We start from the raw sequence: 56,808 nt of genomic DNA, 5'->3' as shown, positions 1-56,808 counted from the left end.
TGACGTCTTTATCCCTCTGGCGGAACGGCAAAACCTGATCGCTCCCCTTACCCGCTTCGTGATTGCCCGGGCCGTAGAGGCGCTGCCGCAGCTGCCGCAAAGCAGCGCATTCCATATTGCGATTAACGTCGCCGCCAGCCATTTTCACGATCGCGCCATTGTGGAAGATCTGCAGCAGATCTGGTGGCCTGCTAACCCCCATCCGCAGCTGGTTGTGGAGCTGACAGAGCGTGACGCCTTGCCGGTTATCGATCAGTCGGTCGTGGCGCAGCTGCATAACATTGGCGTACGCCTGGCGATAGACGATTTCGGCACCGGGCACAGTTCGCTGGCCTACCTGAAAGATCTGCAGCCGGATGTGCTGAAAATTGACAAGATTTTTACCGCGGCGATCGGCACTGACGCGATCAACGCCACGGTAACCGATATGGTGATTTCACTGGCGCAGCGGCTGAAGATTGCGCTGGTGGCCGAAGGCGTGGAGACCGCTGAACAGGCCTCCTATCTGCGCGAGCGCGGGGTAGATCATCTGCAGGGTTACTTCTATGCGCGCCCCATGCCGATCGAAGATTTTCCGGCATGGCTGGCTCAGCATCAGGAAACAGCGGGTTAAAAAAAGGGCCGTCTTCACGACGGCCCTGATTGAACAGCTACGCGCGATTACGCGTTTTCTTCATCTTCATCGTGAGGCGCATCTTTGGTCACCCGTACCAGGTCGATACGATAATCTGTCGCCTCAACAATTTCAAAGTGCAGCGGCGGCAGATCGATTACCTCACCAGGCTGCGGCAGCTGACCTTTCTGCTCAATCAGCAGGCCCGCCAGCGAAGCGTGATCGTCCTCCTGTTTAACCAGCTCATGGTAGTCGAGCAGCTGCTGAAGCGAATGCAGGTCGGTGCCGCCTTTGACCAGCCAGCCATCACCATCGGCGATCACATCCGGCGTCTCATCTTCATCCGGGAACTCACCGGCAATCGCTTCCAGCACGTCCAGCGGCGTAATCAGACCCTGCACCATACCAAATTCGTTGGTTACGATAACAAAGCTGCCTTTCGCCCGGCGCAGCACGCCCAGCAGATTAATAGGATCCAGCGTCTCAGGGACAACAATCGCCGGCGAGCCTGATGCGAACGTGGTCACATCCATACCGTGCTCCAGCGCCACCAGCAGCTCTTTTGCGCGCACCACGCCAATAATCTCATCCAGCTCACCGCGGCACACCGGAAACAGACTGTGTGGCGTATCCAGCAGCTGCATACGGATCTCATCCAGCGGACGCGTCACATCAACCCATGAGATATCGCCACGCGGCGTCATGATGCTGCGAATAGAGCGCTGCGACAGCGTCAGTACGCCGTTAATCATATAGCGCTCTTCATCCTTAAACGCTTCCTGCGGCATAGCGTTATTCAGCGTGTGCTCATCCGTTGAAGGCTGCTGCTGACGATTGCGCCCGCCCATCAGACGTAAAATAGCTTCTGCCGTACGCTCACGCATTGGCCGGCGCGCCTGATGGCGCATAAAATTACGGCGCGCGATCTGGTTAAACAGCTCAATCAAAATTGAGAAGCCGATCGCCGCATAGAGATAACCTTTCGGAATATGGAAACCGAACCCTTCCGCTACCAGCGACAAACCGATCATCAGCAGGAAGCTCAGGCAGAGCACGACAACCGTCGGATGAGCGTTGACAAAATTAGTCAGCGGCTTTGATGCCAGCAGCATTACGCCCATTGCGATCACTACCGCAGTCATCATCACCGGCAGGTGGTTGACCATACCCACTGCGGTAATCACGGCATCCAGTGAGAAGACGGCATCCAGCACCACGATTTGTGCGACCACTGCCCAGAAGCTGGCATAGTTGCGATTACCCTGCTGCTCCATGCCTTTATTTTCCAGACGCTCATGCAGCTCCATCGTGGCCTTGAAAAGCAGGAACAGGCCACCAAACAGCAGGATCAGATCGCGACCGGAAAAGCTGAAATCCATCACGCTGAACAGCGGACGGGTCAGCGTGACCATCCACGAGATCAGGGAGAGCAGGCCGAGGCGCATCACCAGCGCCAGCGACAGACCGATCAGTCGCGCTTTATCGCGCTGCTTTGGCGGCAGTTTGTCAGCAAGAATGGCGATAAAGACCAGGTTATCGATACCCAGCACAATTTCCAGCACGATCAGCGTTAACAGCCCCGCCCAGATCGAGGGATCCAAGAGAAACTCCATTAGTGACTCCTTGCTAAGAAAGTAGACGCACGAAAATCAGCCTGCACCGGTAAGTGAGACAGCTGAAGAGTCGAAGGCGAAATAACGCTGAACGGCGTGGCGATCTGCGCCGGCTGGCACAGTAAGGATAAGAAGCGACGTCGGTGACGGTCCATAAAGGTGAGCTTGAGCCCGGTACTCCTGAATAATAAACAGAAAGTTAATGTATCAGTTACCTCAACAAGATCAAAAAATTTTCTTACATTTACACATAGCTGCGCTGGCGCATAAAAACGGCATAAAAAAGTCCGCTGAACCGCCGTTACACCAGATAACCGACAGGCGTCACACTCTTTCTTCTTTCGCTAACTAAAATAAACGGCGACCTCAACGCAAACCGATGGGCGCTCTATCGTAGCGGCTCAGGCTTATACTGCCTGACGGGCGCGGCCGCATCCTTTATTCCTGTCTACGTCCTTTAATGACAGGGTTTCGTCATAAACGGAGGTAGCAGGTGACCATCGCATTAGTCATTGGTACACACGGCTGGGCAGCAGAGCCGCTCCTGAAAACAGCAGAGATGCTGCTGGGCGAACAGCACAATGTCGCCTGTATCGATTTTGCACCCGGTGAAAACGCCGAAACCCTGATGGATAAGTATCGTGCCCGGCTGGCAGAGCTTGATACCGCTCAGGGAGTCCTGTTTCTGGTCGATACATGGGGAGGCAGCCCGTTTAATGCCGCCAGCCGTCTCGTCACGGATCGCCCGGATCAGGAGGTCATTGCTGGCGTGAATATTCCGATGCTGGTCGAAACGCTGATGGCCCGCGATGACAATCCTGAACTGGCGGCGCTGGTGCAGGTCGCAACCGATGCCGGCCGTGAGGGCATTAAAGCGCTAAAGGCGAACCCGGTTTCCGCTGCCGCAGCGCCGGCTAAATCTGCTGCGCCGCCGCCACCGCTGGCGCCGGGCCAGCATATGAAAATCGGGCTGGCGCGCATAGACGATCGTCTGATCCATGGCCAGGTAGCGACCCGCTGGACTAAAGAGACCGGCGTCAGTCGCATTATTGTGATCAGTGATGAAGTGGCAAACGATCACGTACGTAAAACCCTGCTGACCCAGGTGGCGCCGCCGGGCGTAACCGCACACGTGGTCGATATCGCAAAAATGATCCGCGTCTGGAATAACCCCAAATATGCGGGCGAACGCGTCATGCTGCTGTTTACTAATCCCACCGACGTTGAGCGCGTGGTTGCGCAGGGCGTCAATATTACCTCTGTGAATATCGGCGGCATGGCGTTTCGTCAGGGTAAAACGCAGGTCAATAATGCGGTTTCAGTAGATGAAAAAGATATTGCCGCTTTTCGTCAGCTCAACGCCCACGGGATTGAGCTTGAGGTACGCAAAGTCTCCACCGATCAAAAGCTTAATATGATGGACCTGATTGCGAAGGCCACCGCCTGACTTGTTGCCGCCCGGCAATAATGGCGGGCGTGCTGAGGAGATGCAAAATGGAAATAACCACGTTACAGATTGTGCTGATATTTATCGTGGCCTGTATTGCCGGTATGGGTTCTATCCTGGATGAATTTCAGTTTCACCGTCCGCTGGTGGCCTGTACCCTGATTGGTGCCGTGCTGGGTGACATGAAAACCGGCATTATTATCGGCGGCACGCTGGAGATGATCGCGCTGGGCTGGATGAATATCGGGGCGGCGGTAGCACCCGATGCGGCTCTCGCCTCCATTATATCCACCATCCTGGTGATTGCCGGCGGACAGAGCGTCGGTGCCGGTATCGCTCTGGCGATCCCGCTGGCCGCAGCGGGTCAGGTGCTGACCATTATCGTGCGAACGCTGACCGTGGCGTTTCAGCATGCGGCAGATAACGCGGCCGCGAAAGGTAACCTCACCGCTATCTCCTGGATCCATGTCTCTGCCCTGCTGCTGCAGGCGATGCGCATTGCCATCCCGGCGCTGATTGTCGCTATCTCTGTCGGCACCAGCGCCGTGCATACGCTACTGAGTTCCATTCCGGAGGTAGTCACCAACGGCCTTAACATCGCCGGCGGCATGATTGTGGTAGTGGGATACGCAATGGTCATCAATATGATGCGCGCCGGTTATCTGATGCCGTTCTTCTATCTCGGGTTTGTCACCGCCGCGTTTACTGACTTCAATCTGGTTGCGCTGGGCGTTATCGGCGTCGTGATGGCGATTCTCTATATCCAGCTCGCCCCGAAATATAACCGGGTCTCAGGCGCAGCGCCGGCAGGTGCCTCGCAAAACGACCTTGATAATGAACTTGACTAGGAGCAGGTGCCACTATGGTTGACAGCACGCGAATGGCTAAAAAGCTCACCTCCGGTGATGTCCGCGCCGTGTTCATACGATCTAACCTGCTTCAGGGGTCATGGAACTTTGAACGTATGCAGGCGCTCGGTTTCTGTTTTTCCATGGTGCCGGTGATCCGTCGCCTCTACCCGGAAAACGACGACGCACGTAAACAGGCGATCCGGCGTCATCTGGAGTTTTTCAACACGCAGCCCTATGTCGCCGCGCCGGTACTGGGCGTCACTATGGCAATGGAGGAGCAGCGGGCAAACGGCGCCGCCATTGATGATGGTGCTATTAACGGCATTAAAGTAGGTCTGATGGGGCCGCTGGCAGGCGTAGGCGATCCCATCTTCTGGGGCACCGTACGGCCGGTATTTGCCGCGCTTGGTGCAGGGATCGCCATGAGCGGCAGCCTGCTGGGCCCGCTGCTGTTTTTTGTGCTGTTTAACGTTGTGCGCCTGCTGACCCGCTATTACGGCGTTGCTTACGGCTATCGCAAAGGCGTTGATATCGTCAGCGATATGGGCGGCGGTTTTCTGCAGAAGCTCACCGAAGGCGCCTCGATCCTCGGCCTGTTTGTGATGGGCGCACTGGTCAATAAATGGACCCACGTTAACGTGCCGCTGGTGGTATCGAGTATTACCGACCAGACCGGTAAAACCACGGTAACCACCGTTCAGTCTATTCTTGACCAGCTTATGCCCGGCCTGATCCCGCTGCTGCTGACATTTGGCTGTATGTGGCTGCTGCGTCGTAAAGTTAACGCGCTGTGGATCATCATCGGTTTCTTTGCGATCGGGATTATTGGTTACTCGATTGGCCTGCTGGGACTGTAAGGCGCTTTCCGGCCGGACGCCTAATATGGGCAGAGTGTAAAAAGGAGCGATAATGGCGCTGACCGATCTGCTGCTGATGTTCTGCATCGCCGCTCTGCTGCTGTTTGCTATTTACCATGATGTAATGTTGCCGCGCCGTAAAGGCGTCACCCTGCTGCGGGTCGCACTGCGACGACGTCACCTGCCCGATAGCGCGATTTTTATCGGACTGCTGCTGATTCTGCTGTGGAAAAATATCAGCAATGCAGGGCCGGTGCTGACGACAACGCTTATCATGGTGCTGTGCGCCCTGACGCTTTGGGTATTCTGGCTGCGCCGTCCGGTGCTGCTGATGAAGCAGGAAGGCCTGTTTGATAACGGGATCTGGATCCGCTATGCGCGCATTGCCGCGATTAACCTCTCGCCGGAGGGGGTTTTAATGATGCAGCTGGAGCGGCGCCGGCTGCTTATTGCTGTTCATACGCTGGATGACCTGGAGCGTATCTGGCATACGCTCCTCACCGCTCGCTAATCGCGCTGCCACAGAGAGAGGGAAAAGTCCGCGTCACAGCGGAACTGCTCTGCCGCTGCCAGCGTCTGCCATACCGCTTCCGATGCACGCCAGGCAAAGGGTGTCATCTGCAGCAGGCTTACCGCTTCAGCGCCGCTTAGCGTCAGGTCATAGCTGAGAGACTGCGACTCGCAGAGCGTAAAGCCGGTATAGGTTTTCTCTTCTGCAGCATGCAGCTGCACCTGCGAATAGATTAGCGCCTTGAACTGCTGCAGATGGTGCGGACCCGGCGTAACGGTCAGCAGATAACCGCCTGACTTTACCACCCGGCTAAGCTCCTCTTCATTACAGGGCGCATAGATGCGTACCACCGCATCCAGCACCGCGCTGGCAAACGGCAGCCGCTGGCTGGAGGCAACGCAAAAGCGTACCTGCGTATAGCGTTTTGCCGCCATCCGGATAGCCGGTTTGGCAACATCAAGCCCATAGATTTCGGCGTCAGGCAGCGCGCTGGTCAGGGCGCTGGTGTAATACCCCTCACCGCAGCCGATATCCAGAACCTGAGCCGCAGGCTGCGTCAGGCGTTGCGCCAGTATCGCCGCCACGCGATCGCGCAGCGGCTGATAGTGCCCGGCATCCAGGAAAGCACGGCGCGCCTGCAGCATCTCCAGGCTGTCACCCGGCTCTCGCGACCCCTTGTGCTGCACCGGCAGAAGATTGACATACCCTTCTCTGGCCCGATCAAACTGATGACCAGCGTCACAGCGAAACACGCCCGGCTGCTGGGTTAATGGCTGGCGGCACAGGGGACAGATCAGGGACATAGCGGACTCCGGTTCAACGATAAGCGGCGCAGTTTACCCTGAAGCAGGAGTAACAAAAAGCATAAAGAAAAGCCCCGCTCAGAGAGCAGGGCTTACGATTCGTTTCAGCAGGTACAGTGACCCGGGCTGAGCGGAAAATCAGATAGCGGTAACGTTAACCGCTGCAGGACCTTTCTGGCCATCCTGAATTTCAAACTCAACCTGCTGGCCTTCAGCCAGAGTTTTGAAGCCGTTACCCTGGATAGCAGAGAAGTGTACGAACACATCTTTGCTGCCGTCAGCAGGAGTAATGAAACCAAAACCTTTAGACTCGTTGAACCACTTAACCTGACCTTTAATCTTTGCCATTTTGCAAATTCCTTTAAATGTTTATTTTGCCCGAAGGCAGTATTGCAGAGAAACAGAGACGTTACTGAATGAGGCACTAATTTAAGGTTCGGCAAGGAAGCGGTATTCAACGTCAACGTCTTTACTCAAAACTTCTTTACTGAAGATGCCATGCATAAACAGAACTGTACCTCGTTTGACCCGCTGATGGTTATCACATATCCGCTAAATAATGGCAAGCCATTTTTAAACAGTGGTCGACTTGTCGCACATTATTATCCGGGACCCCTGCTCCTTCGTGGTGAAACAGGAACCGCAAACACCTGATGGCGCACAAAATCCTTGATGACCAGCGTTTTTCTGCAGCAACGTCAAGCGCAGCGGCAGGACATGAATTTGCGTTAAGTGCCAGACGCTACGTTAAACGTGTTGCACTATTATGGCAGACAAAGATTATTTCTCTCTGCAGTGTAAAATAACAGCGCCTGCTTCTCTTAATGCACAAGGTGTACAATTAAACCCGCGGAGTACAGGTTATAAAACGCTTTTGCACCAAAACCGGGAAAATTATTATCCGGCTGCTCCGGATATAATCATTAACCTGCTGAACTTATCTGTTATTTTTATAAGCACGCTAATCCGGACAGGTTAAGAAAACTGTACACCTTATTCATTACCGGTGAGAAAAATCTCATTCAATATCCGCCAGCGTCCGGCTCTCCCCTATCCGCCACGGTCTGAACCGTCCGGCCAGAGGCGTCCCGGCTGCGTCCAGCACACGCTGCAGTTCAGCAGGAGGCGCATCCAGCGACTCATCAGCCAGTTCATAAACACCCCAGTGTATAGGTATTGTTAATGGATGCCCGGCATACTGCCATAAGTCTGCGGCGTGCTGCGGGTTCATGTGCTGGCTGCCCATGAACCATTCTGGTGCATACGCGCCAACCGGCAGGGCGGCCAGATTAAACGGCCCCAGCTGTTGCACAATCTGCAGCAGGTTATCGCTGTAACCGCTGTCGCCGGAAAACCAGAAGTTGAGCGTGCCGCAGCGCACTACCCAGCCACACCATAGCGAGCGATTGCGATCCCACAGCGTGCGCATACTCCAGTGGCGCGCCGGCACAGCGGTAATGCTCAAATCCTGACTATCCGCTGACTCCCACCAGTCCATCTCGGTGACGTTGCGGGCCCCCCGCTTCCGGCACCATGCGCCCAGCCCAAGCGGTACTATCATCTTTACCTCCGGAAAACAGCGCAGCAGGCGCTTTATCGTGCCCCGGTCAAGATGATCGTAGTGGTTATGTGAAATCAGTACATAGTCGAGCTGCGGCAGCCGGGTCACATCAAGCGGTGAGGGTACCCGGCGTTCAGGACCGGCAAAGGGCAGCGGCGAAGCGCGCGGTGACAAAGCCGGGTCAATCAGGATATAGCGCTGCTTAAGGCGCAGCAGCAGCGCGGCGTGACCCAGCCACCAGATGCGATCGTCACTGCCGCTCAGGTCGGCGGGCTGATACCAGCGAGCGCTGAAATCAGCATAGCCGCTGGCAGGCGGCAGCGGGAGATGCTGCGCTTTACGTTCACGACGCCAGCGCTGTAAATCACCCGGCTTGCGCTGTTCCCCTTCAGGATTGCAAAACCCGTCAGGGGTATGGTGTGCTTTTGAAGCGTCGTACCAGGGATTTCTGCGGCTCATGCCCTCTCCATTTTTACTCTCAGCGCTCCGGGATCAGCCGGATAAAATCGCGTGAAGCCGTGCCTTCGTCATCCTGCACAGCGGACGACGTTTCCCCCTGCGCCTCCGCAATACGGCGCAGCAGCGCGGTCTGTTTTTTCTGCTCTTCCACCAGCATTTCCAGCAGCTGCAGATGCTCGCTGGCACGCACGCTGGCGCGATTAACAAAAAACCAGACGATAAAGGCCACAAGAATAATGAGCGCCACGATACCATAGTGCAGCAGCGGGCTGGAGTTTGCGGCTAATTCGTTCATAACTGCCTCGGGTAACTATCAGTAAGGATTTAACGGCGCTAATTCTACCTGTTGCGCCAGGAAAAGATATCTTCTGCAACCAAAGCAGTTGCCTGCCGCAGCGCTTTCAGCTATCTCCGATCGTATTAACGTGTAAAGCACGGCATGGTACGCCTGTCGCGCTTATTGCCAAACGGATGCGGCGCGTTTTCAATTTCGGGAGATAATAATGAAATATTTTATTCGTCTGGTGATGCTGTTCGCCCTGCTGTGGCTGGCGCTGCTCTTCACCGGCTATGGTGTTCTGACCGGCAGCGCTGAGAAAGCAGCCGGTCTTGGCCTGGAGTGTAACTACCTGACCGCACGCGGCATGATGACCGCCCGTTATCTGCATAGCGACAGCGGAATTGTCGGTGTAACGGCCTGTCCGCTGCTGAAAAAAAGCGGCGATGTCATTGATAACCAGTAACCCTTCCGGGCTCAGCGTGAGCCCATTTTGATTTTCGCTATGCCGGCATCAGCGAAATAGAGGTTTTTCACGCCTGCGGCGATGCTTTCCGGCGCTAAATTGATTAGCATGATGATATTTACTCCCTTTACTTACCACTATTATGCCTTCAATTGCCCCTCAGGATGGACTTCCGCTACCGCAGCGCTATGGCGCAATCATCACGATTGCGCTGGGTATTATGATGGCGGTACTCGATGGCGCTATCGCTAACGTAGCGCTGCCGACGATAGCCCGCGATCTCAGCGCCAGCCCGGCTGAATCAATCTGGATAGTTAACGCATATCAGATCGCAATCGTGATCTCGCTGCTGTCGCTCTCCTTTCTGGGAGATATGCTGGGATACCGCCGTATCTATCAGGCCGGCCTGGTGCTGTTTATCGCGACATCGCTGTTCTGCGCCCTCTCCTCCACGCTGACGACGCTAACCGTGGCGCGCGTGCTGCAGGGATTTGGCGGCGCCGCGCTGATGAGCGTTAACACCGCACTCATCCGGATTATTTATCCGCAGCGCTTTCTCGGACGCGGCATGGCGATCAACTCACTTATTGTGGCGGTCTCCAGCGCCGCCGGCCCCACTATAGCCGCGGCTATTCTGGCCGTGGCGAGCTGGCAGTGGCTCTTTTTAATCAATATCCCGTTCGGCCTTGCCGCACTCTGGCTGGCGCTGCGCTTCCTGCCTGACAATCCGCAAAAAGCGCGCCAGCAGAAGTTTGATATTCCAAGTGCGGTGATGAACGCGCTCTTTTTTGGGTTACTTATCACTGCGCTGAGCGGCTTTTCGCAGGGGCAGCCAGCCAGCCTGATCGTGGCCGAGCTGGCGGCGCTGCTCGTTACCGGTATTATCTTTGTGCGGCGTCAGTTAACCTTGCCGGTGCCGTTGTTACCGGTTGATCTGCTGCGTCTGCCGCTGTTCTCGCTCTCCATCGGCACCTCCGTCTGCTCTTTCTGCGCGCAGATGCTGGCGATGGTATCGCTGCCGTTTTACCTGCAGAACGTGCTTGGCCGGGATGAAGTGGCAACCGGCCTGCTGCTGACGCCGTGGCCGCTGGCAACAATGGTGATGGCGCCGATTGCCGGACGTCTGATTGAGAAGTATCACGCCGGCCTGCTGGGTGGACTGGGGCTGGCGCTGTTTGCCGCCGGGCTGTTTCTGCTGGCCATGCTCCCGGCGCAGCCTGCTGATGCAGATATCATCTGGCGTATGATGCTGTGCGGTGCCGGTTTTGGCCTGTTTCAGTCACCCAATAATCACACCATTATCTCTGCTGCCCCGCGCAACCGCAGCGGCGGAGCCAGCGGCATGCTGGGCACCGCCCGGCTGACAGGACAGAGTGCCGGTGCCGCGCTGGTGGCTCTGATGTTTAACCTGTTCAGCGACAGCGGCACGCACGCTTCTTTGATCCTTGCCGGTGGCTTTGCTTCCGCTGCTGCTGCGATAAGTCTGGTGCGGCTGACCCAGTCACGCGCGCCGGCCTGACGCTATCCGCACGCAAATAAAAAAGGCATCACCAGGGTGATGCCTTTTTTTTCGTCGCCTGAGCGGATTATTTCAGATACTGCCCGCTGCGCAGCGCTTCGATGCGCTTATCAAGCGGCGGGTGAGACATAAACAGCTCGCTGAACGACTTGTTTTTACCGTTGATGCAGAACGCCATCATGCTGCCTGGCTCCTGCGGCTCGTAGCTGGTTTTCAGACGTTGCAGCGCGGCGATCATTTTTTCACGGCCAACCAGTTTTGCCGATCCTGCATCAGCGTGAAACTCACGGTGGCGTGAGAACCACATGGTAATGATGCTGGCGAGGATACCAAAAAGCAGTTCCAGCACCGTTGCAACCGCAAAATAGACCAGCGGATTACCGTTGCTGCTCTCTTCACCATCGCGGTTGCCGGACAGAAAGCCCGACGCAACCTGCGCAATAATGCGCGAGATAAAGATAACAAAGGTGTTCACAATGCCCTGAATCAGGGTCATGGTGACCATATCTCCGTTGGCGATATGCGCGATCTCATGCGCCAGCACGGCTTCAGCCTCATCGCGGCTCATGTTCTGCAGCAGACCGGTTGAGACAGCGACAAGGGACGCATCACGGCGTGCACCGGTCGCAAAGGCATTGATATCGGGCGCATGATAAATCGCGACCTGCGGCATCGCAATGCCAGCCTGCTGCGCCTGGCGACCCACGGTCTCCATCAGCCAGCGCTCGGTCTCATTACGGGGCTGTGCAATCACCTCCCCGCCAACGGAGCGTAGCGCCATCCATTTGGACATCAGCAGTGAAACGAACGCACCGCCAAAGCCAAACAGACCCGCCATAATCATCAGACCCTGAACACTGCTTGACTGGATTCCTGTCAGACTCAGAATGAGTCCGAATACCAACATCACCGCCAGGTTGGTGATCAGGAAAAGAGCAATACGCATCATAAATGTTAATCTTCCTCAGTTGTTCACGCGCTTGTACGCGGATATATATCCTATGTTCATTGCGCGGCTTTTCAAGCGACCTTAATCTTTAAGTGTCTAAAAAAACAAAACTTTACATTCTACTCAGGCGATCGATTGCAAACTGCTCAGACCACTTATTTAGCGAGTATAGTGCAAAAAAAAACACCGCCGTAGCGGTGTTTTGTGACCGGCTTCAGGATTACTTCGCCGGAGTAGCAGCGGGCTGAGAAGAGGCCAGCTGCGCCAGATCGTTAGCGATCTTCACCGTCTCATCCAGATAGGGATCGGGCTCTTTATAATCTTTTGGCAATGCCTCGAGATTCTTAAGCGGCTTTTTCCCTTCCATCTGATAACGCGCGTTAATACGCTCCAGACGCAGCGCGTCCTCTTCGTGACTCTCTTTCTCACGCTGGGCAAGATTGAGCGACACAATATTGCGTTTATCTTTCATCGCATTGAAACGCGCAATATCTTTCATGATGTACTGGAACTCACGATCCTGCGCAATGCGATCGGCATGGGACTGCGTCAGCTTCGGCACCAGCGCGGTGATATCACCGGTTTTGGTATAGGTTGCCGCATTAATGCTGTCCCACGGCAGCGCGTTATCTTCAAATTTTTCGCCGGTCTCTGCCGCTTCAACGCCGGTTGGCATCAGCAGATCGGGGGTTACCCCTTTACGCTGCGTGCTGCCGCCGTTGATACGATAAAATTTCTGAATGGTATATTGTACGGAACCCAGCGCAGGCCACTCCGGACGCAGCATCTGATCGTAAATGCGGTTCAGAGAACGATACTGCTGTACGGTTCCCTTGCCGAAGGTCGGTTCGCCAACAATCAGAGCCCGGCCATAGTCCTGCATCGCCGCGGCAAAGATTTCCGAAGCTGACGCGCTGAACCGGTCGACCAGCACTACCAGCGGACCTTTGTAGTAAACAATGCCGTCGGTATCGCTGTCTTCACGCACCCGTCCATTGTTATCCCTGACCTGAACCACCGGGCCACCCGGAATAAAGAGTCCGGAGAGAGAGACCGCTTCAGTCAGTGCACCGCCGCCGTTGGTTCGAAGGTCGATAACGACGCTGTCCACATTTTGCTTTTGCAGTTTCTGCAGCTGCACTTTGACATCGTCAGTCAGACCGACATAGAAGCCCGGAATATCCAGCACGCCCACTTTTTCTTTGCCGACGTTATGCACCGTGCCTTTAACTGCCCGATCTTCCAGACGGATCTTTTCACGCGTGAGCGTTACGGTCCGGGTTTTGGTGCCTTTACCGGCAGGCAGGATCTCAAGACGCACTTTGCTGCCTTTAGGTCCTTTGATTTTCGATACCACATCATCCAGCCTCCAGCCGATAACATCCTCAACAGGCTTGCCTGGCTGACCGACGCCGACAATGCGATCGCCAACGGTAATCGATTTGCTTTTTGCTGCCGGACCGCCTGCGACCATAGAGTTGATGACCGTGTAGTCATCATCCATCTGCAGCACGGCACCGATCCCTTCAAGCGACAGGCTCATCTCGGTGTTGAACTGCTCAGTATTGCGCGGGGAAAGGTAGTTGGTGTGGGGATCGATCTCATGAGCGAAGGCGGTCATTGCCAGCTGGAAGACATCTTCACTGTTGCTCTGAGCCAGGCGACGGATGGCAAAGTTGTAGCGCTTGGTCAGCGTTTCACGGATCTCTTTGTCATCTTTGCCCGCCAGCTTCAGGCTGAGCTCATCATATTTAACTTTGGCGTCCCAGAGCGCGTTAAGCTCTGCGGTGCTCTTTGGCCACGGTGCTTTCGCCCGGTCGATATCGATGGTGTCATTGCCACTGAAATCCATCGGACGATCCAGCACCGTCAGCGCATATTGATAGCGCTCAAAACGGCGTTTTTGTGCCAGGTTATAGAGCGCGTAAAACAGATCCAGCTTGCCGCTGCGCAGCTCGTCGCCGAGCGTGGTTTTTTGTCCGCATATTGCGCAACGTCTGATGCCAGCAGCACGTTATGGCTGTAATCCAGCAGGTTCAGATAGCGATCAAAAATCTTTGCTGAGAAATCCTGATTCAGATCGAACTGACGGTAGTGAGAGCGGGTAAAGCGCGATGTAACCCGCTCACTGACCGTGGGATGCTGCGCTTCTTCATGTAACTGCGGGATCTGGTCTGCACGCGTGATATTGTCTGCGGCAACGGAGGGGCCTGCCAGCAGCAGGCCCGCGATCATACCGATCTTAAAAAAGCTGTTCATGCCAGGGTCGGGCCTCCGTTTCAGAACTGCAAGTGTTCTGCGCGCACAATCATTGCCAGACCTGAAGCAAGCTGTACCCGAACGCCATCTTTAGTGATTTCAAGAATGGTGGCGTCCATAGCACTTTTGCCTGCTTTGACTTTAATATTCTGGCCTGGCTGCAAAGCTGAGGTGTCGGTAACGGGTTTTGCCCGCGGCGGACGTGGTGCGGCGTTGCGTTCTGCAGCACCGGTGCGTGGCGTCTGAGGGCGCGGCTTGCGCGGCGTATCACCTTCAGCCGCTTTACGCGGTGCTGGCTTACGCGGACGACGCTCTGCACTCTCCTCTCCTGCCTCGCGCTTCTTCGCCCGCTGCTGCTCACGCTGCGCCTGAACGCGTGCCTTTGCCTCTTCCAGCTGCTTCCGCGCATGCTCTACGTGCTGCTCATCCAGTACGCCACAGGCGTTGCCATCGAGATCGACACGCGTTGCGCCGGCTTTGATACCGTAAAGATAACGCCAGCTGGAGGTATAAAGACGCAGAGCTGAACGCAGCTGCGTTTTGCTCGGACTATTTTCGCCCTGAACGCGCTCGACCAGATCCTGAAAGATACCGATTTTGAGCGGACGCGCTTCACCTTCGGCGCTAAAGCAGTGCGGAAAACGTTCCGCCAGAAAGGCGATGACTTCTTTACTGCTATTCAACTTAGGTTGATTTTCCATGAAATTTCCTGATTACAACGGATTTGCCGACCAGAGCGGGCATGAACAGGCGACATTATAATGACAACATCGCCAAATGCCATGCAATCCAGACGATTAGCTATGCGACAGCGCAATAAATTTTTCGATGTTGCTGTTCGCCAGCACCTCACAAAGCCCGTCGGCAAGGGCTACCAGCCCTGCTTCATCCTCACTGTCAAAGCGGGAATAAAGCGTACTGTCGATATCAAGAACGCCTGCCAGCAGGCCGTTCACTTTCAGAGGAATCACGATTTCTGCGTTACTGGCGGCGTCGCAGGCGATATGACCGGGAAACGCATGAACGTCATCCACGCGCTGCACGCGCTCTTCAGCCACTGCCGTACCGCAAACGCCTTTACCTGCCGGAATACGCACGCAGGCAATCTTGCCCTGGAACGGACCCAGGACCAGCGTATTCTCTTCAGTCAGCAGATAGAAGCCTGCCCAGTTAACCCCCTCCAGACGCTCAAACAGCAGCGCACTGCAGTTAGCCAGCGCGGCAAGAAAAGAGGTTTCGCCCGCCAGCAGCGCCCGGGCATCACGATTTAATTCCTCGTAAAAGGCTTTTTTGTTCATTGATCAACCATAATTCATCACTGAGAGGTATCAGTTTTCCCTCAGTTGTTAAAATAAGCACTAATAATCCAGCCCAACAAGGTGAATCATTGAATAAGTTGCTATACCCTTAGCACGCTATGATTGAGACTGATCTCGTACCACAAGATAGTGCAGGCTGCACGTTCTGTTCAGACTGCCGGCAACCGTAACGAATGATGGGCCACTCGCGTCACTTATGAAAATTCACGCTATCAGCCAGAGCTTGCCCCACGCACGTTATCAGCGTTGCCCCCAATGCGATACCCTTTTTTCCTTACCGGATGTGAAATCGCATCAAACGGCTTATTGCCCGCGCTGTCATGCCAAAATCCAGAATGGCCGTGACTGGTCAATGCGTCGTCTGACCGCGATGGCAGTGACAATGCTGGTGCTGATGCCCTTTGCTTTCAGCCTGCCACTGGTTGAAATTCGCTTACTTGGCATGCGCATAAACGCCAGTCTGCTGGAAGGCGTATTGCAGATGGCGCAGCAGGGCAACGTGCTGACGGCCGCCATGGTCGCGTTTTGTACAATCGGGGCTCCGGTGACGCTGGTTGCCGGCATCAGCTATCTGTGGATTGGCAACCGGCTGGGCATGAATCTGCGACCGGTGCTGCTAATGCTTGAGCGGCTGAAAGAGTGGGTGATGCTGGATATCTACCTGGTAGGTATTGGCGTCGCCTCTATCAAAGTTCAGGATTACGCCTCGCTGGCGTTGGGTTATGGTCTGGTCGCTTACGTAGCTCTGACCCTGTTAAGCCTGCTCACTATTATTCATCTTAATGTGGAAGAGCTCTGGGAGCATTACTATCCCCAGTCCATCCCAACCGCGCCGCCAGAGCGCTGGCAGGTGTGCCTCAACTGTCATCACACCGGCATGCCCGATGAGCGTGGTCGCTGTACCCGCTGCCACACGCCGCTTGATTTTCGCCGTCGCCACAGCCTGCAAAAATCCTGGGCGGCGTTAATTGCGTCGATCGTGATGCTGATACCCGCCAACCTGCTGCCGATTTCCGTGGTGTTTGTAAACGGTTCGCGGCGTGAAGACACTATCTTTTCCGGTATCCTCGGGCTGGGCTCAGGCAATATTCCCATTGCTGCGGTGGTGTTTATCGCCAGTATCCTGGTGCCTTTCACTAAAGTGCTGGTGATGCTGACGCTGCTGCTCAGTATTCACTTCAAATGTGAACAGGGGCTGAAAACCCGCATCCGGCTGCTGCGCGTGGTGACCTGGGTGGGACGCTGGTCGATGCTGGATCTGTTTGTTATTGCTTTAACCATGTCGCTGGTCAATCGCGATCAGCTGCTGGCTTTTACCATGGGACCTGCCGCGCTTTACTTCGGCGCAGCGGTAATCCTGACTATTATGGCTGTTGAGTGGCTGGATAGCCGCCTGATCTGGGATGCACATGCAACAGGAAACGCCGACTACACCGACTAGCGCAACCGTGCGTAACAAACGCAAGTTGTCGCCATTCTGGCTTTTGCCCATTATCGCCCTGCTGATTGCCGGCTGGCTTTTATGGACCAATTATCAGGAGCGCGGTACCACCATTACCATCAACTTCCAGACGGCGGACGGCATAGTGCCGGGCCGCACGCCGATTCGCTATCAGGGCGTGGAGGTCGGTACTGTGCAGGGTATTGAGCTGAGTGATGATTATCGCAGCATTCGTATCAAAGCGAGCATCAAAAGCGATATGCGCGACGCCCTGCGCGAGAATACGCAATTCTGGCTGGTGACGCCAAAAGCCTCCCTGGCCGGCGTCTCCGGGCTTGATGCGCTCGTGGGCGGTAACTACATCGGTATGATGCCTGGCGATGGTAAAGAGCGCGACCATTTCACCGCGCTTGATACGCAGCCTAAATACCGGGTCAATACCGGCGAGCTGCTCATCCATCTGCATGCGCCCGATCTCGGTTCGCTTAATACCGGCTCGCTGGTCTACTACCGGAAAATTCCGGTGGGTCACGTCTATGACTACAGCCTTAATAGCAATACTGATGGCGTCACCATTGATGTGCTGATCGAGCGGCGCTTTATCAATCTCATCAAAAAGCAGAGCCGCTTCTGGAATGTTTCCGGTATTGATGCAGATGTCAGCCTGAGCGGCGCGAAAGTGAAGCTGGAGAGTCTGGCCGCGCTGGTAAACGGCGCTATCGCGTTTGATTCACCCGATAAAGGCGAACCGGCTGAGAGCGAGCAGAACTATCAGCTCTATCCGGATCTGGCACACAGCCAACGCGGCGTGCTGATTAACCTCGATCTGCCTGATGGTAACAACCTCAAAGCCAACAGTACGCCTCTGATGTATCAGGGGCTGGAAGTAGGCACCCTGACAAAACTTACGCTGCTGCCTGACGGCAAAGTCTCTGGCGAACTGACGATTGATCCCTCAGTGACCGGCCTGATGCGCAGCGGAACACGTATTGAGATGCGCGCACCGAAACTCAGCCTCACTGACACCAGCCTGAGCAGCCTGCTCACCGGTAACACGCTGGAGCTGGTGCCCGGTAAGGGCGAACCGCAGGACCATTTCAGCGTGCTGCCCGCCAGCGAAACGCTGCTGCAGAAACCGGATGTCCTGACGGTACAGCTTAGCGCGCCGGAAACCTACGGTATCGATGCCGGCCAGCCCCTGGTGATCTATGGCATGAAGATTGGTCAGGTGATCTCGCGCAAACTGGATGAGAACGGCATCAATTTCGTGGTCGCGATTAATCCTGAATATCGTCAGCTGGTGCACGCTGACAGCAAGTTTATCGTCAACAGTCGCCTGAACGTAAAATTTGGCCTTGATGGTATGCAGGTGCTGGGTGCCAGCGCACGTGAATGGGTGGATGGCGGTATTCGTCTCGATCCCGGCGCAAAAGGGAAAGCCTCCAGCCGCTACCCGCTCTATGCAGACGCCGAGCGTGCTGCTGAAGGGATCACCGGCGATCAGCCGCCTGCCACGCTGACGCTGACGGCAACCAGCCTGCCGGACGTACAGGCAGGTTCCGTAGTGCTCTACCGTAAGTTTGAAGTCGGTGAAGTGGTCGACGTGGTGCCGCGTGCGGATGCGTTTGATATCTCAGTGCATATTCAGCCGCAGTATCGCAAGCTGCTGACCAGCGAAAGCGTATTCTGGGCCGAAGGTGGCGCAAAAGTGCAGCTCAACGGCAGCGGTCTGACCGTGCAGGCGTCGCCGATTAACCGGGCGCTGAAAGGCGCCATCAGCTTTGACAATCTGACCGGTGCACAGGCGAAAAAAGGCGTTAAGCGCGTGCTCTATGCGTCAGAAACCGCAGCCCGCGCCGTCGGCAGCCAGATCACCCTGCACACCTACGACGGCAGCAAGCTGGCGGCAGGCATGCCGGTGCGCTATCTCGGTATTAATGTCGGTCAGGTGGAGTCGCTGGCGCTGAGTCAGGATAACAATCAGGTGGTCGCTAAAGCCGTGCTCTATCCGGAGTATGTGCAGGACTTTGCCCGCACGGGCAGCCGTTTCTCAGTGGTATCGCCGGAAATTTCTGCGGCAGGCGTCAACCATCTGGAGACGATTCTGCAGCCCTATGTCAACGTCGATCCCGGCAAAGGTGCGATGGCGCGCAGCTTTGAGCTGCAGGAAAGCACAATCACCGACTCGCGTTACCTGAACGGCCTGAACATTTATGTCGATGCCGCCGAGGCGGGATCGCTCTCCCTGGGTACGCCGGTTCTGTTCCGCGGCGTTGAGGTCGGTACGGTCACCGGCACCTCGCTGGGTAATATGGCCGATCGGGTGCAGATTGCGCTGCGCATCAGTAAAAAGTATCAGCATCTGGTGCGGAATAACTCAGTATTCTGGCTGGCATCCGGCTATAACCTCGATTTTGGCCTGATTGGCGGCGTGGTGAAAACCGGCACCTTCCAGCAGTTTATTCGCGGCGGCATTCAGTTCGCTACGCCGCCAACCGTGCCGATGGCACCGCAGGCAGGCGCCAACAAACACTTCCTGCTGCAGGATGAAGCGCCGAAAGCGTGGCGTGACTGGGGTACCGCTATCCCTGCTCCGCGCTAAACAACCGGGCAGCCAGCAGGCTGCCCGTTCTCTTTGCGCGTGTTACACTGCGCCCATCATTTGTCAGCGCGGTAAATTGTTGTGTCCAGTCGTTTTCCTGAAGAGTTCATTACCCTCATGCGTGCCAGCCTCCCTGATGAGGCTGAACTGCAACGCTTTCTTGCTATCAGCCAGCAGCCGCTGCGCAAAAGTGTACGCGTCAACACGCTGAAGATCAGCGTGGCTGATTTTCTTGCCCGCACGGCGCAGTATGGCTGGCGGCTGACGCCGGTTCCCTGGTGCGCAGAGGGATTCTGGATCGAGCGCGATGATGAGAGCCTGCCGCTTGGCAGCGTGGCTGAACATCTTAGCGGTCTGTTCTACATTCAGGAAGCGAGCTCGATGCTGCCGGTGACGGCGCTGTTTGCCGCCGCGCCGGACGCACAGCAGGTTATGGATATGGCGGCGGCACCGGGATCCAAAACCACGCAGCTGGCGGCGCTGATGCATAATCGCGGCGCGATCCTCGCCAATGAATACTCCGCCAGCCGGGTCAAAGTCCTTCATGCCAATATCAGCCGCTGCGGCGTCAGCAACGTGGCGCTGACGCATTTCGATGGCCGGGTGTTTGGCGCAGCGCTGCCGGAACAGTTCGACGCCATCCTGCTTGATGCTCCCTGCTCAGGCGAAGGCGTGGTGCGTAAAGATGCAGATGCGCTGCGCAACTGGACGCTGGCCAGCACCGAGGCGATTGCGGCCACCCAGCGCGATCTTATCGACAGCGCTTTTCACGCGCTCAGGCCCGGTGGCGTGCTGATCTACTCAACCTGTACCCTTAACACCATTGAGAATCAGCAGGTCATAGCCTGGTTGCTGACACGCTATCCCGACGCCATTGAGATCCTGTCGCTGCAGGATTTGTTTGCCGGCGCAGAGGCTGCCCTGACGCCGGAAGGCTATCTGCACGTGTTTCCTCACTGCTTCGACAGCGAAGGATTTTTCGTCGCGCGTCTGCGTAAAACCGCCAGCGTGCCGGCACTGCCGGCGCCGGGCTATAAACTCGGGAAACTGCCGTTTGCGCCCGCCAGCCGAAAACTCAGCGCGGAGGTGATGCAGGCAGCGGCTAAGGTGGGCCTGCAGTGGGATGAGAGCCTGACGCTCTGGCAGCGCGATAAAGAGCTGTGGCTGTTTCCGGCCAGCGCAGAGCAGTGGCTGAATAAGGTGCGCTTCTCACGCATTGGTCTGAAACTGGCTGAAACCTTTCCCAAAGGCTACCGCTGGCAGCATGAGGCGGTGATGGCACTGGCCAGGCCTGATGCATCGCTGGCGTTTGCGCTGAATGAAGCGGAAGCGGAAAGCTGGTATCGCGGACAGGATATCCATCCGGAGACACTGCCTGACCGGGATGAAGTCATCGTCACCTGGCAGCAGCAGCCGCTTGGACTGGCTAAAAAAGTGGGCAACCGCATTAAAAACAGCTATCCGCGCGAGCTGGTGCGTGACGGCCGGCTGTTTCGCTAGCAGGCTGCGGCTCATAATCTGATGGTTGAGCGTTAGTTTAACCCAACCGGCATAGTGTAATGCCGGTATGGCGTCGCCATGGAGAGCACAGCATGAAAGGCCGTAAGCAGTTTATCATTGTGTTGATTATGCTGGTGACCGGCAGCCTGCTGCTGCTGGAATCGCTGGCCCGGCTGGTGCATCTGCTGATAGTGGGTTAGCGGGTTATCAAAAATATTGCCAGCATAAAAAATGCCCAGAGACCGGTAAAGGTCATCATACCCAGCCGGCGGGTTTTTGCCTGTCCGACAATTGCACCAATAAACAGGCTGAGGATGGTCAGCGTCCCTGTCATTACCCAAAGTAAATAGTGTGTATCTGCCATTAATGATCTGTCCTGAAATATACGAAACCAGGGCATTTTATACCATTTCAGGCAGTATAACGCTGCTTTACTCTTTCCCGATCTCAGGTACAGCCAGAGAAGCGCTCATTAAAAAACCCGTATAGTGTCAGGCCATACGGGTTAACTGAGTGGTAAATACATCCCGATCAGATTCTGCGCGTGTCATCCACAGGAAGCGCGTCATCATTGGGCACAGCACCGTCATCCATGGGCAAATCTTCATCTGCACCGGGTGCCTGTCCATCATCGGGGATAGGCTGAATATCTTCTGGACGTTCTGACATATTTACCTCCTGACCCTGGGTTGGGTATTTTCAGTATAGGCACTGCTGTCTGACGCTCTGCGGCAGCCTGAGGGATATGTGCGCCAGCCGCAGAAAAAAAGATAAATGTCACACCACTCTTATTTAGCGTCTACGCGTTATTTCCCTTTATCTTCCCAGGGATCTTTCTTTTCATCTTCACTGCTGTCACGCGTACGGGGAATTTCGCCATGCTCATCCGGCGCGTCCTGAACCGGATGGTCATCCTCTTCATACGCATTTCCGGCAGAGGGGGCCGCTTCAGGCAATCCTTTGGCTACATCGCCCTCATGTTTACGCTCTTCATTACTGTTATGTTTGAACATGTTCGCCTCCTGTCATCAAGAACCTAAGTATAGGCAACAGAAGCAATGACGCCATGAATGGCGACGTCTGAGATAAAAATCTGGCCTTACAGCTGTTTTAATCAGGACGATAAAATTAAGCCAGCCGCTGCCGTCAGCGCACAGATTTATCAGCTAGGGTTAATGTGCAACGCCGGGTTGCCTGTTAATCAAGGAGTCTCTGATGAAGCTGTTTTTTAGTGGATTAATTATCTCTGCCAGCCTGCTGATGCTGGCCGGTTGTCAGCAGCCGGAACGCCCGCTGGGTCCGGATGGCCGCCCTGCTCCGCCGATGGAGCATCCGGTGCCCGGCGGGCCGATGAGTAAAGGCCCGGCAGGCCAGCCTGAAGCCTGAGCGCCTGCCAGGCGCTGGATTATTCTGTAGCCATCGGGATAGATGCTGTCGTCAGCAAAAAGTAAAAAGGCCACCCTGAGGTGGCCTTTTGCGTGGCAGAGATCGGTTATCTGTGAAGCATATCGTTATTCATTTTAAGCTTAGCTAACGTATTCATCGCCGCAGGGTTAAGAGCAACCATCGCTGTTTTACAGAATATGCACTTAGCACCCGCCGGATTCTTCTCAGAAACGTCAAATGCGGATTTGCGATACTGCGAGCCCAGACAGTGAGGGCAACGCATAGAAATTGAAACTGAAATAATTTTTATATCCTTTGGTTTAAAACGGCCTTTCGCGGCCTGTCTGTTTATTGTTAAGGGTACAGCATGACTCTTTTTTACAAAACTCACCCTTTGCTATAACAATATAGTACAAAAAAAGAGTTTTGCTGTGTTTTTAAGATCGATACGGACTAAAACATCTGTAACTGAGACAGCGCAACCTGAAGTTAGTGCGGCAGGTAAACCACTTTATTCTCTGAACTTAATCAGTTAGCGGTCTGTCAGCGTCACCGCCGTCACGCTGAATTCAGACAAAACGCAGGGCGATAATGCTGTTTCAGAATAATCACCCGCCATGATTAAATTTGACGAAGTGTGATATCCGTCCTTGACTTTGTCTGTACATATCCGGGAGGGCGAACCATGACTGAGCTACTGCACATTATTTCTGTAGGCACACTCGTTGCAGGTATTTATCTGCTGGAGTGAGCGCTTTACCCGCTGCTGCGCGCGCTTTGCGGGCAACAGCGGGCAAAGGAAAGGCCCTGCCGAAGCAGAGCCCTGAATTGGTGCGCCTGTTGATCATCATTGATTAGCAAACAGTCCGTCGTTAGATACGGCGCATTGAGTTGTCACCCTTTAAGCGTAGCCTGTTTCAGCAATAAGGCAAACTTTTAACCTGTTTTGTCCGGTTTATAAACTACAGAACGGAGCCAGTTACCGGCTGAGGCCTTATACTCAGCAAGATTGTTTATATGATAATATCTGCATTATTCAGGTCAGGAATGTAAAGGAACCGCACATCGCGCACGGCAGATAATGAAAATTTTTATTGTAAACTTAAAAAGATCGGTCGAAAGACGGAATAAAATTGCATCCCAGCTTGATGCACTTAATCTTGATTACGAATTTGTCGAAGCGGTCGATGGCACGCTCATGACAGCCGATGAAAGAGCTGCCGCAAGTGCACCGATTAATTACGCATTTTTACCCGGAGAGATTGGGTGCGCATTAAGTCATCAAAAAATTTACCAGAAAATCGTCGACAGCAATATTGAAGCGGCAATGATTCTGGAAGATGACATTATTTTCACTCGCGAAGCCAGGGACGTACTGGAAAAAATAAAGCCCGCCAGCCACAGACCAGAAGTGATCCTTTTTAGCCGTGCAAACAGTTATTTATTATCGCCTGTCTCTCATTTAACCCATAAACATACTCTGCATAAAACGCTGCAGGCCACCACCACTCACTCATACGTAATTAACCACAAAGCCGCGCAATCTCTCTTAAAAAACCTGCATCCTGTCTGGATCACTGCAGATAAATGGACGCTTTTTGCAGAGCACGCGTTTGTAAGCGTTTTTTCGGTGGTCCCGCATCCGGTTCAGCTCTCCGAAGAGGCCAGCCAGTCTACAATAAACAGTAATAATGATATGAGTGAGATTGCCCGGCAAAAAAAGGTTATCTGGAATCAACTTATGTCATCACGACCGTTAAAAGCCAGGTTAAAACATCGTTTCCGGCGAGCGATCGTTCCACTGTTTTATAAAATAGTGGATCAGGGAAAGGGATAACGCTTCTGTTCTGTCAGGTAGCTGACTGACTATCCGCTAACGCCTGGATTTACCTGTTCAGAACCAGTGCGAGTGCCGTCCGGAGTGAGATGTCGGGTAAATGCTGGGAAACCCCTGAGTTATCTTTCGATAACAACCAGTTAAAAAAAGACCCAATACGATTCCTGTATCGGGTCCAGGGAAATGGCTCGTAGTGAGCCGTGCGCTAAAAGTTGGCATTTTTGAAGGCGAGGTGCCTTGCCTTTTAAAGGTAGTCCAACGGCGAACATTGTCCAGCAAGCAGCCTGAGGCGAGCCGGAAAGCTGCCAACTCTGTGATCGCGCTGGCACTACCAGACGCCTGCAACGCTTTTTGACGGCGGCGTCTGCCGGCTTTTACTTAACGCACAGCTGCTGCGCGCGATCGATAATCGGCTGCAGCGACATTTTACTGCCGGGATGCGCCTTATCATCTGCCAGGATAGTATTAATCGACTGCAGCGTGCCCTGCCCCGCATCGGCACGCGCCAGCGCTTTTTCATTCAGCGGATACTGCAGTAGCGTGCTGGGGTTAATGGCAAACAGTGCGCCATCCTTTTCACAGGTCAGCATCACCTCTTCACGCGTGAAGGGCCACTTTGCCTTACCGATTTCAAAACGACTGACCGTAATAATTTCGCCCGCCAGCGCCTGGCTGCAGAGCGCCAGCAGCAGGCAGGCAGGAATCACTTTTTTCAGCAAAATATTGACCTCATTTCATCTTCACTGACACGGCAGGCAGACAGATTACCCGGCGGGTTTTCCGGCGCTGCCGCTGATGTGGCAGCAGGATACGCCGCCCGATTCAGCGTGTCGAGACCTGCAGTGCGATCCGGTTGCCCTTGATCCTGCTGCATGAAACCATTATTTTTGCCGCTGATTATCAGGAGAAAAGCATGCGTTATAATCTTGCACAGCTGTCGCAGGAAGAGAAAGACAAAGTCAACGTTGAGCTGGCGGCGGCAGGCGTCGCGTTCAAAGAGCGCTACAATATGCCGGTCGTGGCGGAGATGGTTGAACGCGAGCAGCCGGAAGCGCTGCGCGACTGGTTCCGCCAGCGCCTGATGCACTATCGTCAGGCTTCGCTCAGCCTTTCCCGCCTGCCCTACGAACCTAAGCAGAAATAACCTATGTTACGCGTGATAGATACAGAAACCTGCGGCCTGCAGGGCGGCGTGGTAGAGATCGCCTCCGTGGATGTTATTGACGGGCAGATAGTCAATCCGATGAGCGATCTGGTCTGCCCGGATCGCCCTATCAGCCGTCAGGCAATGATGGTGCACCGCATCACAGAAGCGATGGTGGCGGATAAACCGCCGATAGAAGCGATCATCAGCCGCTATCACGGCAGCCCGCACTATGTGGCTCACAACGCCAGCTTTGACCGCCGCATGCTGCCCGCCATGCCGGGCGAATGGATCTGCACCATGACGCTGGCGCGCAAACTGTGGCCCGGCATTAAATATGGTAATCAGGCGCTGCGGCACAGCCTGAAACTTGAGGTGACGCCGCCTGCAGACCTGCATGCACACCGCGCGCTTTATGACTGCTACGTTACCGCCGCGCTGCTGATCCGTATTATGGAGATCTCCGGCTGGAGTCCGGCAGAGATGGTAAGCCGGACTGAACCGGCTGCGCTCTCCGGAGATATCTTTCCATTTGGCAAATATCGCGGACAGAGTATCAGCGCTATTGCGCGCCGCGATCCGGGTTATCTGCGCTGGGTACTGGACAATGTCCGCGATCTGCGCCCGCCGCTGCGGCAGGCGCTGCGTAAATATGTCAAAGACGATCAGTAATCCACCCGATCCGGCAGGCTGCCCTGCGCCAGAGCAATCAGGAACGTAAATTCCTGCGCAACGCCCTCATAGGATTTAAAGCGTCCCGACTTACCGCCGTGGCCGGAATCCATGTCGGTACAGAGCAGCAGCAGCGCGTCACTGGTTTTATGTTCGCGCAGCTTTGCCACCCACTTGGCGGGCTCCCAGTACTGCACCTGTGAATCGTGCAGCCCGGTGGTGATCAGCAGATGCGGATACGCCTGCGCGGTCACATTATCATAGGGGCTGTAACGGCTGATGTAGTGATAGGCGTCGGGCTGTTCCGGATTGCCCCACTCATCATACTCGCCGGTGGTTAACGGAATAGTAGGATCGAGCATGGTTGTCACCACATCCACAAACGGCACCTGCGCTACCACGCCGTGGAACAGGGTCGGTGCCATATTGACAACCGCGCCCATTAGCAGCCCGCCCGCGCTACCGCCCATGGCGTAGAGACGCTGCGGATCGCCATAGCCTTTGGCCACCAGCCCCTGCGTCACGTCGATAAAATCGGTGAAGCTGTTCATCTTATGCATCAGACGGCCGCTGTCATACCACTGCTGGCCCAGCTCGCCCCCGCCGCGGACATGCACAATGGCATAGATAAAACCGCGCTGCAGCAGGCTGACGCGGCTGGCGCTAAAGTTCGCCTCCATCGTGCTGCCGTAGGCGCCATAGCCATAGACCAGCAGCGGATTTTTACCGCGCTGAAAATATTTCCGATGATAAACCAGCGATACCGGCACTTCGGTACCGTCGCGCGTTTTGATCCACTGGTGCTCACTTCTGTACTCATCCGGATCAAAGCCTGGTATCGGCGTCTGTTTGAGGATGCGTCGCTCCCCGGTCTCCATATTCAGTTCAAACAGCGTATCGGGCGTGGTCATCGAGGAGTAGCCGTAGCGCAGCGTATCGCTCTCCGGCGTGGGGTTAAACGCCAGCCAGGTCACATAGGCGGGATCGTCAAACGCGATACCATAGCTCTCGCCGCTGGCGCGGTTAATCTGCCGCAAAGTACTGACGCCGCGCTGGCGTTCTTCTACTACCAGCCAGCTGCGAAACAGCTGGAAATCCTCCAGAACGACGTGCTCGCGCGCCGGTATCAGCGTCTCCCAGCGCTGCTCCGCCAGCCAGGCGCTGCGGTAGAGACCGAAGTTCTTGCCGTCGCGGTTCGAGCGGATATAAAAATTGTGGTTATAGTGGTCGATGCTGTATTCGTGATCGCGCCGGCGCGGGCAGAATACCTGCGGCTGCGCGTCAGGATACTCCGCGTCCAGCAGCAGGATCTCACTGGTGGTGGTGCTGAAGAGCGCAATCAGAATAAAGTGCTCTGACGTGGTTTTATGCACGCTAAGATGAAAGCTCTCATCCTTCTCTTCATATACCAGCTGGTCATCACTCTGCGGATGGCCCAGCTCATGGCGCCATATCTGATACGCCAGCAGCGTTTTCGGATGTTTGCGCACATAGTAAAGCGTACGCGAGTCGTTTGCCCAGGCTACGCTGGATGAGGCGTTATGTAATACTTCAGGATACCAGCTGCCGCTCTGCAGGTTACGAAAGCGGATACCATACTGACGGCGCGATAAAAAATCTTCCGCCAGTGCCATAACCTGATTGTCCGGGCTGATATCCAGCGCTCCCATGGTGTAGAAGTCGCTGTGCGCAGCGCGCCGGTTGCCGTCAAGCAGCAGCTGCCAGGATGCGTCCGCCCCGCCCTCAACCGGCTGCCGATAAAACGCTGCATATTCGTTCCCGGCCTCATAACGGCGCTGATAGCGAAAGCCGTTTTTCGTATAGGGCACAGAATAGTCCTGACCCGGAATACGATCGACAATCTCTTTCAGCACCTTCTCCTGCAGTGCATTCTGCGACGCCATCATCGCCCTGCCGTAGCGGTTCTCCTCCTGCAGATAGGCAAGCACGCTGGGGTCTTCACGATCGTCATCGCGCAGCCAGAAGTAATCATCAGTGCGCGTATCGCCATGCAACGTCATGACATGCGGAATTTTTTTGCCTGCGGCTGTTTCATAACGCGGTTTCTCCCGGAGAAATCGTTTTATGCAAGCGTGGCACCAATCAGGCGGGAATGCCAGAACTGCCGCAGGCGCAGCTGTTTCCGACCTCTCAGCCAGCAGATTCTGCGGCGATGTCTCGCTGGATCCCGTCACGAACATCCTCCGGAATATTCAGCGCATCGCCCAGCGCGGTGAGATAACTGCGCTCCATAAAGTGGTCGATATCGACAGCTGCACAGCTGAGCACGTAGAGTTCCAGCGCCTCCTCTTCATTTTTTACTCCAGCCGCCAGCCACTGCGGATCGAGCGGACGCGCCATCGCCTGCTTAATCAGGCTTTCCGCCTGCGCGCCATAGCCCGCCTGCTGAATCTGTTTCTCAATTGCAGCCTGTTCAGCCTCATCAATATGACCATCACTTTTGGCCGCAAATACCAGTGCAGCGATCAGCCGCTCTGCGCGCTGGTCAGGCGGCGTCTGTTGCCCGTCAGTGCCGGATGCGGGCGGATACGCTGTGCGGATACGATCTTTATATTTATTCCATAACAGCGCACCGGCTGCCGCACCGCCGCCCAGCAGTAGCGCCTTGCCGCCAAATTTTGTCAGCAGCTTACGTGACGATTTGCTGCCCGCCAGCACGCCTGCCAGCCCACCCAGTGCCCCGGGCCCCAGGAGGTCACCCAACCCGGAAGTCCCGCCCTTTTTCTTTGCCAGAACCGTCTGAAGCTGCTGCAGCCACTGATTCATTGTTTAACTCCCGTTTAAGTTAGCCCGCTTTATCCTGGCGCAACCTGCGTCAGAAAATGTCAGAGCGGGCAAAGTACGGAAAATCTTTACCGGCGTAAAACGTGAGCGCGCAAACGTTTTCGTATATACTGCTGGCGCTTTTTTGACTGCTAAGGTGACAGGTATGACAACTCTCGGAACGGCACTGCGACCCGGTGCCACGCGCGTTATGCTGCTGGGCTCAGGCGAGCTGGGTAAAGAGGTCGCGCTGGAGTGCCAGCGTTTAGGTGTGGAAGTGATCGCCGTCGATCGCTATGCCGATGCGCCGGCGATGCAGGTTGCGCATCGCAGCCACGTAATCAATATGCTGGATGGCGAGGCGCTGGCTGCACTGATCGCCCGTGAACAGCCGCACTTTGTGGTGCCGGAAATTGAGGCGATTGCCACCGATACGCTGGTTGAGCTTGAAGCCCGGGGGCAGAAAGTGGTGCCGACCGCTCGCGCCGCACGCCTGACCATGAACCGGGAGGGGATCCGTCGTCTGGCCGCCGAAGAACTGAACCTGCCCACCTCACGCTATCAGTTTGCCGACAGCCAGGCGCACTTTTTTACCGCAGCAGAAGCGATAGGGTTTCCCTGCATCATTAAGCCGGTGATGAGTTCATCCGGCAAAGGTCAGAGCTTTATTCGCAGCGCGGACGCGCTGCAGCAGGCGTGGGATTATGCCCAGCAGGGTGGCCGTGCCGGTGCGGGCCGGGTGATTGTTGAAGGCGTGGTCAGATTCGATTTCGAAATTACGCTGCTGACGGTCAGCGCCGTTGACGGCATCCACTTCTGCGCCCCGATCGGCCATCGCCAGGAGGAGGGAGATTACCGCGAATCCTGGCAGCCGCAGCAGATGAGCGCCGCTGCCCTCGCACGGGCGCAGGAGATTGCGGCCAGCGTGGTAAACGCGCTGGGTGGATATGGCCTGTTTGGCGTTGAGCTGTTCGTTTGCGGTGATGAGGTGGTGTTCAGCGAAGTGTCGCCCCGCCCGCATGATACCGGCATGGTGACGCTGATTTCTCAGGATCTCTCTGAGTTCGCTCTGCACGTGCGGGCGTTTCTCGGGCTGCCGATCGGCACTATTCGCCAGTATGGACCGGCGGCGTCAGCGTGATCCTGCCGCAGCTGGAGAGTCAGGATGTGCGCTTTGCACACGTTGATGCCGCGCTGGGCGCGGGCCTGCAGCTGCGCCTGTTTGGTAAACCGGAGATCAGCGGACAGCGTCGCCTGGGCGTTGCGCTGGCAACCGGAGAGAGCACGGAAGAGGCGGTAGCGCGCGCCGTCGCCAGTGCGGCAGCGATAACCGCCGAAGGCTGACAGCGCTGGCAGCAGGCCATACGCCTGCTGCCAGATATCTGCTTCCCGGGCTACCGCGCGCCCGCTATCGCCTCACGCGCCAGCTGCGTAATCCGCTCCCAGTCGCCCTGCTGCAGCGCCTCATCCGGTACCAGCCACGAGCCGCCGATACACAGCACGCTTTTCAGCGCCAGATAGTCACGATAGTTTGCCGGTGAAATGCCGCCGGTCGGGCAAAACCGTACCTGCGGAAAAGGTCCGGCAAGCGCGGAAAGCGCCTTTACGCCGCCGCTGGCTTCAGCCGGGAAGAACTTGAATTCGCGCAGGCCATGATCCATACCCATCATCAGCTCTGACACGGTGCTGATCCCCGGGATCAGCGGTACCGGCCCCTCTGTTGCGGCCCGGAGCAGCGACTCGGTCAGTCCCGGGCTTATCACAAACTGCGCGCCTGCATCCGTGACCTCTTTCAGCTGCTGCGTATTGATAACCGTACCGGCGCCCACAATCGCTTCCGGCACCTCACGAATAATGGCGCGCAGCGCATCCATCGCAACCGGCGTACGCAGCGTCACCTCCAGCACCCGGATACCGCCTGCGACCAGCGCTTTTGCCATCGGCACAGCGTGCTCAGGCTGCTTTACTACAATAACCGGCACGACCGGCCCGGTGCTCAGCACCTGCTCTGCACTTATCTTCCAGTTCTTCATGAGGTTTCCCTGGTCACCGCAGCCCCGACGGCTGCGTTCTCATCATTAGCGCTTTACCATACAAGATAAAACGGCTTTGCGTCTATGCAACACCACGTGGTGATGCTGCTGTGGACTCTCTCTGCTATGGGCGTTGGCACGCGCTGCGCAAAAAAATACCCCTGCATGGCAGAGGTATTGGTTGAGTCTGAATGGCGCATCCGTACAACGGGCGATTACTCGCTAAATTCGTTCCATGAACGGCCGTCGCGGGTGATCATCGCAACGGAAGCCACCGGGCCCCAGGTGCCTGCCTGATACGGTTTAGAGGCGTCGCCATCCGCATTCCAGGCCTCGATAATTGAATCCACCCAGCCCCATGCTGCTTCTACCTCATCGCGACGGACAAACAGCGCCTGAATGCCGCGCATTGATTCCAGCAGCAGACGCTCATAGGCATCCGCCAGATGTGACTGATTAAAGGTTTCTGAATAGCTCAGATCCAGCTTAGTGGTCTGCAGCTTATGCTTGTGATCCAGCCCTGGTACTTTGTTAAGGATCTCGATATCCACACCTTCATCCGGCTGCAGACGAATAGTGAGTTTGTTCTGCGGCAGTTCAGAATAGGAGTCTTTGAACAGGTTCATCTCCGGGTTCTTGAAATAGACGACGACCTCAGAGCATTTGGAAGGCAGACGCTTGCCGGTGCGCAGGTAGAAAGGTACACCCGCCCAGCGCCAGTTATCAATATCAACGCGAATAGCCACAAAAGTCTCGGTTGCGCTCTGCTTGTTAGCGCCCTCCTCTTCCAGATAGCCCGGTACTTTTTTACCCTGTACAAATCCTGCCGTGTACTGACCGCGTACGGTTTTTTCACGCACGTTGGTTTGATCGATCCGGCGCAGTGAACGCAGTACTTTTACTTTCTCATCGCGGATTGCATCTGCACTGAGATCGGAGGGCGGTGACATAGCAATCATGGTCAGTACCTGCAGCAGGTGGTTCTGAATCATGTCGCGCATCTGGCCCGCTTTATCAAAATAACCCCAGCGGCCTTCAATCCCCACCTCCTCTGCCACGGTGATCTGCACGTGGTCGATGGTGCGGTTGTCCCAGTTATTCACAAAGATTGAGTTAGCAAAGCGCAGCGCCAGCAGATTCAGCACCGTCTCTTTGCCCAGATAGTGGTCAATACGGAACACCTGGCTCTCGTCAAAGAATTTACCCACGCTGTCGTTGATTTCACGCGAGGTTTCCAGCGAGGTACCCAGCGGCTTTTCCATTACCACGCGGGCAGGTTTTGCGTTCAGCTTCGCTGCGCCAAGCCCTTCACAAATGGCACCGAACGTGCTCGGTGGCATAGCAAAGTAGTTAATGGTTACGCGCTCTTTTTGATCGAGCATTTTACCCAGTTTGGTGAAATGCGTTGTATCGTTCACATCGAGGTTACAGAAGTCGAGACGGCCGCTGAGCTTATCCCACAGCGCTTCATCAATCTTCTCTTTCATGAAGGTTTCCAGCGCCTCGCGTACCACTTTGGTATAAGCCGCTTTATCCCACTCCGCACGTCCTACTCCGATAATACGGGTGGTTTCGTGGATCTGACCAGCTTTCTCCAGCTGATAAAGCGAAGGCAACAGTTTACGGCGTGCAAGATCGCCTTTGGCACCGAAAATCACCAGATCGCATGCCTGGGCTGTTTGTGTTACCGCCATTTTCCTCTCCTCGTTGCAGGATCTCCCGGATGTGCATCCTCACCATCCCGGACCTTTATTGTCATGTTCTTACGGCACAATGTACTTTTTTCGCCGCGCCAGGACAAGCGAGCGTCCCGCTGTTCATCGCGACGTCGCGTAACCAACAGGCCGGCGTCCCTGACCAGGGTTTACGTCAGTCATTACAGACGGGGCCTGCAGAAGTATGACAAAGAATTCAGCTTCGCATTTATCTGCCGCTGCGCGAAGGTGTGCTTCACAGAGCAAATTTTTACTAAATCAAGGTGATGTAAGCGCTTTCATGTCTGTGCGGTGCCGTTCGGGCGCATTTTAGCTCTGCTATGCAGCCGTGTTATACCGATGCTAAAAATGCGCAAGCAAAACCGGGGTTATCCTGTGCCGCGTTTTAGCGTGATAGATCGCTCCGCACTTTGACAAAGCAGACCCATCTTAACAGGGTCAGACATTTGGTGTACCTTAGGTGTAAGCGTTTACCTGGCGTTAATACTTCAAGCCTTTTGCGTCAACACCCTGGAAGCAGTATCAATAGCCAAACAGAGACACGCGCATTGTAAATTTAATGCCAATCACTCAGATAGAATAAAAGGATCACCGAATGACCAGCCCTACAGCTTTCATCTCAAAATCCCCGTCACGTCGTCTCAGAAGAACCAAGATTGTTACTACCCTCGGCCCGGCAACCGACCGCGACAATAACCTTGAAAAAATCATCGCGGCAGGCGCTAACGTAGTACGCCTTAATTTCTCCCACGGCACGCCCGAAGATCACCAGCAGCGCGCCGATCGCGTACGTCAGATAGCCGCCAAGCTGGGGCGTCACGTGGCGATTCTCGGCGACCTGCAGGGGCCAAAAATCCGCGTCTCTACGTTTAAAGAAGGGAAAGTATTTCTCAGTGTCGGCGATCGTTTTCTGCTTGATGCGAACCTGAGCAAAGGTGAAGGCGACAAAGAAAAAGTCGGCATCGATTACAAAGGATTGCCGGAAGATGTCGTGCCGGGCGATATTCTGCTGCTCGATGATGGCCGCGTACAGCTGAAGGTGCTGGAGGTGCAGGATGTGAAAGTCTTCACTGAAGTTACCGTCGGTGGTCCGCTCTCTAATAACAAAGGTATCAACAAGCTGGGCGGCGGCCTCTCTGCCGAAGCGCTGACTGAAAAAGATAAGCTGGATATCGTCACGGCGGCAAAAATCGGCGTTGATTATCTGGCGGTGTCATTCCCGCGCAATGGCGAAGATATGAACTACGCCCGTCGTCTGGCTCGCGACGCCGGCTGTGATGCAAAGCTGGTGGCCAAAGTGGAGCGCGCAGAAGCGGTTGCGACACAGGAAGCAATGGATGATATTATCCTCGCGTCTGACGTTGTCATGGTGGCGCGCGGCGATCTGGGCGTTGAAATCGGCGATCCGGAACTGGTTGGTATTCAGAAAGCGCTGATCCGTCGCGCCCGTCAGCTGAACCGCACCATCATTACCGCCACGCAGATGATGGAATCGATGATCACCAATCCCATGCCAACCCGTGCGGAAGTGATGGATGTGGCCAACGCCGTGCTGGATGGTACTGACGCCGTGATGCTGTCAGCGGAAACCGCAGCCGGGCAATATCCGGCGGAAACCGTTTCTGCGATGGCGAAAGTCTGCCTCGGCGCTGAAAAGATCCCAAGCGTAAACGTCTCCAAACATCGCCTGGACGTACAGTTTGACAACGTCGAAGAAGCGATCGCGATGTCAGCTATGTATGCAGCAAACCATCTGCAGGGTGTTTCTGCCATTATTACCATGACCGAATCAGGCCGTACCGCGCTGATGACGTCACGTATCACGTCAGGTTTGCCGATTTTTGCGATGTCGCGCCATGAGCGTACGCTAAACCTGACCGCTCTCTATCGCGGCGTGACGCCGGTCTATTTTGACAGCAACAACGACGGTGTGGCTGCCGCCCACGACGCGGTAAATCTGCTGCGCGATAAAGGTTTCCTCGTCTCCGGCGACCTGGTGATTGTCACCCAGGGTGATGTGATGGGCGCAACCGGCACCACCAACACCAGCCGCGTGCTGCGCGTCGACTAACGCCGACGCGTTAAGCGTAGCGGCTGTAAAAATGGACAAACGCGACTGCTCTGGCGGTCGCGTTTTATTTTGCATTTTCAGGGAGGCTTGATGGCCCGCTACCAACCTATTGCCCGCTTAACCGGACGTACGCTGCTGTTTCCACTGGCGCTGGTCCTGTTTGAGTTCGCTACTTATATCGCTCATGACATGATCCAGCCCGGCATGCTGCTGGTCACGCAGGAGTTTGCAGTCGGCCCGCAGTGGGTCTCCACCTCTCTGACTGCCTATCTGATGGGCGGCGTGGTGCTGCAGTGGCTGCTGGGCCCGCTATCAGATAAGTATGGCCGGCGTCCGGTATTGCTTTCCGGCATCCTGTTTTTTGTGCTGGCCTGCATCCTTACCACCTGGGTCAGCACAATTGAGCAGTTTGTCACGCTGCGCTTCATTCAGGGCATCAGCCTCTGCTTTATTGGCGCCGTCAGCTATGCGGCGGTACAGGAAGCGTTTGAAGAGGCGCTCGCGGTGCGGGTAATGGCCCTGATGGCGAATGTGGCGCTGCTGGCGCCGCTGGCCGGTCCGCTGGCCGGGGCGGCATGGCTCACCGCAGGCAGCTGGCGCAGTATGTTCTGGCTGTTTGCGATCTGCAGCGTAATCGCCTTTATTTTGCTGTGGCGCATCATGCCGGAAACGGCAGGCGATCGCAGTCGCTCCGTTGCGCTGCCGGTGCTGGCGCGCGGCTATGGCCGGCTGGCACGTGACAAACAGGTGATGTACGGTTCCTTTGCTATCGGCCTGGTGTTTATTCCCATTCTGACGTGGGTGGCGCTGTCACCGGTGATCCTTATGCACGATGAGGGCCTGTCGCGCATGCACTATGCCCTGCTCCAGCTGCCGGTGTTTCTGGCTATGATTGCCGGCAATCTGACGCTGGGCAAACTGGCGGGTCGCGTACCGATTGAACAGCCAGTGAAACTGGCTGCCTGGCCCATCTTAATCGGACTCGGCATAGCGCTGATTGCCAACCTGATGAACAGCCACACCTACCTGCTGTTAACCGCCGGACTCAGTCTCTATGCGTTCGGGGCTGGCATGGTGAATGCCGGTCTCTATCGCCTGACGCTTTACGCCAGCAGTGAAGGCAAAGGCAGTATTGCCGCCATGCTGGGAATGATCAGCATCCTGACGCTGGCAGCGGGCATTGAGCTGGCTAAAGCGGGCTATTTTCACGGCGGTACGCCGTGGTTCAGTACGCTGAATTTTGCTGCGGGTCTGCTGTGGTTTGTGCTGGTTACGCTGTTTCTGCGTGAGCGCAGACGACTGAGCAGGGTCGAAGAGGTCGTATAACCGTGCGCTGCCGCTACGCACTGCGGGTAGCGGCAGCATACAGAATTACTTACGCGGATAGAGATCTTTACGCCGGTAAGGCTCAATATCCCCCTCTTTACGCGTTTTCAGCAGCTTCAGGATCCAGGTATATTGCTCCGGATGCGGCCGCACAAAAATCTCCACTTCTTCATTCATACGGCGTGCCAGCCTGGTGTCATCCGCATCCACCAGATCGTCCATCGGCGGCCGCACGTAGATCTCCAGGCGGTGCGTTTTACTGTTGTATACCGGAAACAGCGGCACTACCCGCGCCCGGCAGACTTTCATCAGTCGTCCCACTGCCGGCAGCGTAGCCTTGTAGGTTGCAAAGAAATCGACAAACTCGCTGTGCTCAGCACCGTGATCCTGATCCGGCAGATAGTAGCCGTAGTAGCCCTGACGCACTGAGGCGATAAAGGGCTTAATCCCGTCGTTGCGCGCATGCATACGGCCACCAAACCGGCGGCGTACGGTGTTCCACAGATAATCCATCAGCGGATCGCTCTGATTGTGAAACATCGCTGCCATCTTCTGCCCTTCCGACGCCAGCAGCATGGCGGGAATATCCACGCCCCAGCCGTGCGGCACCAGGAAGATCACATTCTCATTGTTATTCTGTAAGTCAGTAATAATTTCACGGCCGTGCCACTCTACCCGCTGACGCACCCGCTCCGGGTTGCGCATGCCGAGTTCTGCCATCATCGCCATCGCCTGCGGCGCGGTTGCAAACATGCGGTCAGCAATCTCTTCGCGCTGCGCTTCACTCAGTTCCGGCAGGCAGTAGTAGAGATTGATCAGCGCACGACGCCGCGCACTTTTTGCCAGCTTACCGGCAAAGGTGCCTAAGCTACCCAGTACAGGATCGCGCAGGCGTGGCGGCAGCATTGCCATGCCCGCCAGCGCACCAATCGCCAGCCAGCTTCCCCAGTATTTAGGTTTTAAAAAAGAACGTTGAAAAACGGGAATAAACTCGCTGTTATTTTTTTTTCGGGTTTCCATGCACTCGCCTCTGACAATGACGGCTCAATAATAGTGACGGCAGCTATTTTTGCAATCTTCACGCGCCTGAAAGCAAAAAACCGACGAATTAATCGTCGGTTTTACGTTTATTCGCCGCCGGACTTTTACAGCGCCAGCTGCGGCAGCCAGGTTTTAACCTGTGCAAGGTAGGTACTGCGATCTTTCCCGGTCAGCCCTTCCATGCGCGGCATTTTCGCCGTCAGCGGGTTAACAGCCTGATTATTAATCCACACCTCGTAATGCAGGTGAGGACCGGTTGAGCGCCCGGTATTACCCGAGAGCGCGATGCGATCGCCGCGTTTAACTTTCTGCCCCGGCTTTACCAGCGCACGGCTCAGGTGCATATAGCGCGTCATATACTGACGGCCGTGACGAATCGCCACGTAGTTGCCCGCAGCTCCGCCATTTTTAGCCACCACCACTTCGCCATCGCCGACGGCCAGCACCGGCGTCCCCACCGGCAGCGCAAAGTCGACGCCTTTATGCGGTGAGATGCGCCCGGTTACCGGGTTGAGGCGGCGCGGGTTAAAGTTTGAAGAGACGCGATACTGCTTAACCGTTGGAAAGCGCATAAAGCCCCGCGCCAGACCCGAACCGCTGCGATCGTAGAACTTGCCATCTTCCGCGCGGAAGGCGTAGTAATCTTTGCCGCCGCTGCGCACGCGCACGCCCAGCAGCTGGCTCTGGGCACTTTTACCATCCAGCATCTCGCGCGACATCAGCACGCTGAACTCATCGCCCGAACGCAGTTTGCGAAAATCCATCTGCCACTGCATCGCTTTAATGACGTTGCTGGTTTCAGCGCTGCTCAGACCGGCACGCTGCGCACTGGCAGCAAAGCTGCCGCGCACTTCCCCTTTCAGCACGCTATTTTGCCATTCGCCTTTCTGCATCTCCTGCTGCATGCTGAAGCTGCCATTTGGCTGACGCGCATAGGTACGGGTTTCACGGCGGTTGATTTCCCAGCTAAACGCCTGCAGCTGCCCTTCTGCATCCAGCGTCCAGCTTAGCTGCTGGCCCACCTGCAGATTGCGCAGCGCTTTATCACTGGCGACCAGCGCATTGATGTCGCTGAGATCGATGCCATACTGATTCAGCGCGCTGCTTAACGTATCGCCAGATGAAATGGTGTAGTCATGCTGATCGGGATTGTCAGGCACATCTTTGTCGATGTCGTCCGCCGGCAAATCCTCTTCAGGTTCGGCCGTGGTTTGATCGATAGGCTCGCTGGCTTCCGGCAGCAGAGTGCGCAATGCGTTTTTATCCAGCGCAATCTCTTTGACAATCGGCGCAACGTCATGGGGATGATAGACATACGGCCGCCAGACAGCGACGGCCAGTGTGACAACGGTTAATGACCCCAGCATAACGCGGTGGGGGCGCGGCAAATTATTAAATGCGAGGGCGACAGAGCGGGCTATCTGCTGCACTTTTATCTTTTCCTCTATGCTCCATTCAGGCAGCTCGCATACTGGCTCGACAGCTGTGAGAGGAATTTCACATAACTGTCTTTGGTTAAGCTGATCCCCATGCCTAATGGATCCAGCGTGCCTTTGCGTACGCTGGTGCCACGTGACACGGCATCGATGACCGCCGGCCTGAATTGTGGCTCAGCAAAAACGCATACGGCTTTTTGCTCAACCAACTGTGTTCGTATTTGATGTAAACGCTGAGCGCCAGGCTGGATTTCAGGATTGACGGTAAAATGCCCCGCGGGGGACAAACCGTAGTGTTTCTCAAAATAGCTATACGCGTCGTGAAAAACGAAATAACCCTTGTTCCGCACCGGCGCAAGCTGCGCGCCAATGTGTTTGTCCGTCTCGGCCAGTGCTGCTTCAAACTGCTGCAGATTGGCGTCAAGTTTGGCTTTGCTTTCGGGCATAAGTTCCAATAATTTTCCGTGGATTGCAACAGCGGATTCTTGCGCAATCTTCGGTGACATCCACAGGTGCATGTTATATTCACCATGATGATGGTGAGTATGAGATGAGTCCTGATCTTCGGACTTATCTGAGGCGAGCCCTTCTTCGTGCTCATCCTCATCTTCTCCGCCCCGAATCAGCTGAGATTTCACCGCCGGCAGCGCGGCGATTTCCAGGTTCCTGCTGGCGGGCAGAGCGGCGGCAGGTTTAGTCAGAAAAGCCTCCATTTCAGGCCCGACCCAGATGACTAAGTCCGCGTTTTTAATGCGTTTTACATCAGAAGGACGGAGTGCGTAATCGTGTTCCGAGGCGCCATCCGGCAGCAATACTTCAACCGGCGTAATGCCTTCTGAAATCGCAGCTGCGATAAATCCTAACGGTTTGATTGACGTGACGACCGCTGAGTGGGCCGGAAGCGCAAGCGCGGCTAAAATGGCAGTGGCAGAAAGGTTAAAAAACAGGCGCTGCTTATTGTGTAACATAATGCGTCATTCCATCGTGACTGGGTGATGGAATGTGATATTATAACATTCTAATTTCAATGCAACCCGTAAATTATATGTCTTCACTTGTTACACTTGATGATATTTCAGTGACCTTTGCTCAGCGCCATGTGCTGGCAGGTATCTCGCTGACGCTTCAGCCTGGTAAAATTCTGACCCTGCTGGGCCCTAACGGCGCCGGCAAGTCAACGCTGGTGCGAACGGTTTTAGGTCTGCTGACGCCGGACCGCGGCAGCGTACAGCGCGCGCCGGGTCTGCGTATTGGCTACGTGCCGCAAAAATTGCATATCGATCCCACGCTGCCGGTTACCGTAGAACGCTTTATGCGTCTGACAGGCGGCAGCAGGCGTGCCGATATCCTGCCGGCGCTGAAGCGCGTACAGGCCGGGCATCTGCTGCAGGCGCCGCTGCAGAAACTCTCCGGTGGTGAAACGCAGCGCGTATTGCTGGCGCGCGCCCTGCTGAACCAGCCGCAGCTGCTGGTGCTGGATGAACCGACCCAGGGCGTTGATGTAAACGGTCAGGTGGCGCTTTACGATTTAATCGATCAGCTGCGACGCGAACTTAACTGCGGCGTGCTGATGGTCTCACACGATCTGCATCTGGTGATGGCGAAAACCGACGAAGTGCTGTGCCTTAACCACCATATTTGCTGTTCCGGTACGCCGGAAGCGGTGTCACAGCATCCTGAGTTTATCGCCATGTTTGGTCCGCGCGGCGCACAGCAGCTGGCCATTTACCGGCATCAGCATAACCATCGTCACGACCTACAGGGACGTATCGTTTTACGCAAAGGAAACAGCCCGTCATGATTGAATTATTACTTCCCGGCTGGCTCGGCGGCGCGCTGCTGGCGCTGGCGGCCGGACCGCTCGGCTCATTTGTGGTCTGGCGCCGTATGTCCTACTTTGGCGATACCCTGGCGCACGCCTCGCTGCTGGGCGTGGCTTTTGGCCTGCTGCTGAACGTTAATCCTTACTACGCGGTTATCCTGGTGACAATCTGTCTGGCGCTCGGCCTGGTATGGCTGGAACGTCGCCCGCATCTGGCCATTGATACGCTGTTAGGGATTATGGCGCACAGCGCGCTTTCGCTTGGTCTGGTGGTGGTCAGCCTGATGCAGGGGGTCCGCGTTGATCTTATGGCCTACCTGTTTGGTGACCTGCTGGCGATTACGCCGGACGATCTCTGGCTGATGGGCGGTGGCGTTGCCATTGTACTGGCGGTGATGGCGTGGCAGTGGCGCGCCCTGCTCTCTATGACCATCAGTCCGGAGCTGGCGCAGGTTGACGGCGTGAATATTCAGCGTACCCGGCTGATGCTGATGCTGGTGACCGCCCTGACGATCGGCGTCGCAATGAAGTTTGTCGGCGCGCTGATTATTACCTCACTGCTGATTATCCCTGCCGCAACGGCGCGCCGCTTTTCGCGCTCTCCGGAACAGATGGCGGGCTGTGCAACGCTCGCCGGACTGATCGCTGTGACCGGTGGCCTGACATTCTCCGCCACCTATGATACTCCTGCCGGCCCCTCCGTCGTGCTCTGCGCCGCCGTGCTGTTTATACTCAGCATGATAAAAAAACCGGCTGTCTGAGCCCTCCGTTTTCGCGATGCAAAACGGGCACCTGAGGTGCCCGTTTTTTGTCTGCCAGCGTACTGTACCCTACTCTTCGCGCACGATATCAAAGTGCCGGTAAGCGTGCTGCGTGGCCATACGGCCGCGCGGCGTACGCTGAATAAACCCCTGCTGGATCAGGAAAGGCTCTATAACATCCTCGATCGTTTCGCGCTCTTCGCCTATTGCCGCCGCCAGGTTATCCAGCCCTACCGGGCCACCCATAAACTTATCGATAATCGCCAGCAGCAGCTTGCGGTCCATGTAATCAAAACCCTGCGTATCGACATTCAGCATATCCAGCGCGCTGGCCGCCACGTCACCGCTCATGTTGCCTGCGGCACGGACATCGGCAAAATCACGCACGCGGCGCAGCAGGCGATTAGCGATACGCGGGGTGCCGCGTGCGCGACGGGCCACTTCCAGCGCGCCCTCTTCACTCAGCGTCAGACCGAGACAGGCCGCGCTGCGGCTGACAATGTGCTGCAGATCCGGCACGTTATAGAACTCAAGCCGCTGGACAATGCCGAAACGATCGCGCAGCGGGGAGGTCAGCGACCCGGCGCGCGTCGTCGCGCCAATCAGGGTAAACGGCGGCAGATCAAGCTTGATTGAGCGGGCGGCCGGCCCCTCACCGATCATGATATCCAGCTGATAATCTTCCATTGCCGGATAGAGCACCTCTTCCACTACCGGGGAGAGACGGTGGATCTCATCGATAAACAGGACGTCGTGCGGTTCGAGATTGGTGAGCATCGCCGCCAGATCGCCCGCTTTCTCCAGCACCGGCCCTGACGTCGTGCGCAGATTAACGCCCATCTCATTCGCCACGATATTCGCCAGTGTGGTTTTCCCCAGCCCAGGCGGGCCGAAAATCAGCAGATGGTCAAGTGCATCGCCGCGCAGCTTCGCCGCCTGGATAAAAATCTCCATCTGTTCGCGCACCTGCGGCTGACCGACATACTCCGCGAGCAGCTTCGGGCGAATAGCACGATCCAGGCTCTCTTCTTCATTATATGAACTGCCCGAGACCAGGCGATCGGCTTCAATCATGTGTTACCTCAGATAGCTGCACGCAGCGCTTCGCGGATCAGGGTTTCGCAGTCTGCGTCAGGTTTGCCCACTTTGCTGATCATGCGGCTGGCTTCCTGCGGTTTATATCCCAGTGCCACCAGTGCAGCCGCCGCTTCTGCTTCAGCGTCGTTGCTCTCCGGCGCGACCGCTGGGGTCGTCAGCGTGAAGGCTGAGTCGCCGCCAAAGAGGTCGCCATGCATGCCTTTAAAGCGATCTTTCATCTCAACCACCAGACGCTCAGCAGTTTTTTTGCCGACACCCGGCAGCTTCACCAGCGAGGCGACCTCTTCACGCTCAACAGCGGTCACAAACTGCTGCGCTGACATGCCCGATAGGATCGCCAGCGCCAGCTTGGGACCAACGCCGTTGACTTTGATCAGCTCGCGAAAGAGCGCGCGCTCCTGTTTGCTGTTGAAACCAAACAGCAGCTGGGCATCTTCACGCACCACGAAATGGGTGAAAATGACCGCCTCCTGGGCGATCTCCGGCAGCTCGTAGAAGCAGGTCATTGGCATATGCACTTCATAACCGACGCCGTGCGCTTCAAGCAGCACCAGCGGCGGCTGTTTTTCCAGAATGTTGCCTCGTAAACGACCAATCACCTGAGCAATTCCTTAATCTGTGAGTAAGCGGTGCAGGGTATTCCCTGTGACCAGCGCAGCCGCTGGCGGTGTGATAGCGGCTATGTATAACATAAAAAAGGCTGGATGCATATCCAGCCTGTTAGCGCGTCTGATGGCAGCTTAACCCGAGCGCAGCCGCCCGCGCGTCATCACCAGTTTGCTGTCGCTCATGCGCGCCGCATTCTGGCTAACGTGGCAGTGGGTGATGGCGATAGCCAGCGCATCTGCCGCATCCGCCTGCGGGTTGGCCGGCAGTTTCAGCAGCGTGCGGACCATATGCTGCACCTGGCTCTTCTCCGCCCCGCCGGTTCCGGTAACCGTCTGTTTAACCTGCCGCGCCGCATATTCAAACACCGGCAAATCGGCATTGACCGCGGCCACAATCGCTGCGCCGCGAGCCTGGCCAAGTTTCAGTGCCGAATCCGCATTTTTCGCCATAAACACCTGCTCAATCGCAAAGTAGTCAGGCGAAAACTGCGTGATGATTTCGCAGACGCCGGCATAAATCAGCTTCAGGCGTCCCGGTAAATCGGTCACGTTGGTGCGGATACAGCCGCTGCCCAGGTAGCTCAGCTGACGGCCGGTCTGACGGATAACGCCGTAGCCGGTAATGCGCGAGCCGGGGTCAATCCCGAGAATAATCGCCACAGCACGCCTCCGGTTGCCGGAAAAATAACCACGCCATTACAGCGTTTCCGCCACCTCGTCAGAGATCTCACCGTTGTGATAAACCTCCTGCACGTCGTCGCAATCTTCCAGCATATCGATCAGCCGCAGCAGTTTTGGTGCCGTTTCTGCATCCAGTTCCGCTTTGGTTGACGGGATCATGGAGACTTCAGCGCTGTCAGCTTTCAGACCGCCCGCTTCCAGCGTATCACGCACGTTGCCCAGCTCTTCCCACGCTGTGAAGACATCGATGGCACCGTCATCATAGCTCACCACATCTTCCGCACCCGCTTCCAGTGCTGCTTCCATCACCGCATCTTCATCCTGACCCGGAGCAAAGGAGATCACTCCTTTTTTGCTGAAGAGATAGGAGACAGAGCCGTCAGTGCCCAGATTACCGCCGGTTTTGGTGAAGGCGTGGCGCACTTCTCCGACGGTACGGTTACGGTTGTCACTCAGGCATTCGATCATTACCGCAGAGCCGCCCGGACCGTAGCCTTCATAAATGATGGTTTCCATATTGGAATCATCTTCGCCGCCGACGCCGCGTGCAATGGCGCGGTTCATGGTGTCGCGCGTCATGTTATTTGAAAGCGCTTTATCCATCGCTGCACGCAGACGCGGGTTGGAACCTGCATCGCCGCCGCCCAGCTTCGCGGCAGTGACCAGCTCGCGAATGATTTTAGTAAAGATCTTGCCGCGCTTGGCGTCCTGCGCCGCCTTACGATGTTTTGTGTTCGCCCATTTACTGTGACCAGCCATCTTACATTTTCTCCGATCTTTTACAGGGTGCAGGCTATCTTGCCTGCGCTCTTATCCCCGGCAGCATCCACGCCATCCGCACGCAGAGATCTGCGCAGCGGTGGTGGCGCTGACGATGAACAATTGCGCTGCGCCGATAACGCCTGACTGCTCAATGTTAGCGGTGCGGTTTGATAAAACAGCACACGATAGTTGGACGAAGGGAATACGCTTCGTCGAATGTGTGGAATTTACCCTGGTTGCCACCGGAAAACACGCGGCGGCGCTCGCTCAGATAAACTCTTCAATCGCCTGGCGATTGCTCCAGGATTTGGTTAACGCCGCAGCCTCTTCAGCGATCAGCCAGCGGGCAGCCAGGTGCTCACTCAGCAGCGGCATCCGTTCAGCCGGCAGCGCCAGCCGGAACCAGTGCTCGCGATTGTGCGTTATGCCTGGCGCATAGCGGTGACGAAAATGCGGGAAGATCTCAAATTCAATCTGCCGCTGGCAATCTTCAAGCTGCAGCCCTTCGCCACAGATATCGATCGCCAGCTCTTCCGCCACTTCGCGTGCTGCAGCCTGAGCCGGCGTTTCACCCGGCTCCAGACTGCCGGTGACCGACTGCCAGAAGCCGTGATCATCGCGCCGCTGCAGCATCAACACCCGGCCGGTATCTCGCGCAAAGATCACCACCAGCACCGATACCGGATGTTTAAAGCCCATTACTGCTGCTCTGGCTTTTCTTTCTTCGCGACAATCTGAATGCCCAGATCGCTCAGCGCAGCTGGATTTGCCAGGCTTGGTGCTTCCGTCATCATACAGCTGCCGCCGTGGTTTTCGGGAAAGCGATCACGTCACGAATATTATCGGTGCCGGTGAGCAGCATAGTCAGACGATCAAGGCCAAACGCCAGACCGGCGTGCGGCGGCGTACCATATTTGAGCGCGTTCAGCAGGAAGCCAAACTTCTCCTGCTGTTCTTCAGCCGTAATGCCGAGAATGCTGAACACGGTCTGCTGCATCGTCCCGTTGTGGATACGCACAGAGCCGCCGCCCACTTCGTAGCCGTTGATCACCATATCGTAGGCATTAGCCACTGCCTGCGTCGGCTCGGCTGCCAGCTGCTCCGCCGTAAGCGACTTAGGTGAGGTAAACGGATGGTGCATCGCTGCCAGACCGCCTTCGTCATCCTCTTCAAACATCGGAAAGTCGATGACCCAGAGCGGTGCCCAGGCTTTCTCGTCGGTGATCTTCAGGTCGCGGCCAGCTTTCAGGCGCAGTGCACCCAGCGCATCCGCCACAACTTTAGCGCGATCGGCGCCAAAGAAGATCAGATCGCCATCCTGCGCGCCGGTGCGATCCAGAATCGCTTCCACGATCTCAGGCGTCAGGAATTTAGCCACCGGACTCTGCACGCCTTCAGCGCCACTGGCGCGGGCGTTGATTTTCATCCATGCCAGGCCACGTGCACCATAAATCTCAACAAACTTCGTATATTCATCAATCTGCTTACGCGTCAGCGTCGCACCGCCCGGCACGCGCAGCGCAGCAACCCGTCCTTTGGCGTCGTTCGCCGGACCAGAGAACACCTTAAACTCTACGTCTTTCAGCAGATCGGCAACGTCCACCAGTTCCATCGGATTACGCAGATCGGGTTTATCAGAGCCGTAGCGGTTCATCGCTTCTGCAAACGTCATCAGCGGGAAATCACCCAGATCAACGCCTTTGATCTCAAGCCAGAGCTCGCGGATCAGGCGCTCCATCTTCTCCCGCACCTCTTCCGCGCTCATAAAGGAGGTTTCAACGTCGATTTGCGTAAATTCAGGCTGGCGATCGGCCCGCAGATCTTCATCACGGAAGCATTTTACAATCTGATAGTAGCGATCGAAGCCGGACATCATCAGCAGCTGCTTAAACAGCTGTGGCGACTGCGGCAGCGCATAGAACTTGCCTTTATGCACGCGGCTTGGCACCAGATAGTCGCGCGCGCCTTCCGGCGTTGCTTTGGTCAGCATCGGCGTTTCAATATCCAGGAAACCTTCACTGTCCATAAAGCGGCGAACAAAGCTGGTAATTCTGGCGCGCGTTTTCAGGCGCTGTGCCATCTCCGGGCGACGCAGATCGAGGTAACGATAGGTCAGACGCGCTTCTTCGCTATTGACCTGGTTGGAGTCCAGCGGCAGCGGCTCCGCGCGATTAATGATGGTCAGCGCGTGGGCAAACACTTCGATATCGCCGGTCGCCATATCGCTGTTGCGGTTTTTCTCTTCACGCGCGCGCACCGTACCGGTGATCTGGATGCAGAATTCGTTGCGCAGCTCAGACGCCAGCTGGAAAGCCTCCTGATAATCGGCATCAAAAAACACCTGAGCGATCCCTTCGCGGTCACGCATATCGATAAAAATCAGGCTGCCGAGATCGCGACGGCGATTAACCCAGCCGCAGAGAGTAACTTGCTGACCCACATGAGACAGGTTGAGCTGTCCGCAATATTCTGTACGCATAACGTATCCTTTTAACTTCGCCGCTGCTGCCAGGCAGCATCAGGGCGCGTAACCTCTGAAGATGCTGCCGCAAAAAAGGCAGCTATTATAATGGAAAAAGCCAGGCAGGATAAGTAGAGCTGCTGCAAAGCAGCTAATTCATCGGCATTTATGCGTTATCCTCTGCCCGCTTTCTCTTACAACCGGCATCCGGAGTCCGTTTTGACGCTTCGTATTGGTCTACCACAATGGCATCACCCGCAGTGGAAACAGTTTGGTCTGCACACGCTGGAGGATTATGCGCGTCTGTTTAGCTGCGTAGAAGGGAATACAACGCTGTATGCGCTGCCAAAACCTGAGGTGGTGCAGCGCTGGCGCGACATGACGCATGACGATTTCCGCTTCTGCTTTAAATTTCCCGCAACCATCTCTCATCAGGCTGCTCTGCGTAATTGTGATGATTTAGTCAGCGATTTTTTTCGCCTGCTGGATCCGCTCAGCACGCGCCTGGGGCAATACTGGCTGCAGCTGCCCGCGAGTTTTTCACCGGCACAGCTTGACGATCTGTGGCGCTTTCTGGATAGCCTGCCGCGCAGCTTCAGCTATGGCGTTGAAGTGCGTCATCAGGCATTTTTTGCCCGTGGCGAGGCGGAGCGCCAGCTAAACCGTGGCCTGCACGCGCGCGGCGTTAACCGGGTGGTACTCGACAGCCGGCCGGTGCACGCTTCTGCCTCACAATCGGCTGCCGCTATCGACGCGCGGGCGAAAAAACCGCGCGTGCCGCCACATGCGGTGCGCACCGGCACTCAGCCGATGGTCCGGTTTATCGGCAGCGATAGCGTGGCAGAGAGCGAAGCCCTCTTTCCGCCGTGGCGCAGCAAGCTGGCAGCGTGGCAGACAGAGAGCGATCCGCTGCTGTTTATTCATACGCCGGATATGGGAGAGGTGTTTCCGCTGGTGCAGGCGCTCTGGCCACAGCTGCAGGCGCTGGAACCCGGCCTGCGCGACCTGCCAGCGTGGCCGCAGCAGAGCGCGCTGTTCTGAGCAGGGAAACGGGTGCAGCAGAGGCGACTTTCTGCCAGAATAGCGCCCTTTCCGTTTTTCTCTTCGGATTTTCCATTATGTCTGACCGCGATACGCTATTTTCCGCACCTATCGATAAGCTGGGTGACTGGACCTTTGACGAGCGCGTGGCTGAAGTCTTCCCCGATATGATTCAGCGCTCGGTGCCCGGCTACTCCAACATCATTTCAATGATTGGTATGCTGGCAGAACGCTTTGTACAGCCCGACAGCCAGGTGTATGACCTCGGGTGTTCACTGGGGGCCGCCACTCTTTCGGTGCGCCGTAACATCCGCGTACCCGGCTGCCAGATTATTGCCGTGGATAATTCGCCGGCGATGGTTGAGCGCTGCCGCCGCCATATCGACGCCTTTCGTGCCGATACGCCGGTACAGGTGCTGGAGGCCGATATCCGCGATATCGAAATTGAGAACGCTTCGCTGGTAGTGCTCAACTTTACGCTGCAGTTTCTGGCGCCTGACGCCCGCATTGCGCTGCTGGAAAAAATTGCCCGCGGCCTGAATCCCGGCGGCGCCCTGGTGCTGTCAGAAAAGTTCAGCTTTGAAGATGCTGAGGTGGGCGAACTGCTGTTTAACATGCATCACGATTTCAAGCGTGCCAACGGCTACAGCGAACTGGAGATTAGCCAGAAGCGCAGCATGCTGGAGAATGTCATGCTGACCGACAGCGTGGAAACGCACAAAGCCCGCCTTAAAGCGGCGGGCTTTGCTCATGCAGAACTCTGGTTCCAGTGCTTCAACTTTGGTTCACTGGTGGCGCTGAAATGATCGACTTTGGCCGTTTTTATCAGCAAATCGCCACCGGCCCGCTGGCGAGCTGGCTGGAAGTGCTGCCGGCGCAAATCGCGGCCTGGCAGCGTGACAATCTGCACGGACATTTTCGCAACTGGGAAAAAGCGGTGGAGTATCTGCCGCTGCTGACGCCGCAAACGCTGGATCTGGTGCACAGCGTCAGCGCGCAGCGTGACGATCTGACCGATCGCCAGCGCGCCGGTATCGAAAAACTGCTGCGTAATCTGATGCCGTGGCGTAAAGGCCCCTATGCGCTTTACGGCACGGAGATCGACACGGAATGGCGCTCTGACTGGAAATGGGATCGGGTGTTACCCCATATCTCTCCGCTCGCCGGGCGGACGATTCTGGACGTTGGCTGCGGCAGCGGCTATCACATGTGGCGTATGCTGGGCGCTGGCGCGCAGATGGTGGTGGGCATCGACCCGATGCAGCTGTTTCTCTGCCAGTTCGAAGCGGTACGTAAGCTGCTGGGTGACGATCGCCGCGCGCATCTGCTGCCGCTCGGCATTGAACAGCTGCCTGCGCTGCAGGCGTTTGATACCGTATTCTCTATGGGCGTGCTCTATCACCGCCGCTCACCGCTCGATCATCTGCTGCAGCTGAAAAATCAGCTGGTGAGCGAAGGTGAACTGGTGCTGGAAACGCTGGTGATTGAGGGCGATGAACATGCCGTCCTGGTGCCAGGTGAGCGCTATGCGCAGATGCGCAACGTCTACTTTATTCCGTCAGCGGCAGCGCTGAAAGGCTGGCTGGAGAAGTGCGGTTTTGTTGATGTACGCATTGCCGACTATGCGGTCACGTCCGTGGAAGAGCAGCGTCGCACCAGCTGGATGACCAGCGAGTCGCTGGCAGAGTTTCTCGATCCGGCCGATAGCAGCAAAACGGTTGAGGGTTACCCCGCGCCGCTGCGCGCCGTACTGGTTGCCCGCAAGCCCTGAAAATACGCGCCGCGACGGCATCGCGGCGCGTCAGGTATTATCCTGCTACTGCTCATCTGCTGACCGATCCCAGTACTGATATTTATAGGCGGAAGTAAGATGACGCTCGATAGTGCCTTTGGCAAACACCTCTTTTTCGTGCAGAAAACTCAGCGTACAGTTGCCGGCTTCATCCCAGAGCTGACAGGTGTCCGTAGAGTGCAGCGTGCTGACCGGCGTGGTCGCCAGCCCGCTTAATCCCAGCTCGCGCCACTGCTTATCGTAACGCCAGATCTCCCGGCTGCGCGCGCTTTGCGTCTCAACCACCCGATCCTGCGCATTCCAGCGCCAGCGGTTTTCACCGTTATTTTGTTTATCGCTGCCGCGCGTGACGCTCTTCTGCACCCGTAATCGCGGGTCGTAATGATAGGCGATCGCTGCAGAACCCTCACTGCCCATATTCACGAATTTATCGGTGGCGCTGATGATGTTTCCCTGCGGCCCTTTGCGCCAGCTCAGCGTACCCTGTCGCTGATCCACCACTTCTTCACGCCCCGACTTAATCGCGGTAACCCGCCAGGCGTACTCCGCTACCCAGCCGCGCTGTACGCGGGCAATATGCTGCTCCATGCTCAGCACAATATTCCCTTCGCGCTTATCGTAGCTGATATCAGCCACCATCAGGTCGCCGCAGCGGTCAAACTGGCCCAGCACGCGTTTCTGGGAGTCAACGTCTTTACCAAACTCCCCGGCAATAACCTGCCGCACCGCGCCTTTTGCCGCGCCGCCCAGCAGGATCCAGAGATTGCTGCTGCTGATGTTATGGCTGAGCGGCGGACAGGGAGCGGTGGCCGCCTGCGTCGGGCAGGCAGCTAAATATGTCAGCAACAGCGTTGCACAAAGGTGGCATTTCATAGGGTTATCCGCATGGAGCCATCTGTTAAGCAAAGCACCTTTTCCGGCAAATCGCTATGCAGATGGCGGGCGGAGAAGAAAATTATGCCGGGTATAGCGAATATACAAGGGGCTGAATCAACCGCAGAACAGGCTATGTTTGCCGGCAGCCGGCTCACCTGCGCGTTTTTAACGGCATAAAAAAAACCCCAGCAAATGACTGGGGCGTGGTACTTGCAAACATCACGTCAGGGTTGGTGGCGTGCTGTGCGGCAAAATCGATAGCGGATCAGGCGACCCGGTTAACGTTCATCTGCATCATACTTTTCATGGCTTCTATTACGTCACCATCAACGCAGGAACGGCTGAATTCATCGGTTTCTGCTTCGGCGCACATCGAAACACCCGCTTTGCGATAGCGCATAGGGGAAGCGATGGCGCGACTGGCTGAGCTGTGGACCTCCTGCAAGCCGCAATCCAGAAACTTCTGCAGATTGCTCAGGCGTACACCAGCACCGGCCATAATGATTGGACCCGTGCTTAATTGATTAAGTTCCCTGAGTAGTGCAATTCCTGTTTCTGCACTCTGCTGCTGGCCTGACGTCAGAATGCGCGCGACACCCAAATCGGTCAGCACCTCCAGCGCCCGCCTGGGGCTGTGGCACAGATCAAACGCCCGGTGAAAGGTCACGGCCAGGCCTTCGCACAGTTGCATAATCTGCTGCATACGCGGCACATCGATATGCGCATCTTCATCCAGAACGCCCACGACGACGCCGGGAAAGCCCCATTCGCGTATCTGCGCGATATCCGATTTCATGATGTCAAACTCCAGACGGGAGTAGCAAAAATCGCCGCCGCGCGGCCGGATGATGGGATGCACCGGAATAGTCAGCTCGCGCAGCGCGGCCTGCAGCATGCCCGCTGATGGCGTCAGCCCGCCCTCGCGCGGGGCGCTGCAAAGCTCTACGCGATCGGCACCGGCGCGCTGGGCGGTCACTGCGCAATCAATGCCGTAGCAACAAATTTCCAGTTTCGTCATCGGTTTCTCCTTATCACGACTGCTGGCTCAGAGGGGGTAGCTTCGGTTAGTCTGTTACTCACTCATTTTACGTGGAAAGCGCACTATGGTATTCGATTTTGATCAACGGATAGACCGCGGTCACAGTGATAGTCTTAAATGGCACAAATATCGTGACCGTGATGTGCTGCCACTCTGGATTGCAGATACCGATTTTCGCTCGCCACCCTGTATTATTGAGGCCATTCAAAAGCGGGTCGCACACGGCGTATTTGGTTACGGTGTCACGCCTGCCGGACTGACAGAGATTATCGTGCAGCGCATGGCGGAGCGTTATGACTGGATTATCAGGCCGGAATGGATAGTGATATTGCCGGGTGTGGTAAGCGGACTTAACATTGCCGTGCGTGCTTTTACCGCAGCCGGAGAACGTACCGTGGCGCCTGCGCCCATCTATCCGCCGTTTCGCGGCGCTTCCCGGCTGGCCGATCGCGCGCAGCTCAGTCTGCCGCTGCAGCGGACAGAAAATCGCTGGGTCATGGACATAGATCGGGCGGAGATGACGGGCAACGAGCGACTGCTGATGCTGTGCAACCCGCAAAACCCCGGCGGCACGGTGTACCGGCGCGATGAGCTATCCTGGCAGCTTGCGTTTGCGCAGCGTCACGATCTTATCGTCTGTTCAGATGAGATCCATGCCGATCTGGTGCTGACGCCGGGCGTGCAGCATACGCCGTTTGCCGCGCTGAGTGAGGATGCTGCACAGCGCAGCATAACGCTTATCTCTCCCTCTAAAAGTTTCAATATCGCCGGGCTGGGCGCCTCTATGGCCATTATTCCCGATGATACGTTGCGCCGGCGCTTTAAGCAGGTGCGTGAGGGGATCGTGCCGGGCGTGGATATTCTGGCGCTGGTTGCCGCCGAGGCGGCGTGGCGCGAGGGTGATGCGTGGCTGCAGGCGCAAATTGCCTATCTGCGCGCAAACCGCGACTGGCTGGCGAGCCGCATTGATGCCCTGCCCGGCCTCGATATGGTTGTGCCGGACGCGACCTATCTCGGCTGGATTGACGCCAGCGGCCTGCAGAGTGAAAACCCGGCGCGCTATTTTGAGCAGTACGGGCTCGGCTTCTCGCCCGGAGGCGATTTTGGCGATGACCGCTTTGTCCGCTTCAATTTTGGCTGTACGCGCGCCACCCTGCAGGAAGCGGCAGCGCGTCTGGAGCAGGCGGTGGAAGCCCGGCGTTAATCGCGCTCGCTGGCGACAATCTCTTCAAGTCGCCAGGGGTGAAATTTAATCGTGGTTTCACCATCGGTGACGGCCAGCACAGGATTAGGCAGGCGTTCATTCTCGCCCTGCGGCGCGCTGGTTTTAAAAGAGATGCCGGGCTGCGTCAATGCCGCATCAGAGAGCAGCGCCATGGCGCGCATGCCCAGCGTTTCCGGCTCACCGCGCAGGACGATCTCAATATGTTCCCAGCCCTCGTGCCGGTACAGCTTCGCGCCCGGCCAGGGCAGCTCAATCACATCAATCTGCTGCCCTGCCAGCGTGACCGGCTGCCGGAGTTTAAACAGACAGATCGGTCGACCGTTAATCATCGCTTCTGAAAAGAGCTCACCAATCTGCAAAAAGCCGCGCTTCCAGCGTTCGGCGGTAGCAAACTGGTGACAGCGCACGGCCAGATGATCAATCTCGTGTGCCTGCGGTGAAAGTCCGAGTCGCGCAGCAAAAGCCTGCAGCGCCTGCTCAAAACGGCAAAAATCTTCTGTTAAATCGTCTAACTCCGGGGGAAAGTCCAGCTTCATTACCTGAAACCTCAACGTCTGTTCAGTGAAATTAATCATTAAAATCAATATGCCAGCTTTTTCAGCCAGACAAAACCTTCGGATTCATCCGATTTAGTCAATAAAAACCGCCAAAACCAGATAAAAACAGGCTTACATTCAGATTATTCGCCTAATCAGGGCCAGTCTTAACTTTATAAAAACAAGCTAAGCTTATGATTAGATTGACGAATCTTTACACAATGAGATAACTCTTATTTGGGCGCCAATGAATTGCAGATAACCCCCCTTTCTTATAAATTTGAGTTTCTACCTCACAAGGAACGGCTCTATGTCTATGCTCATTGTTGTCGCGGTTCTCATTGCATTAACGGGATTCGCCATTTCCCGTCACTGGAAGGTGCGTGAAGACAAAAGCGTCAAAAATCCTCGTCGTCACCCGCGCCGCCGTTAATCGGCGCGCGGTTTTGCCGTCAGCTGACCAGTCCGGGCCGACTGCTGTTGCTGACGCATCCTAACATTTCACGTATACTTCCCCTCTCTTTTTTTCCATCCCGACACAAGCGCGGGATGATGGTATCGGCTCGTCCTCTGCTGACGGGCCTTTTCAGCATATGAAGGTAACGCGGTGAATATTCAGGCTCTTCTTTCCGATAAAGTCAGTCAGGCGATGCGTGCAGCGGGTGCGCCCGACGATTGCGAACCGCTGGTTCGTCAGTCAGCTAAAGTCCAGTTTGGTGATTATCAGGCGAACGGCATCATGGGCGCGGCAAAACGGCTGGGCCAGGCACCGCGTCAGCTGGCTGAACAGGTGGTGAAGCATCTGGATCTGACCGGCATTGCCAGTCATACCGAGATTGCAGGGCCTGGCTTTATCAATATTTTCCTCGATCGCCAGTGGCTGGCACAGCAGGCCGCGCAGGCGCTGCAGCAGCCCGATCTCGGCGTCAGCAAACCTGAACCGCAAACCATTGTTATCGACTACTCGGCACCTAACGTGGCGAAAGAGATGCACGTGGGCCACGTGCGCTCCACCATCATCGGCGATGCGGCGGTGCGGACGCTGGAGTTTCTGGGTCACAATGTGATCCGGGCTAACCACGTCGGCGACTGGGGTACGCAGTTTGGCATGCTTATCGCCTATCTGGAAAAGCAGCAGAATGAAGATCATGCTGATATTGCTCTCGCCGATCTGGAAGCATTTTATCGCGAAGCAAAGCGTACTTACGATGAAGATGAAGCGTTCGCCGCGCGCGCGCGCAGCTATGTCGTCAAGCTGCAGGGCGGCGATGAGTATTGTCGCGTCATGTGGAAAAAGCTGGTTGATATCACCATGAGTCAGAATCAGCTGGTCTATGACCGTCTGAATGTCACCCTGACGCGTAATGATGTCATGGGAGAGAGCCTCTACAACGATATGCTGCCAGGCATTGTCGCTGACCTGCGTGAAAAGGGTCTGGCGGTCACCAGCGAAGGCGCGACGGTGGTTTTCCTTGATGAGTATAAAAACAAGGAAGGCGAGCCGATGGGCGTTATCATCCAGAAAAAGGATGGCGGCTATCTCTATACCACTACCGATATCGCCTGCGCGAAATATCGCTATGAAACGCTGCACGCCGATCGCGTGCTCTACTATATCGACTCGCGCCAGCATCAGCACCTGCAGCAGGCGTGGACCATCGTACGTAAAGCGGGCTATGTGCCAGCCTCGGTGCCGCTTGAGCACCACGCCTTCGGCATGATGCTGGGCAAAGATGGCCGTCCGTTTAAAACCCGCAGCGGCGGCACCATCAAGCTGGCGGATCTGCTGGATGAAGCCGTTGAACGCGCCCACACGCTGGTCAGCGCTAAAAATCCGGAGATGTCGCCGCAGGAACTGGCCGATCTGGCGGAAATTGTTGGCATCGGCGCGGTTAAATATGCCGATCTCTCCAAGAGCCGTACCACAGATTACATTTTCGACTGGGACAACATGCTGGCATTTGAGGGCAATACCGCGCCTTATATGCAGTATGCCTATACCCGCGTCCTGTCGGTGTTCCGTAAAGCGGGTCTGGATGCAGAGACTCTGAGCGGTGAGATTACGCTGACGGATGAGCGCGAAGCGCTGCTGGCCACGCGCCTGCTGCAGTTTGAAGAGGTGATCACGCAGGTTGCGCGTGATGGTACGCCGCATGTTATGTGTGCTTATCTGTATGACCTGGCCGGACTCTTCTCCGGCTTCTATGAGCACTGCCCGATTCTGGCGGCTGAAGAGGCGTCTGTACGCAACAGCCGCCTGCAGCTGGCGGCTCTCACCGCGAAGACCCTGAAACAGGGGCTGGATACGCTGGGGATTAAAACCGTCGAACGGATGTAATGACGGCAGCTGATAAAAAACCCGCCTTGTGCGGGTTTTTTGTTATTACCGATAGTTTACGGTCACTTCACTGCTGAGCACCCGCAGACCCGGCGGCAGCGCTCCCTGCCCCTGAAAGCCAAACGCCAGATAGAGCGGCTCTTCGGCCGGGATCAGCGCCAGACCGCGCGTGGATCCGCTGGCACCATCCAGCTCCACGCAGCGCTGGCTGGCGCAGAGGCGCACCACCAGCCCGGACGGTGCCGGACGGCTGAGCTGATAGCGCCAGTTCACCACGGCGATGTTGCCGGGTGCCGCAGAAGGCGCCCTGAGCGCTGGCGATAACAGCCAGCTGCCGCGTGCCCCAAGTCCGGGACCGCTGACGCTGGCGCTCCACGCACCGGTAGCGGCTATGCCCGCCAGCGGTGTGAACAGCAGCAGCAACATTAACGGATAGCAGCGCCGCATTATTTGCCTCCAATCGTGGCGGTCATACGGATCTGGCGATTGTCACTCAGCTCCAGATTGGAAAGTACCACCAGCTGCGGCAGGTTACGCCGCAGGAAGCGCGCCAGCAGCGCACGCAGCGGATGGTTCACCAGCAGGACCGGCGGCGCACCGCTCATCTCCTGCTGCTGCAGCGCCGCCTGTGCCTGCATCAGCAGACGATCGGCCAGCCCTGGCTCCAGGCCACCGCCGCCCTGCAGCGCCTGCAGCAGCAGACGCTCCAGCATGGCATCCAGGCCAATAACCTGCACCTCTCCGCTGCCCGGGAACCACTGCTGGGTGATCGCCCGCCCCAGCGCCACGCGTACTACGCTGGTCAGCTCCTGTGGGTCGCTCTGCACCGGCGCGTGCTCCGCCAGCGTTTCGATGATGGTGCGCATATCCCTGATTGATACCCGCTCGGTAAGCAGGTTCTGCAGCACTTTATGCAGCGTGGTCAGGCTGATTACCCCCGGCACCAGATCTTCCGTCAGCTTCGGCATCTCCTGAGTAACGCGATCCAGCAGCTGCTGCGCCTCCTGCCGGCCAAACAGCTCGCTGGCGTACTGTCCAATCAGGTGGTTGAGGTGCGTTGCCACCACGGTGCTTGCCTCGACCACGGTATAACCCTGAATCTGCGCCTGCTCTTTCAGGGCGCTGTCGATCCAGATCGCCGCCAGGCCAAACGCCGGATCAACGGTAGGCTCGCCCGGCAGGCTGCCGGCTGCGGTGCCGGGATTAATGGCCATCCAGCGGCCAGGGTAGGCGTCACCGCTGCCAATCTCCACGCCTTTCATCAGAATGCGATAGC

The 56,808-nt window shown here is 56.2% G+C and carries 54 protein-coding genes and 4 pseudogenes (2 of these 58 running past the window's edge); 25 read left to right on the top strand and 33 right to left on the bottom strand.

Annotation, left to right across the window (positions count from 1 at the left end; all coding sequences use genetic code 11):
* On the top strand, positions 1-613 hold the end of the coding sequence (locus HA43_RS04540) for an EAL domain-containing protein (protein WP_039384755.1). It extends 947 nt beyond the left edge of the window; 613 of the gene's 1,560 nt are visible here — the last part of the coding sequence; the start codon falls outside the window, past its left edge; its stop codon occupies positions 611-613.
* Between the two features lie 47 nt (positions 614-660).
* Here HA43_RS04540 and HA43_RS04535 read toward each other — a convergent pair whose 3' ends face one another.
* Entirely contained in the window at positions 661-2,226 is a 1,566-nt protein-coding gene (locus HA43_RS04535) for a TerC family protein (protein ID WP_039384757.1), read from the bottom strand.
* Between the two features lie 493 nt (positions 2,227-2,719).
* Between HA43_RS04535 and manX the strand changes: the two genes are divergently transcribed.
* From manX to HA43_RS04515, 4 genes are read left to right on the top strand one after another with little or no spacing between them, the layout of a single operon-like run.
* Entirely contained in the window at positions 2,720-3,673 is a 954-nt protein-coding gene (manX, locus tag HA43_RS04530; protein WP_094111082.1) for a PTS mannose transporter subunit IIAB, read from the top strand.
* 47 nt (positions 3,674-3,720) lie between these two features.
* Positions 3,721-4,521 (top strand): PTS mannose/fructose/sorbose transporter subunit IIC, encoded by an 801-nt coding sequence (locus HA43_RS04525; RefSeq protein ID WP_094111081.1) that lies wholly within the window; start codon positions 3,721-3,723, stop codon positions 4,519-4,521.
* A gap of 14 nt (positions 4,522-4,535) precedes the next feature.
* Positions 4,536-5,381 (top strand): PTS mannose transporter subunit IID, encoded by an 846-nt coding sequence (locus tag HA43_RS04520; protein WP_071668873.1) that lies wholly within the window; start codon positions 4,536-4,538, stop codon positions 5,379-5,381.
* A 52-nt stretch (positions 5,382-5,433) separates the two neighbouring features.
* Complete coding sequence (locus HA43_RS04515) at positions 5,434-5,892, top strand: DUF986 family protein (protein ID WP_094111080.1); 459 nt, start codon at positions 5,434-5,436, stop codon at positions 5,890-5,892.
* Here HA43_RS04515 and rlmA read toward each other — a convergent pair.
* From rlmA to HA43_RS04495, 5 genes and pseudogenes are all read right to left on the bottom strand, one after another.
* Positions 5,889-6,695 (bottom strand): 23S rRNA (guanine(745)-N(1))-methyltransferase, encoded by an 807-nt coding sequence (gene rlmA, locus HA43_RS04510; protein ID WP_094111079.1) that lies wholly within the window; start codon positions 6,693-6,695, stop codon positions 5,889-5,891. The genes HA43_RS04515 and rlmA overlap by 4 nt on opposite strands.
* A gap of 138 nt (positions 6,696-6,833) precedes the next feature.
* Positions 6,834-7,043: a transcription antiterminator/RNA stability regulator CspE gene (gene cspE, locus HA43_RS04505; protein WP_021510024.1), complete on the bottom strand. Its 210-nt coding sequence runs from the start codon at positions 7,041-7,043 to the stop codon at positions 6,834-6,836.
* Positions 7,044-7,127: 84 nt separating this feature from the next.
* Positions 7,128-7,199, bottom strand: a pseudogene (locus HA43_RS19410) (DUF2627 domain-containing protein); the annotation flags it as partial.
* Positions 7,200-7,713: 514 nt separating this feature from the next.
* A complete protein-coding gene (locus HA43_RS04500) occupies positions 7,714-8,715 on the bottom strand; it encodes an MBL fold metallo-hydrolase (RefSeq protein ID WP_094111078.1) in 1,002 nt (333 codons plus the stop codon).
* A gap of 19 nt (positions 8,716-8,734) precedes the next feature.
* Positions 8,735-9,010 carry a YebO family protein gene (locus tag HA43_RS04495; RefSeq protein WP_094111077.1) on the bottom strand — a complete coding sequence of 92 codons (276 nt, stop codon included), beginning with the start codon at positions 9,008-9,010 and terminating at the stop codon, positions 8,735-8,737.
* Positions 9,011-9,218: 208 nt separating this feature from the next.
* Here HA43_RS04495 and HA43_RS04490 point away from each other — a divergent pair, with 208 nt between their 5' ends.
* Both HA43_RS04490 and HA43_RS04485 read left to right on the top strand, forming a co-directional pair.
* Positions 9,219-9,458 carry a YobH family protein gene (locus tag HA43_RS04490; protein ID WP_039384778.1) on the top strand — a complete coding sequence of 80 codons (240 nt, stop codon included), beginning with the start codon at positions 9,219-9,221 and terminating at the stop codon, positions 9,456-9,458.
* Between the two features lie 142 nt (positions 9,459-9,600).
* Positions 9,601-10,977, top strand: a complete 1,377-nt coding sequence (locus tag HA43_RS04485) for an MFS transporter (protein WP_094111076.1) — start codon at positions 9,601-9,603, stop codon at positions 10,975-10,977.
* 67 nt (positions 10,978-11,044) lie between these two features.
* On the opposite strand, the gene htpX is transcribed toward HA43_RS04485, so the two are convergent.
* From htpX to HA43_RS04465, 4 genes and pseudogenes are all read right to left on the bottom strand, one after another.
* Entirely contained in the window at positions 11,045-11,926 is an 882-nt protein-coding gene (gene htpX, locus HA43_RS04480) for a protease HtpX (protein WP_039384837.1), read from the bottom strand.
* 220 nt (positions 11,927-12,146) lie between these two features.
* Positions 12,147-14,185 (bottom strand): annotated as a pseudogene (gene prc, locus HA43_RS04475) (carboxy terminal-processing peptidase).
* Between the two features lie 20 nt (positions 14,186-14,205).
* Entirely contained in the window at positions 14,206-14,886 is a 681-nt protein-coding gene (gene proQ / locus HA43_RS04470; RefSeq protein WP_039384840.1) for an RNA chaperone ProQ, read from the bottom strand.
* A 96-nt stretch (positions 14,887-14,982) separates the two neighbouring features.
* Positions 14,983-15,483 (bottom strand): GAF domain-containing protein, encoded by a 501-nt coding sequence (locus tag HA43_RS04465; RefSeq protein ID WP_071668877.1) that lies wholly within the window; start codon positions 15,481-15,483, stop codon positions 14,983-14,985.
* A 217-nt stretch (positions 15,484-15,700) separates the two neighbouring features.
* Between HA43_RS04465 and yebS the strand changes: the two genes are divergently transcribed.
* The 3 genes from yebS (at position 15,701) to rsmF (ending at position 21,047) form a co-directional block, all read left to right on the top strand.
* Positions 15,701-16,945 (top strand): membrane integrity lipid transport subunit YebS, encoded by a 1,245-nt coding sequence (yebS, locus tag HA43_RS04460; protein WP_071668878.1) that lies wholly within the window; start codon positions 15,701-15,703, stop codon positions 16,943-16,945.
* Complete coding sequence (locus HA43_RS04455) at positions 16,914-19,547, top strand: PqiB family protein (protein ID WP_094111075.1); 2,634 nt, start codon at positions 16,914-16,916, stop codon at positions 19,545-19,547. Before yebS ends, HA43_RS04455 begins: the two co-directional genes overlap by 32 nt.
* 75 nt (positions 19,548-19,622) lie before the next feature.
* On the top strand, positions 19,623-21,047 hold the full coding sequence (gene rsmF / locus HA43_RS04450; protein WP_094111074.1) for a 16S rRNA (cytosine(1407)-C(5))-methyltransferase RsmF: 1,425 nt from the start codon (positions 19,623-19,625) through the stop codon (positions 21,045-21,047).
* Positions 21,048-21,243: 196 nt separating this feature from the next.
* Here the strand turns inward: rsmF and HA43_RS18995 are convergent, their stop codons facing one another.
* From HA43_RS18995 to HA43_RS04445, 3 genes are all read right to left on the bottom strand, one after another.
* Complete coding sequence (locus HA43_RS18995) at positions 21,244-21,411, bottom strand: hypothetical protein (protein ID WP_166713891.1); 168 nt, start codon at positions 21,409-21,411, stop codon at positions 21,244-21,246.
* A gap of 167 nt (positions 21,412-21,578) precedes the next feature.
* Positions 21,579-21,716: a hypothetical protein gene (locus HA43_RS18825; RefSeq protein ID WP_158086430.1), complete on the bottom strand. Its 138-nt coding sequence runs from the start codon at positions 21,714-21,716 to the stop codon at positions 21,579-21,581.
* 137 nt (positions 21,717-21,853) lie between these two features.
* Positions 21,854-22,060 carry a hypothetical protein gene (locus HA43_RS04445; protein ID WP_039384852.1) on the bottom strand — a complete coding sequence of 69 codons (207 nt, stop codon included), beginning with the start codon at positions 22,058-22,060 and terminating at the stop codon, positions 21,854-21,856.
* Positions 22,061-22,262: 202 nt separating this feature from the next.
* Between HA43_RS04445 and HA43_RS18990 the strand changes: the two genes are divergently transcribed.
* Positions 22,263-22,433, top strand: coding sequence for a hypothetical protein (locus HA43_RS18990; RefSeq protein WP_039384855.1), 171 nt, complete (start codon positions 22,263-22,265; stop codon positions 22,431-22,433).
* 106 nt (positions 22,434-22,539) lie between these two features.
* Here HA43_RS18990 and ymcF read toward each other — a convergent pair whose 3' ends face one another.
* Positions 22,540-22,716 (bottom strand): cold shock small protein YmcF, encoded by a 177-nt coding sequence (gene ymcF / locus HA43_RS19405; RefSeq protein WP_419721727.1) that lies wholly within the window; start codon positions 22,714-22,716, stop codon positions 22,540-22,542.
* Positions 22,717-23,514: 798 nt separating this feature from the next.
* On the opposite strand from ymcF, the gene HA43_RS04440 reads away from it, so the two are divergent.
* A complete protein-coding gene (locus HA43_RS04440; RefSeq protein WP_094111073.1) occupies positions 23,515-24,270 on the top strand; it encodes a glycosyltransferase family 25 protein in 756 nt (251 codons plus the stop codon).
* A 374-nt stretch (positions 24,271-24,644) separates the two neighbouring features.
* Here the strand turns inward: HA43_RS04440 and HA43_RS04435 are convergent, their stop codons facing one another.
* Positions 24,645-24,992, bottom strand: coding sequence for a YebY family protein (locus HA43_RS04435; RefSeq protein ID WP_039384858.1), 348 nt, complete (start codon positions 24,990-24,992; stop codon positions 24,645-24,647).
* A 191-nt stretch (positions 24,993-25,183) separates the two neighbouring features.
* Between HA43_RS04435 and HA43_RS04430 the strand changes: the two genes are divergently transcribed.
* Together HA43_RS04430 and exoX are read left to right on the top strand one after the other, a co-directional pair.
* The gene (locus HA43_RS04430; protein WP_039385974.1) at positions 25,184-25,414 is read left to right on the top strand and encodes a DNA polymerase III subunit theta; all 231 of its coding nucleotides are present in this window, start codon (positions 25,184-25,186) and stop codon (positions 25,412-25,414) included.
* A 3-nt stretch (positions 25,415-25,417) separates the two neighbouring features.
* Positions 25,418-26,086: an exodeoxyribonuclease X gene (gene exoX, locus HA43_RS04425; RefSeq protein WP_071668880.1), complete on the top strand. Its 669-nt coding sequence runs from the start codon at positions 25,418-25,420 to the stop codon at positions 26,084-26,086.
* Here exoX and HA43_RS04420 read toward each other — a convergent pair.
* Positions 26,080-28,107 carry a prolyl oligopeptidase family serine peptidase gene (locus HA43_RS04420; RefSeq protein ID WP_094111072.1) on the bottom strand — a complete coding sequence of 676 codons (2,028 nt, stop codon included), beginning with the start codon at positions 28,105-28,107 and terminating at the stop codon, positions 26,080-26,082. The genes exoX and HA43_RS04420 overlap by 7 nt on opposite strands.
* A 130-nt stretch (positions 28,108-28,237) precedes the next feature.
* The gene (locus HA43_RS04415; RefSeq protein WP_094111071.1) at positions 28,238-28,873 is read right to left on the bottom strand and encodes a tellurite resistance TerB family protein; all 636 of its coding nucleotides are present in this window, start codon (positions 28,871-28,873) and stop codon (positions 28,238-28,240) included.
* 163 nt (positions 28,874-29,036) lie between these two features.
* Between HA43_RS04415 and purT the strand changes: the two are divergent.
* A pseudogene (gene purT / locus HA43_RS04410) lies at positions 29,037-30,214 on the top strand (formate-dependent phosphoribosylglycinamide formyltransferase).
* Between the two features lie 50 nt (positions 30,215-30,264).
* On the opposite strand, the gene HA43_RS04405 reads toward purT, so the two are convergent.
* Entirely contained in the window at positions 30,265-30,903 is a 639-nt protein-coding gene (locus tag HA43_RS04405; RefSeq protein ID WP_094111070.1) for a bifunctional 4-hydroxy-2-oxoglutarate aldolase/2-dehydro-3-deoxy-phosphogluconate aldolase, read from the bottom strand.
* Positions 30,904-31,118: 215 nt separating this feature from the next.
* Positions 31,119-32,597 carry a glucose-6-phosphate dehydrogenase gene (zwf, locus tag HA43_RS04400; RefSeq protein ID WP_071668883.1) on the bottom strand — a complete coding sequence of 493 codons (1,479 nt, stop codon included), beginning with the start codon at positions 32,595-32,597 and terminating at the stop codon, positions 31,119-31,121.
* Positions 32,598-33,213: 616 nt separating this feature from the next.
* Here zwf and pyk point away from each other — a divergent pair.
* On the top strand, positions 33,214-34,689 hold the full coding sequence (pyk, locus tag HA43_RS04395) for a pyruvate kinase (RefSeq protein ID WP_052246499.1): 1,476 nt from the start codon (positions 33,214-33,216) through the stop codon (positions 34,687-34,689).
* A 90-nt stretch (positions 34,690-34,779) separates the two neighbouring features.
* Positions 34,780-36,015 (top strand): MFS transporter, encoded by a 1,236-nt coding sequence (locus HA43_RS04390; RefSeq protein ID WP_094111069.1) that lies wholly within the window; start codon positions 34,780-34,782, stop codon positions 36,013-36,015.
* Positions 36,016-36,060: 45 nt separating this feature from the next.
* On the opposite strand, the gene lpxM is transcribed toward HA43_RS04390, so the two are convergent.
* From lpxM to znuA, 3 genes are all read right to left on the bottom strand, one after another.
* Complete coding sequence (lpxM, locus tag HA43_RS04385) at positions 36,061-37,035, bottom strand: lauroyl-Kdo(2)-lipid IV(A) myristoyltransferase (protein WP_094111068.1); 975 nt, start codon at positions 37,033-37,035, stop codon at positions 36,061-36,063.
* 125 nt (positions 37,036-37,160) lie between these two features.
* Complete coding sequence (gene mepM, locus HA43_RS04380) at positions 37,161-38,486, bottom strand: murein DD-endopeptidase MepM (protein WP_071668885.1); 1,326 nt, start codon at positions 38,484-38,486, stop codon at positions 37,161-37,163.
* A gap of 14 nt (positions 38,487-38,500) precedes the next feature.
* Positions 38,501-39,460, bottom strand: coding sequence for a zinc ABC transporter substrate-binding protein ZnuA (gene znuA / locus HA43_RS04375; protein WP_094111067.1), 960 nt, complete (start codon positions 39,458-39,460; stop codon positions 38,501-38,503).
* A gap of 77 nt (positions 39,461-39,537) precedes the next feature.
* Here znuA and znuC point away from each other — a divergent pair, with 77 nt between their 5' ends.
* Positions 39,538-40,293, top strand: coding sequence for a zinc ABC transporter ATP-binding protein ZnuC (gene znuC, locus HA43_RS04370; RefSeq protein ID WP_094111066.1), 756 nt, complete (start codon positions 39,538-39,540; stop codon positions 40,291-40,293).
* Positions 40,290-41,075, top strand: a complete 786-nt coding sequence (gene znuB / locus HA43_RS04365; RefSeq protein WP_094111065.1) for a zinc ABC transporter permease subunit ZnuB — start codon at positions 40,290-40,292, stop codon at positions 41,073-41,075. Before znuC ends, znuB begins: the two co-directional genes overlap by 4 nt.
* A gap of 69 nt (positions 41,076-41,144) precedes the next feature.
* Here the strand turns inward: znuB and ruvB are convergent, their stop codons facing one another.
* The 6 genes and pseudogenes from ruvB to aspS all read right to left on the bottom strand — a co-directional run bounded on the left by ruvB (position 41,145) and on the right by aspS (position 46,703).
* Positions 41,145-42,149 carry a Holliday junction branch migration DNA helicase RuvB gene (gene ruvB, locus HA43_RS04360; protein WP_065649104.1) on the bottom strand — a complete coding sequence of 335 codons (1,005 nt, stop codon included), beginning with the start codon at positions 42,147-42,149 and terminating at the stop codon, positions 41,145-41,147.
* Between the two features lie 8 nt (positions 42,150-42,157).
* Positions 42,158-42,772, bottom strand: coding sequence for a Holliday junction branch migration protein RuvA (gene ruvA / locus HA43_RS04355; protein WP_039384888.1), 615 nt, complete (start codon positions 42,770-42,772; stop codon positions 42,158-42,160).
* A 141-nt stretch (positions 42,773-42,913) separates the two neighbouring features.
* A complete protein-coding gene (gene ruvC / locus HA43_RS04350; protein ID WP_039384890.1) occupies positions 42,914-43,441 on the bottom strand; it encodes a crossover junction endodeoxyribonuclease RuvC in 528 nt (175 codons plus the stop codon).
* Between the two features lie 36 nt (positions 43,442-43,477).
* Positions 43,478-44,221 (bottom strand): YebC/PmpR family DNA-binding transcriptional regulator, encoded by a 744-nt coding sequence (locus HA43_RS04345; RefSeq protein ID WP_039384891.1) that lies wholly within the window; start codon positions 44,219-44,221, stop codon positions 43,478-43,480.
* 270 nt (positions 44,222-44,491) lie between these two features.
* Entirely contained in the window at positions 44,492-44,923 is a 432-nt protein-coding gene (nudB, locus tag HA43_RS04340; RefSeq protein ID WP_039384893.1) for a dihydroneopterin triphosphate diphosphatase, read from the bottom strand.
* Positions 44,923-46,703: pseudogene (aspS, locus tag HA43_RS04335) on the bottom strand (aspartate--tRNA ligase). Before aspS ends, nudB begins: the two are co-directional and overlap by 1 nt.
* 201 nt (positions 46,704-46,904) lie before the next feature.
* Between aspS and HA43_RS04330 the strand changes: the two are divergent.
* From HA43_RS04330 to cmoB, 3 genes are all read left to right on the top strand, one after another.
* A complete protein-coding gene (locus tag HA43_RS04330; protein WP_071668892.1) occupies positions 46,905-47,726 on the top strand; it encodes a DUF72 domain-containing protein in 822 nt (273 codons plus the stop codon).
* 77 nt (positions 47,727-47,803) lie between these two features.
* Positions 47,804-48,532 carry a carboxy-S-adenosyl-L-methionine synthase CmoA gene (cmoA, locus tag HA43_RS04325; protein WP_039385978.1) on the top strand — a complete coding sequence of 243 codons (729 nt, stop codon included), beginning with the start codon at positions 47,804-47,806 and terminating at the stop codon, positions 48,530-48,532.
* Positions 48,529-49,497 carry a tRNA 5-methoxyuridine(34)/uridine 5-oxyacetic acid(34) synthase CmoB gene (cmoB, locus tag HA43_RS04320; RefSeq protein WP_039384896.1) on the top strand — a complete coding sequence of 323 codons (969 nt, stop codon included), beginning with the start codon at positions 48,529-48,531 and terminating at the stop codon, positions 49,495-49,497. Before cmoA ends, cmoB begins: the two co-directional genes overlap by 4 nt.
* A 45-nt stretch (positions 49,498-49,542) precedes the next feature.
* Here the strand turns inward: cmoB and HA43_RS04315 are convergent, their stop codons facing one another.
* Entirely contained in the window at positions 49,543-50,391 is an 849-nt protein-coding gene (locus HA43_RS04315; RefSeq protein ID WP_039384901.1) for a hypothetical protein, read from the bottom strand.
* A 268-nt stretch (positions 50,392-50,659) separates the two neighbouring features.
* Complete coding sequence (gene cutC, locus HA43_RS04310) at positions 50,660-51,412, bottom strand: copper homeostasis protein CutC (protein WP_094111064.1); 753 nt, start codon at positions 51,410-51,412, stop codon at positions 50,660-50,662.
* Between the two features lie 85 nt (positions 51,413-51,497).
* On the opposite strand from cutC, the gene HA43_RS04305 reads away from it, so the two are divergent.
* The gene (locus tag HA43_RS04305; protein WP_094111063.1) at positions 51,498-52,637 is read left to right on the top strand and encodes a MalY/PatB family protein; all 1,140 of its coding nucleotides are present in this window, start codon (positions 51,498-51,500) and stop codon (positions 52,635-52,637) included.
* On the opposite strand, the gene HA43_RS04300 is transcribed toward HA43_RS04305, so the two are convergent.
* Positions 52,634-53,194: a VOC family protein gene (locus tag HA43_RS04300; protein ID WP_094111062.1), complete on the bottom strand. Its 561-nt coding sequence runs from the start codon at positions 53,192-53,194 to the stop codon at positions 52,634-52,636. The two genes, HA43_RS04305 and HA43_RS04300, sit on opposite strands and share 4 nt — an antisense overlap.
* 310 nt (positions 53,195-53,504) lie before the next feature.
* On the opposite strand from HA43_RS04300, the gene HA43_RS19295 reads away from it, so the two are divergent.
* Both HA43_RS19295 and argS read left to right on the top strand, forming a co-directional pair.
* Positions 53,505-53,627, top strand: a complete 123-nt coding sequence (locus tag HA43_RS19295; RefSeq protein WP_255402039.1) for a hypothetical protein — start codon at positions 53,505-53,507, stop codon at positions 53,625-53,627.
* Positions 53,628-53,801: 174 nt separating this feature from the next.
* Entirely contained in the window at positions 53,802-55,532 is a 1,731-nt protein-coding gene (gene argS / locus HA43_RS04295) for an arginine--tRNA ligase (protein ID WP_094111061.1), read from the top strand.
* A 45-nt stretch (positions 55,533-55,577) separates the two neighbouring features.
* Here argS and flhE read toward each other — a convergent pair whose 3' ends face one another.
* Entirely contained in the window at positions 55,578-55,979 is a 402-nt protein-coding gene (gene flhE, locus HA43_RS04290; protein WP_071668897.1) for a flagellar protein FlhE, read from the bottom strand.
* Positions 55,979-56,808 carry the 3' end of a flagellar biosynthesis protein FlhA gene (gene flhA, locus HA43_RS04285; RefSeq protein ID WP_039384912.1) on the bottom strand. 1,258 nt of this gene lie beyond the right edge of the window, so 830 of the gene's 2,088 nt are visible here — the last part of the coding sequence; its start codon lies beyond the right edge, outside the window; it ends in the stop codon at positions 55,979-55,981. The genes flhE and flhA overlap by 1 nt, the downstream gene beginning before the upstream one ends.

Origin of the sequence: Pantoea eucrina, from assembly GCF_002095385.1 — a bacterium.
GTDB classification, from domain to species: domain Bacteria; phylum Pseudomonadota; class Gammaproteobacteria; order Enterobacterales; family Enterobacteriaceae; genus Pantoea; species Pantoea eucrina.
Note: the sequence above shows the minus strand (reverse complement) of the source record. Positions and strands in the feature narration are given on the sequence as shown.

What these genes read in the sequence shown, in the direction of transcription:
- HA43_RS04535 (WP_039384757.1), bottom strand. Translation starts at nt 2,226, where the DNA reads ATGGAGTTTCTCTTGGATCCCTCGATCTGGGCGGGGCTGTTAACGCTG.
- HA43_RS04525 (WP_094111081.1), top strand. Translation starts at nt 3,721, where the DNA reads ATGGAAATAACCACGTTACAGATTGTGCTGATATTTATCGTGGCCTGT.
- HA43_RS04520 (WP_071668873.1), top strand. Translation starts at nt 4,536, where the DNA reads ATGGTTGACAGCACGCGAATGGCTAAAAAGCTCACCTCCGGTGATGTC.
- HA43_RS04515 (WP_094111080.1), top strand. Translation starts at nt 5,434, where the DNA reads ATGGCGCTGACCGATCTGCTGCTGATGTTCTGCATCGCCGCTCTGCTG.
- rlmA (WP_094111079.1), bottom strand. Translation starts at nt 6,695, where the DNA reads ATGTCCCTGATCTGTCCCCTGTGCCGCCAGCCATTAACCCAGCAGCCG.
- cspE (WP_021510024.1), bottom strand. Translation starts at nt 7,043, where the DNA reads ATGGCAAAGATTAAAGGTCAGGTTAAGTGGTTCAACGAGTCTAAAGGT.
- HA43_RS04500 (WP_094111078.1), bottom strand. Translation starts at nt 8,715, where the DNA reads ATGAGCCGCAGAAATCCCTGGTACGACGCTTCAAAAGCACACCATACC.
- HA43_RS04495 (WP_094111077.1), bottom strand. Translation starts at nt 9,010, where the DNA reads ATGAACGAATTAGCCGCAAACTCCAGCCCGCTGCTGCACTATGGTATC.
- HA43_RS04490 (WP_039384778.1), top strand. Translation starts at nt 9,219, where the DNA reads ATGAAATATTTTATTCGTCTGGTGATGCTGTTCGCCCTGCTGTGGCTG.
- HA43_RS04485 (WP_094111076.1), top strand. Translation starts at nt 9,601, where the DNA reads ATGCCTTCAATTGCCCCTCAGGATGGACTTCCGCTACCGCAGCGCTAT.
- htpX (WP_039384837.1), bottom strand. Translation starts at nt 11,926, where the DNA reads ATGATGCGTATTGCTCTTTTCCTGATCACCAACCTGGCGGTGATGTTG.
- proQ (WP_039384840.1), bottom strand. Translation starts at nt 14,886, where the DNA reads ATGGAAAATCAACCTAAGTTGAATAGCAGTAAAGAAGTCATCGCCTTT.
- HA43_RS04465 (WP_071668877.1), bottom strand. Translation starts at nt 15,483, where the DNA reads ATGAACAAAAAAGCCTTTTACGAGGAATTAAATCGTGATGCCCGGGCG.
- yebS (WP_071668878.1), top strand. Translation starts at nt 15,701, where the DNA reads ATGAAAATTCACGCTATCAGCCAGAGCTTGCCCCACGCACGTTATCAG.
- HA43_RS04455 (WP_094111075.1), top strand. Translation starts at nt 16,914, where the DNA reads ATGCAACAGGAAACGCCGACTACACCGACTAGCGCAACCGTGCGTAAC.
- HA43_RS18995 (WP_166713891.1), bottom strand. Translation starts at nt 21,411, where the DNA reads ATGGCAGATACACACTATTTACTTTGGGTAATGACAGGGACGCTGACC.
- HA43_RS18825 (WP_158086430.1), bottom strand. Translation starts at nt 21,716, where the DNA reads ATGTCAGAACGTCCAGAAGATATTCAGCCTATCCCCGATGATGGACAG.
- HA43_RS04445 (WP_039384852.1), bottom strand. Translation starts at nt 22,060, where the DNA reads ATGTTCAAACATAACAGTAATGAAGAGCGTAAACATGAGGGCGATGTA.
- HA43_RS18990 (WP_039384855.1), top strand. Translation starts at nt 22,263, where the DNA reads ATGAAGCTGTTTTTTAGTGGATTAATTATCTCTGCCAGCCTGCTGATG.
- ymcF (WP_419721727.1), bottom strand. Translation starts at nt 22,716, where the DNA reads ATGCGTTGCCCTCACTGTCTGGGCTCGCAGTATCGCAAATCCGCATTT.
- HA43_RS04440 (WP_094111073.1), top strand. Translation starts at nt 23,515, where the DNA reads ATGAAAATTTTTATTGTAAACTTAAAAAGATCGGTCGAAAGACGGAAT.
- HA43_RS04430 (WP_039385974.1), top strand. Translation starts at nt 25,184, where the DNA reads ATGCGTTATAATCTTGCACAGCTGTCGCAGGAAGAGAAAGACAAAGTC.
- exoX (WP_071668880.1), top strand. Translation starts at nt 25,418, where the DNA reads ATGTTACGCGTGATAGATACAGAAACCTGCGGCCTGCAGGGCGGCGTG.
- HA43_RS04420 (WP_094111072.1), bottom strand. Translation starts at nt 28,107, where the DNA reads ATGACGTTGCATGGCGATACGCGCACTGATGATTACTTCTGGCTGCGC.
- HA43_RS04415 (WP_094111071.1), bottom strand. Translation starts at nt 28,873, where the DNA reads ATGAATCAGTGGCTGCAGCAGCTTCAGACGGTTCTGGCAAAGAAAAAG.
- HA43_RS04405 (WP_094111070.1), bottom strand. Translation starts at nt 30,903, where the DNA reads ATGAAGAACTGGAAGATAAGTGCAGAGCAGGTGCTGAGCACCGGGCCG.
- zwf (WP_071668883.1), bottom strand. Translation starts at nt 32,597, where the DNA reads ATGGCGGTAACACAAACAGCCCAGGCATGCGATCTGGTGATTTTCGGT.
- pyk (WP_052246499.1), top strand. Translation starts at nt 33,214, where the DNA reads ATGACCAGCCCTACAGCTTTCATCTCAAAATCCCCGTCACGTCGTCTC.
- HA43_RS04390 (WP_094111069.1), top strand. Translation starts at nt 34,780, where the DNA reads ATGGCCCGCTACCAACCTATTGCCCGCTTAACCGGACGTACGCTGCTG.
- lpxM (WP_094111068.1), bottom strand. Translation starts at nt 37,035, where the DNA reads ATGGAAACCCGAAAAAAAAATAACAGCGAGTTTATTCCCGTTTTTCAA.
- znuA (WP_094111067.1), bottom strand. Translation starts at nt 39,460, where the DNA reads ATGTTACACAATAAGCAGCGCCTGTTTTTTAACCTTTCTGCCACTGCC.
- znuC (WP_094111066.1), top strand. Translation starts at nt 39,538, where the DNA reads ATGTCTTCACTTGTTACACTTGATGATATTTCAGTGACCTTTGCTCAG.
- znuB (WP_094111065.1), top strand. Translation starts at nt 40,290, where the DNA reads ATGATTGAATTATTACTTCCCGGCTGGCTCGGCGGCGCGCTGCTGGCG.
- ruvB (WP_065649104.1), bottom strand. Translation starts at nt 42,149, where the DNA reads ATGATTGAAGCCGATCGCCTGGTCTCGGGCAGTTCATATAATGAAGAA.
- HA43_RS04345 (WP_039384891.1), bottom strand. Translation starts at nt 44,221, where the DNA reads ATGGCTGGTCACAGTAAATGGGCGAACACAAAACATCGTAAGGCGGCG.
- nudB (WP_039384893.1), bottom strand. Translation starts at nt 44,923, where the DNA reads ATGGGCTTTAAACATCCGGTATCGGTGCTGGTGGTGATCTTTGCGCGA.
- cmoA (WP_039385978.1), top strand. Translation starts at nt 47,804, where the DNA reads ATGTCTGACCGCGATACGCTATTTTCCGCACCTATCGATAAGCTGGGT.
- cmoB (WP_039384896.1), top strand. Translation starts at nt 48,529, where the DNA reads ATGATCGACTTTGGCCGTTTTTATCAGCAAATCGCCACCGGCCCGCTG.
- HA43_RS04315 (WP_039384901.1), bottom strand. Translation starts at nt 50,391, where the DNA reads ATGAAATGCCACCTTTGTGCAACGCTGTTGCTGACATATTTAGCTGCC.
- cutC (WP_094111064.1), bottom strand. Translation starts at nt 51,412, where the DNA reads ATGACGAAACTGGAAATTTGTTGCTACGGCATTGATTGCGCAGTGACC.
- HA43_RS04305 (WP_094111063.1), top strand. Translation starts at nt 51,498, where the DNA reads ATGGTATTCGATTTTGATCAACGGATAGACCGCGGTCACAGTGATAGT.
- HA43_RS04300 (WP_094111062.1), bottom strand. Translation starts at nt 53,194, where the DNA reads ATGAAGCTGGACTTTCCCCCGGAGTTAGACGATTTAACAGAAGATTTT.
- HA43_RS19295 (WP_255402039.1), top strand. Translation starts at nt 53,505, where the DNA reads ATGTCTATGCTCATTGTTGTCGCGGTTCTCATTGCATTAACGGGATTC.
- flhE (WP_071668897.1), bottom strand. Translation starts at nt 55,979, where the DNA reads ATGCGGCGCTGCTATCCGTTAATGTTGCTGCTGCTGTTCACACCGCTG.